59 protein-coding genes and 1 tRNA gene (2 of these 60 cut by a window edge) are annotated in these 57,671 nt (G+C 39.6%); 23 read left to right on the forward strand and 37 right to left on the reverse strand.

Annotated features, from left to right (window positions below; translation table 11 throughout):
* On the forward strand, positions 1-291 hold the 3' portion of the coding sequence (gene corC, locus I6F47_RS17455; protein WP_007585597.1) for a CNNM family magnesium/cobalt transport protein CorC. It extends 594 nt beyond the left edge of the window; 291 of the gene's 885 nt are visible here — the last part of the coding sequence; its start codon lies beyond the left edge, outside the window; its stop codon occupies positions 289-291.
* Positions 272-1,822 carry an apolipoprotein N-acyltransferase gene (lnt, locus tag I6F47_RS17460; RefSeq protein ID WP_197184265.1) on the forward strand — a complete coding sequence of 517 codons (1,551 nt, stop codon included), beginning with the start codon at positions 272-274 and terminating at the stop codon, positions 1,820-1,822. The genes corC and lnt overlap by 20 nt, the downstream gene beginning before the upstream one ends.
* A 143-nt stretch (positions 1,823-1,965) precedes the next feature.
* Here lnt and I6F47_RS17465 read toward each other — a convergent pair whose 3' ends face one another.
* The 3 genes from I6F47_RS17465 to I6F47_RS17475 form a co-directional block, all read right to left on the reverse strand.
* On the reverse strand, positions 1,966-2,811 hold the full coding sequence (locus I6F47_RS17465; RefSeq protein ID WP_197184266.1) for a hypothetical protein: 846 nt from the start codon (positions 2,809-2,811) through the stop codon (positions 1,966-1,968).
* A 51-nt stretch (positions 2,812-2,862) separates the two neighbouring features.
* A complete protein-coding gene (locus I6F47_RS17470; protein WP_197173613.1) occupies positions 2,863-3,111 on the reverse strand; it encodes a hypothetical protein in 249 nt (82 codons plus the stop codon).
* Between the two features lie 226 nt (positions 3,112-3,337).
* Positions 3,338-4,348, reverse strand: coding sequence for an RDD family protein (locus I6F47_RS17475; RefSeq protein WP_197184267.1), 1,011 nt, complete (start codon positions 4,346-4,348; stop codon positions 3,338-3,340).
* Positions 4,349-4,572: 224 nt separating this feature from the next.
* On the opposite strand from I6F47_RS17475, the gene I6F47_RS17480 reads away from it, so the two are divergent.
* Together I6F47_RS17480 and I6F47_RS17485 are read left to right on the forward strand one after the other, a co-directional pair.
* Positions 4,573-5,148 carry a hypothetical protein gene (locus I6F47_RS17480; RefSeq protein ID WP_101164097.1) on the forward strand — a complete coding sequence of 192 codons (576 nt, stop codon included), beginning with the start codon at positions 4,573-4,575 and terminating at the stop codon, positions 5,146-5,148.
* Between the two features lie 17 nt (positions 5,149-5,165).
* Positions 5,166-5,714, forward strand: coding sequence for a hypothetical protein (locus I6F47_RS17485; protein ID WP_197184268.1), 549 nt, complete (start codon positions 5,166-5,168; stop codon positions 5,712-5,714).
* A gap of 65 nt (positions 5,715-5,779) precedes the next feature.
* Here the strand turns inward: I6F47_RS17485 and I6F47_RS17490 are convergent, their stop codons facing one another.
* A complete protein-coding gene (locus tag I6F47_RS17490) occupies positions 5,780-6,868 on the reverse strand; it encodes an alkene reductase (protein ID WP_197184269.1) in 1,089 nt (362 codons plus the stop codon).
* A gap of 180 nt (positions 6,869-7,048) precedes the next feature.
* On the opposite strand from I6F47_RS17490, the gene I6F47_RS17495 reads away from it, so the two are divergent.
* Both I6F47_RS17495 and I6F47_RS17500 read left to right on the forward strand, forming a co-directional pair.
* Positions 7,049-7,816 carry a hypothetical protein gene (locus I6F47_RS17495; RefSeq protein WP_197184270.1) on the forward strand — a complete coding sequence of 256 codons (768 nt, stop codon included), beginning with the start codon at positions 7,049-7,051 and terminating at the stop codon, positions 7,814-7,816.
* An 82-nt stretch (positions 7,817-7,898) separates the two neighbouring features.
* The gene (locus tag I6F47_RS17500; protein WP_024609297.1) at positions 7,899-8,423 is read left to right on the forward strand and encodes a CIA30 family protein; all 525 of its coding nucleotides are present in this window, start codon (positions 7,899-7,901) and stop codon (positions 8,421-8,423) included.
* Positions 8,424-8,444: 21 nt separating this feature from the next.
* Here I6F47_RS17500 and I6F47_RS17505 read toward each other — a convergent pair whose 3' ends face one another.
* The 5 genes from I6F47_RS17505 to I6F47_RS17525 all read right to left on the reverse strand — a co-directional run bounded on the left by I6F47_RS17505 (position 8,445) and on the right by I6F47_RS17525 (position 12,843).
* A complete protein-coding gene (locus I6F47_RS17505) occupies positions 8,445-8,981 on the reverse strand; it encodes a hypothetical protein (RefSeq protein WP_197184271.1) in 537 nt (178 codons plus the stop codon).
* A gap of 146 nt (positions 8,982-9,127) precedes the next feature.
* Positions 9,128-9,382 (reverse strand): hypothetical protein, encoded by a 255-nt coding sequence (locus tag I6F47_RS17510; RefSeq protein ID WP_002958531.1) that lies wholly within the window; start codon positions 9,380-9,382, stop codon positions 9,128-9,130.
* A gap of 25 nt (positions 9,383-9,407) precedes the next feature.
* Positions 9,408-9,884, reverse strand: a complete 477-nt coding sequence (locus tag I6F47_RS17515) for an FKBP-type peptidyl-prolyl cis-trans isomerase (RefSeq protein ID WP_033012432.1) — start codon at positions 9,882-9,884, stop codon at positions 9,408-9,410.
* A 2-nt stretch (positions 9,885-9,886) separates the two neighbouring features.
* Entirely contained in the window at positions 9,887-12,307 is a 2,421-nt protein-coding gene (locus tag I6F47_RS17520) for a Lon protease family protein (protein WP_024591122.1), read from the reverse strand.
* A 77-nt stretch (positions 12,308-12,384) separates the two neighbouring features.
* On the reverse strand, positions 12,385-12,843 hold the full coding sequence (locus I6F47_RS17525; protein WP_007585575.1) for a zinc ribbon-containing protein: 459 nt from the start codon (positions 12,841-12,843) through the stop codon (positions 12,385-12,387).
* 196 nt (positions 12,844-13,039) lie between these two features.
* Between I6F47_RS17525 and leuS the strand changes: the two genes are divergently transcribed.
* The 13 genes from leuS (at position 13,040) to lipA (ending at position 25,793) form a co-directional block, all read left to right on the forward strand.
* Positions 13,040-15,628 carry a leucine--tRNA ligase gene (gene leuS / locus I6F47_RS17530; RefSeq protein ID WP_007585573.1) on the forward strand — a complete coding sequence of 863 codons (2,589 nt, stop codon included), beginning with the start codon at positions 13,040-13,042 and terminating at the stop codon, positions 15,626-15,628.
* Between the two features lies 1 nt (position 15,629).
* Complete coding sequence (locus I6F47_RS17535) at positions 15,630-16,121, forward strand: LPS-assembly lipoprotein LptE (protein WP_010554703.1); 492 nt, start codon at positions 15,630-15,632, stop codon at positions 16,119-16,121.
* The gene (gene holA / locus I6F47_RS17540) at positions 16,121-17,158 is read left to right on the forward strand and encodes a DNA polymerase III subunit delta (protein ID WP_010554702.1); all 1,038 of its coding nucleotides are present in this window, start codon (positions 16,121-16,123) and stop codon (positions 17,156-17,158) included. The genes I6F47_RS17535 and holA overlap by 1 nt, the downstream gene beginning before the upstream one ends.
* A gap of 21 nt (positions 17,159-17,179) precedes the next feature.
* A complete protein-coding gene (gene nadD, locus I6F47_RS17545; protein WP_197152352.1) occupies positions 17,180-17,815 on the forward strand; it encodes a nicotinate-nucleotide adenylyltransferase in 636 nt (211 codons plus the stop codon).
* Positions 17,816-17,870: 55 nt separating this feature from the next.
* Positions 17,871-18,188, forward strand: a complete 318-nt coding sequence (gene rsfS / locus I6F47_RS17550) for a ribosome silencing factor (RefSeq protein ID WP_007585564.1) — start codon at positions 17,871-17,873, stop codon at positions 18,186-18,188.
* A 37-nt stretch (positions 18,189-18,225) separates the two neighbouring features.
* On the forward strand, positions 18,226-18,696 hold the full coding sequence (gene rlmH / locus I6F47_RS17555; RefSeq protein ID WP_007585562.1) for a 23S rRNA (pseudouridine(1915)-N(3))-methyltransferase RlmH: 471 nt from the start codon (positions 18,226-18,228) through the stop codon (positions 18,694-18,696).
* Positions 18,697-18,705: 9 nt separating this feature from the next.
* The gene (gene mrdA, locus I6F47_RS17560) at positions 18,706-20,574 is read left to right on the forward strand and encodes a penicillin-binding protein 2 (RefSeq protein ID WP_197184272.1); all 1,869 of its coding nucleotides are present in this window, start codon (positions 18,706-18,708) and stop codon (positions 20,572-20,574) included.
* On the forward strand, positions 20,571-21,677 hold the full coding sequence (gene rodA, locus I6F47_RS17565; RefSeq protein WP_007585558.1) for a rod shape-determining protein RodA: 1,107 nt from the start codon (positions 20,571-20,573) through the stop codon (positions 21,675-21,677). Before mrdA ends, rodA begins: the two co-directional genes overlap by 4 nt.
* Positions 21,677-22,441 (forward strand): septal ring lytic transglycosylase RlpA family protein, encoded by a 765-nt coding sequence (locus I6F47_RS17570; protein ID WP_010554698.1) that lies wholly within the window; start codon positions 21,677-21,679, stop codon positions 22,439-22,441. Before rodA ends, I6F47_RS17570 begins: the two co-directional genes overlap by 1 nt.
* A 99-nt stretch (positions 22,442-22,540) precedes the next feature.
* Entirely contained in the window at positions 22,541-23,704 is a 1,164-nt protein-coding gene (locus tag I6F47_RS17575) for a serine hydrolase (protein WP_197184273.1), read from the forward strand.
* 175 nt (positions 23,705-23,879) lie between these two features.
* Positions 23,880-24,158: a DUF493 family protein YbeD gene (gene ybeD, locus I6F47_RS17580; RefSeq protein WP_002958517.1), complete on the forward strand. Its 279-nt coding sequence runs from the start codon at positions 23,880-23,882 to the stop codon at positions 24,156-24,158.
* Between the two features lie 19 nt (positions 24,159-24,177).
* Positions 24,178-24,828 carry a lipoyl(octanoyl) transferase LipB gene (gene lipB / locus I6F47_RS17585; protein WP_165721387.1) on the forward strand — a complete coding sequence of 217 codons (651 nt, stop codon included), beginning with the start codon at positions 24,178-24,180 and terminating at the stop codon, positions 24,826-24,828.
* On the forward strand, positions 24,828-25,793 hold the full coding sequence (lipA, locus tag I6F47_RS17590; protein WP_002958515.1) for a lipoyl synthase: 966 nt from the start codon (positions 24,828-24,830) through the stop codon (positions 25,791-25,793). The genes lipB and lipA overlap by 1 nt, the downstream gene beginning before the upstream one ends.
* An 80-nt stretch (positions 25,794-25,873) precedes the next feature.
* On the opposite strand, the gene I6F47_RS17595 is transcribed toward lipA, so the two are convergent.
* Positions 25,874-27,160: a VCBS domain-containing protein gene (locus tag I6F47_RS17595; protein WP_197184274.1), complete on the reverse strand. Its 1,287-nt coding sequence runs from the start codon at positions 27,158-27,160 to the stop codon at positions 25,874-25,876.
* A gap of 256 nt (positions 27,161-27,416) precedes the next feature.
* Here I6F47_RS17595 and I6F47_RS17600 point away from each other — a divergent pair, with 256 nt between their 5' ends.
* On the forward strand, positions 27,417-27,656 hold the full coding sequence (locus I6F47_RS17600) for an RNA recognition motif domain-containing protein (protein ID WP_007585551.1): 240 nt from the start codon (positions 27,417-27,419) through the stop codon (positions 27,654-27,656).
* 106 nt (positions 27,657-27,762) lie between these two features.
* Here the strand turns inward: I6F47_RS17600 and I6F47_RS17605 are convergent, their stop codons facing one another.
* The gene (locus tag I6F47_RS17605) at positions 27,763-27,912 is read right to left on the reverse strand and encodes a hypothetical protein (RefSeq protein ID WP_197184275.1); all 150 of its coding nucleotides are present in this window, start codon (positions 27,910-27,912) and stop codon (positions 27,763-27,765) included.
* Positions 27,913-28,054: 142 nt separating this feature from the next.
* Between I6F47_RS17605 and I6F47_RS17610 the strand changes: the two genes are divergently transcribed.
* Positions 28,055-29,674, forward strand: a complete 1,620-nt coding sequence (locus I6F47_RS17610) for a M28 family metallopeptidase (protein ID WP_165721385.1) — start codon at positions 28,055-28,057, stop codon at positions 29,672-29,674.
* A 35-nt stretch (positions 29,675-29,709) separates the two neighbouring features.
* Here the strand turns inward: I6F47_RS17610 and I6F47_RS17615 are convergent, their stop codons facing one another.
* From I6F47_RS17615 to I6F47_RS17735, 25 genes are all read right to left on the reverse strand, one after another.
* Complete coding sequence (locus I6F47_RS17615) at positions 29,710-30,657, reverse strand: PDC sensor domain-containing protein (protein ID WP_024591129.1); 948 nt, start codon at positions 30,655-30,657, stop codon at positions 29,710-29,712.
* A gap of 233 nt (positions 30,658-30,890) precedes the next feature.
* Positions 30,891-31,106: an EF-hand domain-containing protein gene (locus I6F47_RS17620; RefSeq protein WP_002958509.1), complete on the reverse strand. Its 216-nt coding sequence runs from the start codon at positions 31,104-31,106 to the stop codon at positions 30,891-30,893.
* A gap of 95 nt (positions 31,107-31,201) precedes the next feature.
* Entirely contained in the window at positions 31,202-31,408 is a 207-nt protein-coding gene (locus I6F47_RS17625; protein ID WP_197184276.1) for a calmodulin, read from the reverse strand.
* A 169-nt stretch (positions 31,409-31,577) separates the two neighbouring features.
* Entirely contained in the window at positions 31,578-31,790 is a 213-nt protein-coding gene (locus tag I6F47_RS17630) for a calmodulin (RefSeq protein WP_007585535.1), read from the reverse strand.
* A 615-nt stretch (positions 31,791-32,405) separates the two neighbouring features.
* The gene (locus tag I6F47_RS17635; RefSeq protein WP_007585532.1) at positions 32,406-32,621 is read right to left on the reverse strand and encodes a TIGR02450 family Trp-rich protein; all 216 of its coding nucleotides are present in this window, start codon (positions 32,619-32,621) and stop codon (positions 32,406-32,408) included.
* A 70-nt stretch (positions 32,622-32,691) separates the two neighbouring features.
* The gene (locus I6F47_RS17640) at positions 32,692-33,045 is read right to left on the reverse strand and encodes a cupredoxin domain-containing protein (protein ID WP_010554690.1); all 354 of its coding nucleotides are present in this window, start codon (positions 33,043-33,045) and stop codon (positions 32,692-32,694) included.
* A gap of 20 nt (positions 33,046-33,065) precedes the next feature.
* On the reverse strand, positions 33,066-35,312 hold the full coding sequence (locus I6F47_RS17645; RefSeq protein ID WP_197184277.1) for a heavy metal translocating P-type ATPase: 2,247 nt from the start codon (positions 35,310-35,312) through the stop codon (positions 33,066-33,068).
* Positions 35,302-35,745, reverse strand: a complete 444-nt coding sequence (locus I6F47_RS17650) for a MerR family transcriptional regulator (protein ID WP_197184278.1) — start codon at positions 35,743-35,745, stop codon at positions 35,302-35,304. The genes I6F47_RS17645 and I6F47_RS17650 overlap by 11 nt, the downstream gene beginning before the upstream one ends.
* A 510-nt stretch (positions 35,746-36,255) precedes the next feature.
* On the reverse strand, positions 36,256-36,753 hold the full coding sequence (locus I6F47_RS17655) for a DUF2059 domain-containing protein (protein WP_010554687.1): 498 nt from the start codon (positions 36,751-36,753) through the stop codon (positions 36,256-36,258).
* Between the two features lie 130 nt (positions 36,754-36,883).
* The gene (locus tag I6F47_RS17660) at positions 36,884-37,216 is read right to left on the reverse strand and encodes a Na+/H+ antiporter subunit G (protein ID WP_007585525.1); all 333 of its coding nucleotides are present in this window, start codon (positions 37,214-37,216) and stop codon (positions 36,884-36,886) included.
* A gap of 9 nt (positions 37,217-37,225) precedes the next feature.
* Positions 37,226-37,495: a K+/H+ antiporter subunit F gene (locus I6F47_RS17665; RefSeq protein ID WP_007378493.1), complete on the reverse strand. Its 270-nt coding sequence runs from the start codon at positions 37,493-37,495 to the stop codon at positions 37,226-37,228.
* Positions 37,489-38,025, reverse strand: a complete 537-nt coding sequence (locus I6F47_RS17670) for a Na+/H+ antiporter subunit E (RefSeq protein ID WP_007585523.1) — start codon at positions 38,023-38,025, stop codon at positions 37,489-37,491. The genes I6F47_RS17665 and I6F47_RS17670 overlap by 7 nt, the downstream gene beginning before the upstream one ends.
* Positions 38,025-39,542, reverse strand: coding sequence for a monovalent cation/H+ antiporter subunit D (locus I6F47_RS17675; RefSeq protein ID WP_007585521.1), 1,518 nt, complete (start codon positions 39,540-39,542; stop codon positions 38,025-38,027). The genes I6F47_RS17670 and I6F47_RS17675 overlap by 1 nt, the downstream gene beginning before the upstream one ends.
* Positions 39,539-39,892, reverse strand: a complete 354-nt coding sequence (locus I6F47_RS17680) for a Na+/H+ antiporter subunit C (RefSeq protein WP_010554685.1) — start codon at positions 39,890-39,892, stop codon at positions 39,539-39,541. The genes I6F47_RS17675 and I6F47_RS17680 overlap by 4 nt, the downstream gene beginning before the upstream one ends.
* Entirely contained in the window at positions 39,892-42,684 is a 2,793-nt protein-coding gene (locus I6F47_RS17685; RefSeq protein WP_033012429.1) for a monovalent cation/H+ antiporter subunit A, read from the reverse strand. Before I6F47_RS17685 ends, I6F47_RS17680 begins: the two co-directional genes overlap by 1 nt.
* A 215-nt stretch (positions 42,685-42,899) precedes the next feature.
* Positions 42,900-44,075: a hypothetical protein gene (locus I6F47_RS17690; RefSeq protein WP_197184279.1), complete on the reverse strand. Its 1,176-nt coding sequence runs from the start codon at positions 44,073-44,075 to the stop codon at positions 42,900-42,902.
* Entirely contained in the window at positions 44,062-44,940 is an 879-nt protein-coding gene (gene nlpI / locus I6F47_RS17695; RefSeq protein ID WP_165721380.1) for a lipoprotein NlpI, read from the reverse strand. The genes I6F47_RS17690 and nlpI overlap by 14 nt, the downstream gene beginning before the upstream one ends.
* A 141-nt stretch (positions 44,941-45,081) precedes the next feature.
* Positions 45,082-47,208, reverse strand: a complete 2,127-nt coding sequence (pnp, locus tag I6F47_RS17700) for a polyribonucleotide nucleotidyltransferase (protein WP_007585511.1) — start codon at positions 47,206-47,208, stop codon at positions 45,082-45,084.
* A 620-nt stretch (positions 47,209-47,828) separates the two neighbouring features.
* On the reverse strand, positions 47,829-48,098 hold the full coding sequence (rpsO, locus tag I6F47_RS17705; protein ID WP_007585509.1) for a 30S ribosomal protein S15: 270 nt from the start codon (positions 48,096-48,098) through the stop codon (positions 47,829-47,831).
* Positions 48,099-48,251: 153 nt separating this feature from the next.
* Positions 48,252-49,211 (reverse strand): tRNA pseudouridine(55) synthase TruB, encoded by a 960-nt coding sequence (truB, locus tag I6F47_RS17710; protein WP_007585508.1) that lies wholly within the window; start codon positions 49,209-49,211, stop codon positions 48,252-48,254.
* Complete coding sequence (rbfA, locus tag I6F47_RS17715; protein WP_007585506.1) at positions 49,195-49,680, reverse strand: 30S ribosome-binding factor RbfA; 486 nt, start codon at positions 49,678-49,680, stop codon at positions 49,195-49,197. Before rbfA ends, truB begins: the two co-directional genes overlap by 17 nt.
* 156 nt (positions 49,681-49,836) lie before the next feature.
* Positions 49,837-52,497, reverse strand: coding sequence for a translation initiation factor IF-2 (gene infB, locus I6F47_RS17720; protein WP_007585504.1), 2,661 nt, complete (start codon positions 52,495-52,497; stop codon positions 49,837-49,839).
* Between the two features lie 25 nt (positions 52,498-52,522).
* On the reverse strand, positions 52,523-54,022 hold the full coding sequence (nusA, locus tag I6F47_RS17725) for a transcription termination factor NusA (protein WP_007585502.1): 1,500 nt from the start codon (positions 54,020-54,022) through the stop codon (positions 52,523-52,525).
* Between the two features lie 39 nt (positions 54,023-54,061).
* Positions 54,062-54,517, reverse strand: coding sequence for a ribosome maturation factor RimP (rimP, locus tag I6F47_RS17730; RefSeq protein WP_002958482.1), 456 nt, complete (start codon positions 54,515-54,517; stop codon positions 54,062-54,064).
* Between the two features lie 281 nt (positions 54,518-54,798).
* Positions 54,799-54,875: transfer RNA gene (locus I6F47_RS17735), tRNA-Met, on the reverse strand.
* A 430-nt stretch (positions 54,876-55,305) separates the two neighbouring features.
* On the opposite strand from I6F47_RS17735, the gene I6F47_RS17740 reads away from it, so the two are divergent.
* Both I6F47_RS17740 and I6F47_RS17745 read left to right on the forward strand, forming a co-directional pair.
* Entirely contained in the window at positions 55,306-55,767 is a 462-nt protein-coding gene (locus I6F47_RS17740) for a globin domain-containing protein (protein WP_197111239.1), read from the forward strand.
* A gap of 191 nt (positions 55,768-55,958) precedes the next feature.
* Positions 55,959-57,515, forward strand: coding sequence for a cryptochrome/photolyase family protein (locus I6F47_RS17745; protein ID WP_197184280.1), 1,557 nt, complete (start codon positions 55,959-55,961; stop codon positions 57,513-57,515).
* 60 nt (positions 57,516-57,575) lie between these two features.
* Here I6F47_RS17745 and I6F47_RS17750 read toward each other — a convergent pair whose 3' ends face one another.
* Positions 57,576-57,671, reverse strand: the end of a protein-coding gene (locus I6F47_RS17750) for an Hsp20 family protein (protein ID WP_007585496.1). The gene runs 351 nt beyond the window's last position; only the last 96 of its 447 coding nucleotides appear in the window; its start codon lies off the right edge, out of view — the gene reads right to left on this strand; its stop codon occupies positions 57,576-57,578.

Below are 57,671 nucleotides of genomic sequence, written 5' to 3' on the forward strand. Positions count from 1 at the left end.
GAAGAACATCAAGATATTCGTCGACTTGCTAAACATGTTCACGTAGTGCAAGCACTCACACCTGTAGATGACTTTAACGAGCATTTTAAAACAGGCTACAGCACAGACGAAGCCGATACTATTGGCGGAACTGTACTGCACGCATTTGGCCATATGCCAAGCCGTGGTGAAACGATTGACATAGAAGGTTACCAATTTAAAGTAACCAACGCCGACAATCGTCGTATTTTGCAACTGCAAGTCACCGTTCCTAAGGCTGATGATAACGACAGTGAAGAAACTGCTAACTAGACTTACCCTATTAGCAAAAGATAAAAAAGCATGGCTCGCACTCGTTGCGGGCCTTGTTTTAACTTTTGGCTACGCCCCCTTTGAAATTTGGCCCATCGTATTTATTAGCCTTGGTGCCATAATTTTTTGCGTCAACCCCAATAATACCGGTAAAGCACACGCAAAAACCGCTGCTAAATATGGCTTTATATTTGGCCTAGGCTGGTTTGGTGCAGGTATAAGCTGGGTACATGTTTCTATTGCCACCTTTGGCGGTATGCCGCTTATAGCGTCGCTCTCGTTAATGGCTTTTTTGTGCGCCTACTTAGCGTTATTTCCTGCACTTGCCTTTTGGGCAACTACACGCTTTGCCATTGGCCCTAAAAGCTTTGGCGCATTACTAATTGCCTGCTTTGCAATTAGTGAGTATTTACGTGGCACCGTACTTACCGGTTTCCCATGGTTAAGTTTTGGCTACACACAAACCGACGGACCTTTAAGGCTGCTTGCCCCTTATATTGGCGAGTTTGGCTTAACCCTCGTGTGTATCGCTATTGGCTTTGCACTGTATAGACTTATCCAAAAAGATTTTAAAACCCCGGCGGTTACGGCTACAGCTGTTGCGCTTATTTTTGCAGGTGCAAACACCACAGGCAGTATTCATTACACAGATAAAAACATGTCAGTATTGCTCGTACAAGGCAACATACAGCAACACCTGCGCTTTGAGCCAAGTGAGTTTTGGACCACAATGAGCAAATACCAAGACCTGACACGCCCACATTGGGATGCCGACTTAATAGTATGGCCCGAAGCCGCAGTGCCTGAAATAGAAATGCTTGCTGATTCCTACCTAGCCAATTTAGACAGTGCCGCCTCGTTTAATAAAACCGCCCTTGTAACCGGTATTGTTGACTACCAGCGAGACACCAAAAATATATTCAACACGCTTATCGTGGTTGGTAATAAAGAACGCGGCGACGAGCACGGGCATTATCATTACCTTGATAAAAACCGCTATCAAAAACACCAGCTGTTACCTATTGGCGAATTTGTACCCTTTCAAGATTTTTTGCGCCCTATTGCTCCGTTATTCGATTTACCTATGTCGTCGTTTACGCGTGGCGACAAAGTGCAAAACAACTTACGCGCCAATGGCTTTAATTTACTCCCCGCTATTTGCTACGAAATTGTTTTTGCCGATTTAGTACGCGGTAATTACAAAAGCGACTCTGACCTACTCTTTACTGTAAGTAACGATGCCTGGTTTGGTGACTCTATTGGGCCTTTGCAACATATGCAAATAGCCCGTATGCGGGCGCTCGAACTACAACGCCCTCTAGTGCGTGTTACCAACAATGGTGTAAGCGCTGTATACGACCCCATAAGCCACACACAACAAACCATGCCACAGTTTGAAGCTACCACATTGAAAGCCAACATTAAGCTTATAAAAGGCGACAGCGTGTACAGCCAATACGGCAATGTGTTTGTATGGGGATTTGTGTTTTTGATGGGTGTTGTTGGGTTTGGGGTTAGGTTTAGAAAATAAGTAAATACTGATGGCTATAGTCTGTAGCAAGGGATTGAGTATCTCTTGCTACTTGAATTTATAATTTCACCTGCACTGAGTATAACTATAAATTTTAAGACACCTTTAATATTAGCTCTGTCTGCGCATAGAGTAATATTAAATTACTGTGTTTTCACTGATGATCTAAGTGCTTCCTCACCCAGTTTAAAGTTTTGCTCATGGCTCAAATCGTGTAAATGTGCGTATGTAATCTCTCTTAATGGTAACGCGACTAAGAACTTGTCCCATGCTTCATACAATACAGAGCTATATTCTAATAATTTATCTCTGGAAACCTCATCCAAAGCTAAAGAGTTCAAATTATCCAATAACTCTAGTTTTTTTTCTTTCTCTATATTTTTAATTACACTTTCATAAGGTGTAACTTCAATAAACTTTAAATTATCCTTGTCACGATAGCCAGCCATTACAGGAAGAATATATATATCATTAGATTGTATTTTCGCCTGTATCTCATAGATATAACCTATATAAACTTTTCTATCAGACATAGTAAATAAAATTGGGAGCCCCGTTTTATTTGAACGGTGGAATAATCGAGAAAATTCAGGACTATCAGCATCTTTTAGAAACTCATCCTCTAGGAGGTGTTCCCTATCAAATAACTTGTATATCAACCATGGTAATACAATCGACATGAAAAAAGTTATTGTACTGATATCAACAATAGCAACCCAATGCTTTTCTACATGGGAAAATAACAAAACTTCCGTTAAAAACCAATGCCCCAAGTCGACATTAATATCGCATAACGTTGCTACTTCACTGATAAGTAAGAAAATAAATGCACTTATAAGGAATGCAAACAAGCCTACGGAAGTAGACTTAAAAAATGTATGATAACCATTACTTCTATGAAGAGGAAAGTGTGTTTTGTGGTAGTGATTCAGCAGGCTATACCCTGAGACTCCAAAAACAAGTAATAGTAATATTGTAGGCTTTATCATATGGTGCAACTAAAAAGTGCCTTATTAAATATAGGCACTTTATTTTAAATTTTAAGAAGTTGGATGAGTCAACCTACTAGCGGCTTGTAATTGCTCTTTTACAACAGGGCTGTCTCTTAAAGACTTCATATCCACTCTAAATGTGTCATTCCTAGGCATATATACATCAATTTCACTTTTAGCGTGTTGAGCAAATAATTTTTTTACTTCTTTGATTTGATGATCACTCAACTCAGTTGAGAGTTCTTTTAACTGTTTATCTATTTTAGGAGACAAACGAAAGAAATTGAACCAGCTCATAACGGCGCTCCTTATAAGAAACATAATTTAACAAATAGATCGTGATGTAGCTTTTAATTCAAATCTACTACGATACTGATATTAATCATCCTGACGAATATGTCAATAAATTGTATATTTCAAACCATTAAACATTTAGATAAGTTATACAGAGACGACTATTTTACTTGTCTCATAAAACATCTATAAAGAACTAAATTAAGGCCTTATTTTAGTCCTTTCTTAACTAATTTTGAACTGTCTCTTCTACCGTTTCCACATTTACAACTTGATTCAAGTCGCCTTTAATAACCACAGTCGCTGATATTTTATCTTGAATGGCTTGTCTGTTTGGGTCCCAATATATCTGTAAAAACCCTAACAAGCCTGTGGCAAAGCCTGCACCGTAGCCGCCGTAGCGACCAAAACAGTCTAATAAACCTAATGGCTCGCCGCTTAGGGCGACAACACGAATATTACATACCTTTTTACCCGGTGTTTGGCCGCACCAAAGTAACGAGAACAACGTAAAGTAAACTGCAGCCCAGCCAAAACCTAAGCCCAAGTCTTGAATAATGCCTTTGCTCCACTGCAAAATACTATTTGTGGTTGTTTGTGCAGGTTTTTCTTCTATTAACTGCGCAGGCTTTATTTCGTTATTTTCACTGAGCACTAGTAGCTGTAAAAGTACGGTAGCAAGTTGTGGGTTTTGTAGGTCGTCCATTTCTGCTAATTTAGGTACTTGCCCGATTAAATTATCAAGCGCGTTTTGTTGGCAAGGTTCCTCACAGCTGTCATCGGCTGTTTGCGCTAAATAAGTATTTACCTGTTGTTTTTCTGTGGGAGTAAGCTGAATTTCATCTTGTATTTTTACGCCCTGAACAGCTAAAGCTTGATCAGCGTTATCGTCTTCTAGGTAATCAATGCCAATTGAAAGCACAGTAAGTGCGCTTACAAATAAAATACTTGCTGCCGTTATTTTTAAGATTCTTCGCCACACATTCGATATTTTTGGAAGGTATTGCTGTGCCGTACCTTTATAAAAAGCCATTGCAGCAACAAATGCTATTAAAGCCGCGCTAAGCTTGGCCGCTAAAAATATCAGTGCAACATCAATAATAATCGCTAGTGCACGCCGAATTGGCGTAGCTAAAGGCAAGCCCAGTAAAGCACTGTCAATTTTAAAGGCGTAGGGGGTAACAACTTCTCGGGTTTCAGAGTTTGATAATTCTAATTGTTCTATCTCTTTGGCTTTCATTTATTTTCTTGTTATTAAAATAGGTAACCCGGTTAACTTACGCGTTTTTTATTTTTTGCTCAAGATTAACTCTGCTTTATTTTTAAGAAAACCGCCCCCCACAAACACTAAAAGTTACAACCGTTTACAAATATAAAGTTAACATAATTTACAAAAGTAACTATTGAACATATATTGATGCTGAAACTGCTTTCACACTAAAAATTAAATATATGGAGTATATTTTGAAGTTATTAACTAATGTGTTTTTCTTGTTTTCGGTCCTTATTTTGAGTGGCTGTGCCCACCAGATAAGTTTAAATCCAGACACTGAAAAACTTCAGGTTACAGAAAATAAATCAGCATCAGTTGTGGGTTATTATATTTCTGAAGATGATATAAAAAAACAAGTAAAAACACCTGGCGGTGGTGGCGATAATGTTAGTTACAAACCTTATAAAGACACAGAAGCAGCGCTGTATACTGTGCTTTCTAATAAATTTGAAAACGTTTATAAGCTTGAATCATTAACTGATAGTACATTTTTAAAAGATAAAAAAATTGAGTATGTATTCATACCGACAATAACAACGCAATCTAGCTCAGATAGCTTATTCACATGGCCTCCTACAGAATTTACTTTCACGCTAAACTGTAAAACTTTAAATAACAATGGCGATATAGCATGGAATAGTGAAGTTAAAGGTTTTGGCAAAGCTGAATTTGATGAGTTTAAAAATGATTTTTCTTTATCTGCAAAACGTGCAACAGAAGAAGCATTTAACAAACTAGTTGTAGAACTTGATCAATCAAATTTATAAATAAGGACAGAAATAAAATGAAGTATAAAAGTTCACTAGGTTTAATCGCGGCTTTATTTTTAAGTGCATGTACCATTCAAGTTCCACCTTATAGTGCAGATATCAGCAACGTTTCTAAACTAAAAGAAGAGTCTAATACACCAGTCTCAGTCGGAAGAATTGAATCTGAAAAAAAATTAAATAAGATATCACTTCGAGGCTCTCCTCTTGTTTCATCTGTAGGCAACAGCTATGGTGAATATATTGAGAGCGCTTTAATACAAGAATTAAAACTGGCTAAACTTTGGTCTGGTGTTGCTAAAAAGCAAGTGACTGGTAAGGTTATTGACCAAGATATTGATGTAACAGGGTTCTCAGAGGGGAATTCATTTATAAAAGTAAATTTTGTTGTTTCAGAGGACGATGCAATTTTATTTGAAAAAGTAATTTCAGCTGAACATGATTTCGACTCTTCATTTATTGGCGCAATTGCAATCCCAAATGGTCAACGAAGCTATGTAGAGCTTGCTCAAAAATTACTTAGGAACTTGTATTCTGACGAAGAGTTTATTACTGCAATTAAGTAAGTACTCTCAGTGTAATTAAAACAAATAAGGAGCTGTATGCTACAGCTCCTTATTTATATATAAATTTAATTTGTAACTGGATAATCGGTATAGCCTTGCTCTGCGCCACCAAACAAAGTGTCGGGGTTGTGGCTGTTAAGAGGCTTGCCTTGCTTTAAGCGTGCTGGTAAGTCTGGGTTTGATACAAACGGGCGACCAAAGCCAATCATATTGGCCCAGCCTTCGCTAAGTGCTTTGTCTGCGCGCTCTTTGGTATACTTGCCTGCGTAAATTAATACACCGCTGTAGGCTTTACGAATAGCGTGTTTAAACTCAACACTCATTAAAGGTGCGTCATCCCAATCGGCTTCGGCTATATGCATGTAACCTACACCGGCTTTATTTAATGCCTCAGAAACCGCTAAATAAGTTTCCTCAGGGTTTTCGTCTACAGTGCCATTAAGAGTTGTTAACGGGGCTAGTCTTACGCCTACTTTGCTGCTACCAATTTCGTCGCTAACAGCATTTACGACTTCAATTAAAAAACGTATTCGGTTTTGCACGCTGCCACCATATTCATCGGTGCGAGCATTTGATTCTGAGTCTAAAAATTGATTAATAAGGTAACCATTAGCAGCATGAAGCTCTATGCCATCAAACCCTGCATTAACTGCATTTTTAGCAGCTTGGCGAAATTCGCCTATGGCATGCGTAATATCTTGTTTGCTCATTTCGCGTGGGAGTTGGGTGTCTACAAACCCCGGTGCGCCGTTTGTATCTACAAATACTTTTACGTCTTTTGCAGCAATGGCCGAGGCTGAAATAGGCTGCACACCACCGGTGTTGTCACTGTGAGTTACGCGGCCAACATGCCAAAGCTGAGCAAACATCACGCCACCAGCGCTATGTACTGCGCTTGTTACTTTACTCCAGCCTGCAACTTGCTCATTTGAATAAATACCCGGAGTCCAAGCGTAACCTTTACCAAGCTCACTAATTTGCGTGCCTTCGCTTACAATTAGCCCGGCACTTGCGCGCTGTGCGTAATATGTTGCCATTAAGTCGTTAGCTATATCGCCAGGCTGTGTTGAACGCGAGCGAGTCATTGGGGGCATAACAATACGGTTTTTTAATGTTTTACCTGCAAGCTCTATTGGTTCAAAAAGTAATGTCATAATGCCTCCTAAGTTTGATTGCGCTCATAATAACGTAACAAAGCACATGCAAAAACAACAAAAACTGCAAAATAGTTTTGTTGTATCTGCAATAAAGCTACAAAGTAAAACACATTAACTTTAGGTGAACTAAATGTATTTTATTGACTCTTAACAGCACTATTAAGTTGAGGGTTTGATGTGAATAAAGGGAATGCGTGGCCGTGGGTTATCTCGTTATGTATACATGGCGTGTTGCTGTACTTATTACTTTCACATAAATTACTTTCGCAAAAAATAAAGGTTGAAGAACCTCAAACAAAAAAAGACACCGTAATAAACGCTTATGTAATGGTTAACTTATCAACCCAACCTAAGTTAAGCACCGTTAACACCACCACTAACGCACCGATTGCTGAGCCTGCAAAGTTAGAGGTAAAAAAAGTACCTGAATCTATAAGCACTAATAAAACACCTACAACTCAAACACAAGTTACTAAAGCACCCAAACAACGTGACGAAAAACCAAAAACAACAACAGTAACAAAGTCCACTATTACAAATAAATCTCACCCCTCTGCCCACACCATTAATACCAACACGCAAACGTTTAAAAAACTTAACCCGTATGCGCCTATTTATGGCGCACCTATAAATAACTTAACGCATAAAAAAATGGTCACGTTTGGCGAAGCCGATAACTCAGATAGTACTGATGATGCAATAGCTGCCACGCCCACAATTAAATCACCGGTTAAATCACAAAAATCGGAAGTTATTAGCCAAAATACAATAGGCACACGACGATTAGAAAAATTTAACGGTAAATGCTATTTAATTGATACTTCAACCGTATTTGGTAGTAATGGCATGCCTCAAGGTAGCGCGCAGACCTGCCCTGGTGAGCAAACTGATGATGAAATATTATTTAATAAAATAATGGATAAGTGGGCTCGTAAAAATAATTAGTTTTAAATTAGTGAACAAATACATTATTAAAGCGTATTAGTTATAAGTACTCCACTTACTTAATGCCAATTAGGAAACACGTATGACAACAAAGCAACTATCATCACTTTTTGTATTTAATTTATTAGTTGTAAGTGCACAAGCGAATGCAAACCAGCGCTGGTACGTTGTTAACGACTCAGTAATGGGCGGTGTATCTAATAGCCAAGTAACACAAACTCAAGAAAGTTTGCTTTTTACAGGCAATGTTTCGCTTGATAATAACGGCGGTTTTGCATCAATACGTACAGAGCTAAATACACAAAGCCAAAATACTAAAGCTATAGCACTGCGCGTTAAAGGGGATGGACAAACCTATCAGCTTAGGCTCAGAACTACCAATTACCTTGATGGCGCAGCGTACACCCACTCATTTAAAACAGTAAAAAATGAATGGGTAGATATAAACTTTGCTCCGAGTGATTTTACTTTAACGTATCGCGGCCGCGTGCTTGAGCAACAACCGATTATTGATTTTGACGATATAAAACAGCTAGGCTTTATGATTGCAGGCAAGCAAGAAGGTAAGTTTAAACTTGAAGTGGGTAAAATTGAGTTTAAAAGCTAACCCACCAGCATGTTGGTGGCGCTAAATAGTATAGTCGTCGCCCCGCCTCTTCATTTCACTAATAACCAGCTCAACCATTTGTTGTTTTATTGCTGCTTGCTCTGACTTTAACTCCCCTAATTGCAGCTCTAACATATCTATTTGTTCTTGCTGTTGCGTGTTTTTGTATTTTTTTGCACCTAGGTGGTCAGCATCTAAAGTTAAACTCGCATCACTTTTATTTAGCTCACTTGCAGAAGTGTTTATAGTTAAACTACGTTGTACGGGGCTTTGTTTAAGTTTATTAATTTGCTCTTGCAGCGCAATAACTCGCCCAGCGAAGTGCTTGTATACTTTTTCTAGGTTTTTATATTGGTTGCCAAACGTTGCGTTATCTTCACTATATTCTTGTGCTTTGGTATCTAAAAACTTTGATAACACATATTTTGGCTCTTCCTCACTCTCTTCCTCGTTCTTTTCTTCACTCGCTTTTTCAACAGGTAGTTTATCTGATTGCGCTAAAGTTTGAGTATTTGAGCTGTATACTTGGTATGGAATGGGAGTCGGTGAAATCTTCATTATTTTATCCCTAAAATAGCTTTGTAACTATTATAGGTATCGACCTCGTATTAAAATCCTTGAGTAAATTTTAATGTTAGCTAAAAGCAAAAAGCCCCACTTTATTAAAGTAGGGCTTATACCAATTTATTAAACTAACTCGTTGCTTACTTAGTACTTTGGTTATCTTGTGAGAGCGCAATAAGTGCAAGCGCCGCATTTAGGCGAGTATTTAAATTATTATAAATAGTCATTCCAAACACACCGATAATACAAACTATTAAACCCATTTGTAGGTTAACGCTCATCTCTAGTAAAAAAACAGCTGCAACGAGTAAGCACAGCGCTAATGCATAAATGATAGATTGAAAGGTAAAGTTAATATCACCCTTGGCTATTTTAAGTAATTCGTCTTTATTCATAATTTACTTCCTTGTTATTTGATCACTAAGACTCAATTGCCAGTAACTCTACTTCAAATATAAGTACTGAGGCAGGAGGAATACTCCCTACACGTTTTTCGCCGTACGCTAATTGGTGCGGTACATATAGCGTGTATTTATCGCCGGGGCTCATAAGTTGTAAACCCTCAGTCCAGCCTTTAATAACTTGGTGTAAACCAAAGCTAATAGGTGTTTTACGCTCTACTGAACTGTCAAACACAGTGCCGTCGATTAGTGTGCCGTGGTAATGCACGTTAACCATACTTTTTGGGGTTGGTGTGTTTTCGTTTTCGCTTTTATGGATTACTTTATACTGCAAGCCAGAAGTCGTTTCTACTACGCCTTCTACCTTTGAGTTAGCGGCTAAATAATCTGCACCTATTTGTGCATTTATGCCTGCTTGTTGTTTTGCTTTTTTACTATTTTGAAATATTAAAAAACAAAAAATGGCGATAACTACCGCCAAAATTATATTAATCATCATTAACCTTTTTCGTTGTCTAGCTCTTCGTCTTTTTCGTCATCATCGCCGTTTACTATGTCGGCAATCTCTTTAAGGCGAGCAAGTGCAATACCGTTTACTGAGTTTTCTGGATACTGGTCATCAATAATATCGCCAGCTTCTATATCCATTAACAAGTTAAGCGCTTGGTCTACGGTTTCAACTGCGTAAATATTAAATTTACCCGCTTCAACTGCATTAAGTATTTCGTCATCAAGCACTAAGTTAACTTGGTTTGATTTAGGAATGATAACGCCTTGCGAACCTGTTAAACCACGCATTTTACACAGTTTAAAAAAGCCTTCTATTTTTTCGTTTACGCCACCAATGGCTTGTACATCGCCGTGTTGATTAATAGAGCCTGTAAGCGCAATTGATTGGCTAATAGGTAGGCTTGTAATAGACGAAATAAGCGCACACAACTCTGCTAAAGATGCGCTATCGCCATCTATGTAACCATAGCTTTGCTCAATGGCAATATTAGCGCTAAGCGTTAAGCTAAAGTGCTGCGCATATTTATTACCTAAATAACCGGTAAGCAACATTACACCTTTTGAGTGAATTGCTTTACCAAGCTCAGCTTCGCGTTCAACATCTATTACGCCATCGGCGCCAGCATAAACCGTTGCCGTAATACGCGCAGGGGTACCAAATGAGGTATCGCCAATGTGTAATACGGTTAAGCCATTTACTTTACCAATGGCTTGGCCGTCGGTTGCAATAAGTGTGTGACCTTCTTTTATATCACTGAGCATATTTTCGCTAATTTGGCCGGTACGGTATTGCTTGCCTTCAATGGCTTCGTCAATATGGTGCGCGTCAATAACGGCTAATTTGTCTTGCTTTGCGTAGTAACTGGCTTCTGCAATAAGTTCAAGTACATCAGCAAAACGCGCTGATAATTTATTTTGATGCTCAGCTTGGCGGTAACTAAATTTAAGTAAACGCACCATAGCAGCCTGCGTTGCAGTGCACTTTAATGTTTGCTCGCAATACTCGGTTACTTTAGTAATAAACTGGTATTGCAATTTATCGCTACTTGGCAAGTAGTAATCAAAGTCGGCTAATACTCTAAATAGCTCTGCAAATTCTTCGTCGTATTCACCTATGGTGTAGTACAACTCGCGCGAACCTAATAAAATAATTTTAACATCAAGCGGTATAAGCTGCGGGCGAAGTGTAAAGCTAGTCCCTACTGTGCTGTCTTGATACGGTAAGTCGTTTTTAATTTGATGTGTTTTTAACGCGAGTTTTAAACCATCCCACACTTGTGGATTTGCCATGATTTTTTCAGCGTCCATAATTAAATAACCGCCATTAGCACGATGCAATGCACCAGCCTGAATTGAGCGATAACAGGTAATTAAAGAGCCTTGCGATGTTGAGTACTCAATTTTGCCAAATATATTGCCAAACGTTGGGTTGGGCTCGTACACAACCGGTGCTGCGTCGTCTTCTTTAAACTCAACTAAAATGTTAGGTGCAAAAAAGTCGGTAAGCATGCCTTTGCGATCAAAGTCTTCTTTGCTTTCTTCACTTTCATCTTCGTCATCTAGCCATTCAAGTACCGCGTCTATAATTTCAACGCGTATATCTTTTAAATAGCGCAGTACACCAATATGCGTGGCATATTTATGTTCTAAGTCTTTTAAAAGTGGTTTAGTGGCTTGCTCTGCAGTCGACTTTTTAAGATTGCGTTGTTTTTCTTTTGATTCGCGTTTCCAACGTGGCAGCTCTATTAACGCTTCTATTAATGCATCTTCTAGCTTTTCAATTTTTTCAAAAAACTCTTCACGTAACGTTTCTTCAAGTTCGCCAAATTCGCTGTCGCTCAATTGTTTACCATCTACAAGTGGTGCAAACCCTACTGAATTTTTTTCTTCAACTAATGCAACGCTTTGCTCAAATGCCGCAATTTCTACTGCGGTAATAGCACTGTCGTAGGCATCGTTAAATTCACGATCGATTGATTTTTTCTTACGCTGATACGCTGGGTTATCAAATGCCGCAGGAAAGGTGTCGAGTACTTCATCTAAAAATGAATCTATATCGTCACTAAGTTGCTTGCTTTGACCTGGTTGCATAAACAGCGCAATAGGTTCTCTGTGGTCATCGTAATTGTTTACGTATAACCATTCGTTTGGCGTTGAGCGGTCTTTTGCGTGTTGTTTAAGTTTATCTTTAACAAGCGTAAAGCGCCCGTGAGCGGCCTCGCCCATTACATAAACGTTGTAACCCGGCAGTTCCATCCCTAATGAAAAATCTAAAGCACTTTGGGCGCGTTGTTGGCCTATAAACGTAAGTTGCTCTGGGTATGGATTGTTCATACACGTGTTTACGTGATTAGTAGAAATACTCGGTGCGAGCTTTGAAACAGATAGTGGCAGCAATTTTTTCGTCATTCTAACTTCTTTTTTTACCAGCATATTCGCTGGCCTTTGGGCGTATTAAGTGGCCCGCAGCCACTTAATACTTATATTTAAGGGTGCAGTGCCTTACGACTAAAATAGATTCCATCACATTCAATACACGGTGTAATTTGTGTAGCGTGATAAACATCGTAACTATGGGTGCAATTCTTACATACTAATGTGCCCATGGCTATCCATTCGCCTGCGTGATACACACCATTGTGCTTAAAATCTTGGCTAAGAGATTGCCACTCAAGTTGAGTTTTATCTTCTATGTGCGAAAGTTCAAACCAAAGAGACTCTTTAAGCTCTTGCCATGCAAGCGAATTATAGTGTGATTCGTTCTCTACTATATGTTCAATATCATTCTTTAAATAACTTTTGTAGAGCTCATATCTTTCTTGACTTAAATCTTTAAGCGCCTGCTCAGATTCAACAAACCCAGAAACCACATCTTTTAAACCATGCTCTTTCACATCTTTTATCCAATGGGTAAAACTGCTAAGCCATGTTTTGTAATCAGTCATTTTTTACTCCTTCAAAATTGCTGTTAAATCAGTCTGTAACTTATGTCTTTAGCTAACCACACTATAAAAAGGCAGGTTAACCTGCACTGAAAGTTACAATTTAATAAAAGCATGTTTTTGACGCTGTGAATAGTGTTTTATTTGGGGTATCCTAACGGCAATTTTTTATTAGTTTGCAAGAAGTCTGGAACCATAGATGCAAGAGCAATATAACCCGCAAGATATAGAGTCAAAAGTACAAAGCTACTGGGAAGAAAACCAGGTATTTAAAGTCACTGAAGATGAGAGCAAAGAAAAGTATTACTGCCTTTCTATGTTCCCTTATCCGAGTGGTCGACTGCATATGGGTCATGTGCGTAACTACACCATTGGTGATGTTGTTTCTCGTTTCCAGCGCCTGCAAGGCAAAAACGTAATGCAACCTATGGGTTGGGATGCGTTTGGTTTACCTGCAGAAAACGCTGCTATTAAAAACAAAACAGCACCAGCTAAGTGGACATACGAAAATATTGATTACATGCGTACCCAACTTAAGCAATTAGGTTTTGGTTATGACTGGGATCGCGAAATTGCGACGTGTCATCCAGAATACTACAAGTGGGAGCAGTGGTTTTTCACTAAGCTTTACGAAAAAGGCCTAGTGTATAAAAAAATGTCGACAGTTAACTGGGATCCAGTGGATCAAACTGTACTTGCTAACGAACAAGTTATTGATGGTCGCGGTTGGCGTTCAGGCGCTGTGGTTGAGCAAAAAGAAATTCCACAGTGGTTTATTAAAATTACCGACTACGCACAAGAGCTACTTGACGATTTAGACAAGTTAGAAGATTGGCCAGAGCAAGTTAAAACAATGCAGCGCAACTGGATTGGCCGCTCTGAAGGGTGTGATATTGAATTTAAACGCACCGATAACGACGAAACATTTAGCGTATACACAACACGTCCAGATACCTTTATGGGTGTTACGTATGTTGCTGTTGCTGGTGGTCACCCTATTGCACAAGAAGCCGCTAAAAATAGCGATGCTATTGCAATGTTTGTTGAAGAATGCAAAAACACCAAAGTTGCCGAAGCAGACATGGCAACAATGGAGAAAAAAGGCATAGCAACAGGCTTTTACGCCACTCACCCATTAACGGGCGAGCAAGTACCAATTTGGGTTGCTAACTTTGTATTAATGCATTATGGCTCAGGCGCTGTAATGGCAGTACCTGCACACGATCAACGCGACTTTGAGTTTGCAACAGCGTACGGCCTAGATATAAAACAAGTCATTGCGCCTGCTGAAGGTTCAGATCTTGAAGTAAACCTAAAAGAATCAGCATTTACCGATAAAGGCGTACTTGTAAATTCGGGTGAATTTAACGGCCTTGATTTTGAAGCTGGTTTTAAAGCGATTGCCGATAAATTAGAAGCACTCGGTGTTGGTGAGCGTAAAGTAAACTTCCGCCTGCGTGACTGGGGTGTGAGCCGTCAGCGCTATTGGGGTTCTCCAATTCCAATGCTTAGCGATGAAGATGGTAAAGAACTTGCTGCAACAGAAGATATGCTACCAGTTCGCTTACCAGAAGATGTGGTAATGAACGGTGTAACTTCACCACTTAAAGCAGACCCAGAGTGGGCTAAAACAACAGTAAATGGCGCACCTGCGTTTCACGAAACTGATACGTTTGACACCTTTATGGAATCGTCTTGGTACTACGCACGCTACTGTAGCCCACGCTACGACGAAGGCATGCTAGATCCAGCGGCTGCTAACTACTGGTTACCAGTAAACCAATACATTGGTGGTATTGAGCATGCAATTTTACATTTATTGTACTCACGCTTTTTCCATAAATTATTACGTGACTTTGGTTTAGTTAATTCAGACGAGCCGTTTGACCGCTTACTTTGTCAAGGTATGGTACTTGCTGAAACATTTTATCGTAAAGATGAAAAAGGCGGCGACATTTGGATTTCGCCAACTGATGTAAACACCGAAACCGACGAAAAAGGCCGCGTTACTAAAGCATGGCATAAGGAAGACGGCGAGCCGGTATTCTCATCAGGCATGAGCAAAATGTCTAAGTCTAAAAACAATGGTATAGACCCACAACATGTAATTGCCCAGTATGGTGCAGATACAGTGCGTTTATTCATGATGTTTACAGCACCACCAGAGCAAACGCTTGAATGGTCAGACTCAGGCGTTGAAGGCGCACATCGTTTCTTAAAACGTGTATGGAAATACGCGGTAGACGTTAAAACAGTAGGTTACCAAGCACTTGATAAATCAGCGCTAACTAACCCGCAAAAAGTACTACGTCGCGACTTACACAAAGCAATTGCTAAAGTGACTGATGATGTTGAACGTCGTCAAACCTTTAACACCGCTATTGCAGCCATTATGGAGCTTTCTAATAAGTTATTAAAAGCACCACTGAGCGACAAACAAGATGTAGCGATTGCTAACGAAGCACTTGAAGCATTAGTTATTATGCTTGCACCTATTACTCCGCATTTATCGCATGAGCTTTGGAAAGAGCTTGGTAAAAAAGGCGAGATTTTAGATGCTGCATGGCCAAAAGTTGACGAGTCTGCACTTGTTGAAGATGAAAAACTAATCATCGTACAAGTAAACGGCAAGCTTCGCGCTAAGTTAACAGTGGCAGCTGGTGCAACTCAAGAGCAAGTAGAAGCCCTTGCGTTTGCAGAATCTAACGTAACTAAATTTACTGATGGCTCAACCATTCGTAAAATCATTTACGTACCAGGCAAGCTACTTAACGTGGTAGCTAACTAATATGGCTGCATTTAACGCCATTAAAAATGGACTAGCCTTAGTGCTAGTCTGTTTTTTGTTATCAAGCTGTGGCTTTCATTTAAAAAAAGCCTCTAGCCTGCCTGATAACTTAAAACAGCTAACACTTGTAGGCGATGACGAAAAATCGACTTTATTCACTGAGCTTAAAAAAGAGCTTAAAGCGAGTAACGTAGAGTTAGTATCGTCAGCTAAAGATAAAGCCCAATTGTATTTACGCAAAGAAAGCATTGAACGCCAAACACTTTCGCTGTTCCAAAACGGCCAAGTTGCTGAATATGAGCTCGCTTATGGCGTATCGTATGTAGTTAAACGCCCAGGTGAAAAAGCGATAGAAAAACGTTTTGAGCTTTACCGTAATTACCAAGATGATCCGGATCATGCATTAGCAAAAGCAAAAGAGCTTGAGCTACTTATTAGCGAAATTCGTGAGCAAGCCAGTCGTCGTATCGTTAGAGAGCTGTCGCAACTATAATGCGCTGCTACGCTAATCAACTACCGAGTGAATTAAATAAAGGGCTAAAGCCCTTTTATTTAGTATTTGGAGAAGAGCCTTTTCAAGAAGCGCAGTGCGTACAACAAATTCGCGACAGTGCTAAGCAACAAGGTTTTGATGAAGTAATTAAGTTTACTTTAATGCAAGGATTCGATTGGCAAGAAATTATAGCCCAGTACCAAAGTATGTCGCTGTTTAGCGCCCGCACTATTATTGAGCTTGATTTAAACCAACAAAAGCCAGGCGTTATTGGCAGCAACACCTTTAAAAAAGTAGTTGAACTGGTTAATCCCGATACTATTTTAATTGTTAAAGGCGCTAAAGCCAGCCAAGAAGTACAACGTGGAGCATGGTTTAAAGCCCTTGATAAGCAAGGTGTATTTGTACCTTGCTACCCGCTTACGGGCTCTCATGTAAAACGATGGCTTGATGAGCAATGCCAACGTTTATCACTTAATATGCAAAGCGACGCCAAAGTAAGCTTAATAAATGCCACCGAAGGCAACTTGTTAGCCTGTTTTCAGGAACTTGAGAAGCTCTCGCTACTGCACGGCAATGCATTAATTACTCAGCAATTAGTAATGCAAGGTCTGTTAAACCAAGCCAAGTTTGATATTTTTGATTTAAGCGATGCGCTATTAAATGGTCACGCCAAACAAGCTATAAAAGTATTAAACAAACTTGCCAGCGATAACACCGAAGTGGTGAGTATTTTGTGGGCTATAACCAAAGAGCTTAATACACTTATAAGCGTGCAACTTGGTTTATTAAATGGCGAACCTATCGCTAATTTATTTAAACAAAAAGCAATTTGGAAAAACCAACAAGGTCCAGTTCAAAATGCTATTAACCGTTTAAACATGCACACACTAGAACAAATAAACAGTGATGTTGCGTTGTTTGATGCCAGTTACAAGCAAGGTAATTTAATTGCACCTTACCAAGCGCTTGCTCATATTTGTATTAAATTTTGCCAGCCGCTCAATATTCCTATGCCGTGCCACGCGGTTAATTAATAAATAGCTAATGGGTGTAAAATGATCGCAATTTTTGGTGGCACTTTCGACCCAGTCCATTTAGGCCATCTAAATATGGCGCAGCAATGCGTAAATGCGTTTAATTTAGATACGCTTTATTTTATGCCCTGTGCATTACCTGCACATAAAGCAGCTCCGGGTATTAGTGCAGAGCACCGAATTAATATGCTCAACGCAGCTATTGCACCTTATCCTCATTTTGAACTCGATTTAAGAGAACTTAATCGAACCGGTCCATCGTATTCGTTGCTAAGCTTACAAGAACTTCGTAAAGAGCACCCCACTACACCTATTTTATTTTTAATTGGTATGGACTCATTTAACAACCTAGATAAGTGGTTTGAGTGGAAGGCAATAACGCAGCTTTGCCATATTGTGGTGTACCAGCGCCCTGCTCAACATTGCACTGTAACAGGTGAGCTCAAAAGCTATATGCAACGCGCAAATGCCGGCGAAGTAGCGGCACTTAAACACTCACTTGCAGGTAAACTTTATTTTTTACCGGGCGAAATGCTCGATGCGGCCTCAAGCACCATTCGCGAACAACTGAAAAAAAGTAATAAAAAGAATGAACTATTGCCCGATGCAGTGAGTCATTACATAGAAGTGCATCAGCTCTATCAAATTGATGCTTAAAAACTCCTAGCGTGTTAAAATGCGCGCCATTAAATTTTTAAATTGAGACAAAACCTTGGATTCAAAACAACTACTCGCCTTTGCTATGGACAAAATTGACGATATGAAAGCGCGTGACATCGTTCATATTGACGTTACTGGAACATCAGATATCACAGATTACATGGTAATTTGTTCTGGTACTTCTAAACGCCACGTACAGTCAATTGCCGATCACTTAGCAAAAGAAGCGCGTCATGCAGATTCAGAGCCATTAGGTTATGAAGGTGAAGGCGACGGCGAATGGGCACTGGTTGATTTAGGTGATGTGGTTGTACACGTGATGCAAAACGAAGCACGTAGCTATTACGATCTAGAAAAACTGTGGGGCTAAACGCTCACTCATTTTAGACAATGCTTGGAAGTAATACGTGAAAATACAAATGATTGCTGTTGGTACTAAAATGCCAGCATGGGTAGAAACGGGATTTGCAGAATATCAGCGACGTTTCCCTAAAGATATGGCCCTAGAGTTAATTGAAATTCAAGCCGGAAAACGTGGTAAAAATGCAGATATAAAACGTATTTTACACATTGAAGGTGAAAAAACATTAGCGGCTATTCCAAAAGGCAATCGTATTGTAACGTTAGAGGTAACAGGGAAAGCGCTGGATACTCACCAACTTGCTAAAAATATGGAAAAATGGCAACTCGATGGCCGCGATGTAAGTTTACTTATTGGCGGACCTGAAGGACTTGCTCCAGAGTGCATTGCAGCTTCTGAGCAAAAATGGTCGTTATCTAATTTAACATTGCCGCACCCTTTGGTGCGTATAATTGTTGCAGAGAGCCTTTACCGAGGCTGGAGCTTAAATAACAACCATCCTTATCATCGCGAGTAACCCCTTGCCATGCTAAAACATAGACCCACTATTCGTGACCACTCCGCAGAAGCAAACTTATTTGCTAGGCGAGCATTCGTGGGTTTTGTTTTTGTATTAGGATTAGTCGCTGTATTACTTTCTAATCTTTATACTATTCAGGTAGAAGATCACCAAGACTACCAAACCCGCTCCAACGATAACCGCATTAAAGTTATTCCTATTGCACCCAACCGTGGTTTAATTTACGACCGTAACGGTGTGCTACTTGCTGAAAACAAACCTGTTTACAACCTTGAAGTCATCCCCGAAGAGGTAGATGACCTTGACGAATCGCTTGATCAAATAAGTAAAATAATTGCGATTACAGAGCAAGATAAACAAGACTTTTTAAAAGATATAAAACACACCCGTCGTTTTAAATCACAAATATTAAAAGCCCGCTTAGACGAAACAGAAGTGGCGAAATTTTCGGTTAATCAGCATAAATTCCCTGGTTTTAGTATTGAGGCACGTCTGGCTCGCTACTACCCATTTGGCGACACGCTAACGCATGCGCTTGGATATGTTGCCAAGCTTAATAGAAAAGAGCTAAACCAATTAGAACAAGAAGATCGTGCAACCAATTACCGTGCTACATATGATATTGGCAAGCTCGGATTAGAAAAATACTATGAAGAAACATTGCACGGTAAAGTGGGCTCACAACGGGTAGAAGTTAATAACCGTGGCCGTGTAATTCGCACTCTAAGCATGACCCAGCCACAACCTGGTAGCGATTTAGTGCTTACCTTAGACATTGGCTTGCAACAAATTGCACAGCATGGGCTTAAAGATATGCGTGGCGCTGTTGTAGTTATGGATGCAAAAGATGGTGGCGTGCTGGCACTTTATTCAAACCCAAGTTACGACCCAAATTTATTTGTACACGGCATTAGCAGCAAAAATTATAAAGCGTTACTTAACCAAGACCGTCCGTTAATAAACCGTACTACGCAAGGTCGTTATGCGCCTGCCTCTACGGTAAAGCCCTTAATGGCTGTATTAGCGCTTGAAGAAAATATAGTAAATGAATCAACATCAATGTGGGATCCTGGTTTTTTCCAAATTCCAAATGTTGAACACAAATGGCGAGATTGGAAACGTTGGGGCCATGGTCATGTGGATGTATACAAGGCGATTGAAGAGTCGTGCGATACCTATTTTTACGATGCGGCTTATCGATTAGGCATTACTAAAATCAGTGATTTTATGGCCCGTTTTGGCTACGGCGATTTGTCAGGTATTGATATTCATGAAGAAACTACTGCTATTCTACCTTCAAAAGAATGGAAAGAAGGACGCTTTAAAGAGTCTTGGTGGCGTGGTGATACTATTTCGGTAGGTATTGGTCAAGGTTACTGGACTGCTACACCAATTCAAATTGCAAATGCGACTAACATATTAGTTAATCGTGGTATTAATCATCCACCTCATTTGGTGCAAGTAATAAAAAAAGATAGCGACATAACGCAAATTAACAACGAAGAAAAACCCCCTGTTATTTTAAAAGATCCACGCCATTGGCAGGTATCGTTAGATGCAATGCATAATACAGTTCAAAAAATATCAGGCACAGCGCACAAAGCATTTAAAGGCACTAACTACGACTCGGCTGGTAAAACGGGTACTGCACAGGTAGTTAGTATTGCCCAAGGTGAACGCTACGATGCAGAATCGCTTAAAGAGCGCCAGCGTGACAACACAATTTACGTAGGGTTTGCACCTTACAACGATCCTAAAATTGTGGTTTCTGTTGTATTAGAAAACAACCACGGTGGTATTCAAATTGCTCGCCAACTTATGGATTACTACTTTGCAGCCAATCCAGTTAATCTTGCAAGGAACGATACACCATGACCGCTTTGCACGATAAACGCTCTATTTGGATGCGTATGCATCTAGACCTACCACTGCTTATTGCATTACTCATAATGATGGCTGGTAGCATAATGGTTGTTTACAGCGCAAGCGGCCAAGACTCTTCAATGATGATTAGGCACATGACTCGTATGGGCGGTGCGGTTGTTGCTATGGTTGTTTTGGCCCAGTTTTCGCCTGCCACATTAAAGCGTTTAGTGATCCCACTTTATTGCGTTGGTTTATTAATGCTAGTGGGTGTACTTTTATTTGGCGTAAGCTCAAAAGGCGCACAGCGATGGCTCGATTTAGGGGTGACACGGTTTCAACCTGCAGAATTAATGAAGTTGGCAGTCCCGATGATGGTAGCTTGGTATATAGGGCGTAACCACTTACCTCCTCGGCCAATGCACTTAATTATTGGCTTTATGATCGTAATGCTCCCTACATTATTAATTAAAGAACAACCCGATTTAGGTACCGCTATACTTATTGCAAGTTCAGGTATATTTGTTTTGTTTTTGTCTGGATTAAGTTGGCGTTTAATCGGCTTTTTAAGCTCTATTGTAGCTCTTGCCGCATGGCCATTTTGGCACTACGGTATGCACGATTATCAAAAGCAGCGTGTACTCACCTTTTTAGACCCTGAGAGCGATCCGCTCGGTTCGGGTTATCATATTATTCAATCTAAAATTGCTATTGGCTCAGGCGGTATAGAAGGTAAAGGCTGGCTGCTTGGTACGCAATCGCAATTAGAATTTTTGCCAGAGCGCCACACCGACTTTATATTTTCGGTTTTAAGCGAAGAATTTGGTTTATTTGGCGTATGTGTTTTACTTAGTCTCTATTTATTTATTATTGGCCGTGGTTTATACATTGCTGTTAATGCACAAGATGCATTTGGTAAATTGCTCGCAGGCGCACTCACCCTCACCTTTTTTGTATACGTATTTGTAAACATAGGCATGGTATCGGGTTTATTACCTGTTGTAGGCGTACCTTTACCACTGATTAGTTATGGTGGTACATCGATGGTGACGTTAATGGCAGGATTTGGCATTATTATGTCAATCGCAACAGATAAAAGGATGCTTTTAAAATAATGCGACACACTAACCAGCTTATATTTACCACGTTATTAATTTTGCTTTTAAGTGCATGTAGTAGCGGCTCAAGTAGCCGTTATAGCATGCGCCATGATGCAGCACCACTTAGAGCCCCGACTACACTTGAGATGCAAGACGCTATAGTTACCGAAGTAACTAAAAGCGCCAGCGCTAGTCGCCCATATACAGTGCTTGGTAAAAGTTATTCACCCATGCTTGATGAAACAGGCTTTAGTGAAGAAGGCATTGCCTCTTGGTATGGTCGTAAGTTTCATGGTTATCACACTTCAAATGGTGAAACGTATGATATGTTTGCCATGACCGCAGCGCATAAAACGCTGCCACTACCTAGCTTTGTTAAAGTAACCAATACAGCAAATGGTAAATCGGTAATCGTTCGCGTGAACGATCGGGGCCCGTTTCATGACGATAGAATAATTGACCTTTCGTACGCAGCCGCTTACAAGCTTGGCTATTACACCCATGGTACAGCAAAGGTTAAGCTAGAAGCCGTTACGCTTGCGGGCGCAACTGCGCGTCAAACCTATATTCAGGTAGCTGCAGGTAGTACACTTGCTAATATTGAAGCGCTTGCCAGCACATTGCGAGAGCAATACAAATTACCAACAAATATCGTTCAAAAAGACGACATTTACAGACTGCATTTAGGGCCAATAAAAGATACTCCTCATGCAGACGAAGTATTAAAAAAATTAAAACAAAATCAATTTCAAAACGCGTTCTTGCTTTACACTCAGTAAGACTAATACCCAAACTACCCCAGGATGCTCGCATCTTGGGGTGGTTTGGGTATAAAATGGCGTAACGCGAATCTTTAACTTTAACCATTAATGAGTATGATGAAATCTATTAAACATAAAATCCTCAAAGGTGTATGCGGCCTAGTTTATACAGCCGCCGTATTTTCAGCCAGCGCCCAAATTATTCCGGCACCACCTCAAGTTAATGCAAAAGGTTATTTTTTGGTCGACTTTACAACAGGTAAAGTTATTGCTGAAGGTGAAGCCGATACACAGCTAGCACCTGCAAGTTTAACTAAAATGATGACCAGTTATGTAATTGGTACTGAAATTAAAGCAGGTAATATTGCCACTACCGATATGGTAACGGTAAGCGAAAAAGCATGGGCTAAAAACTTCCCAGAATCTTCAAAGATGTTTATTGAAGTAGGTAAGCAAATTAGTGTTGATCAGCTTAACCACGGTATTATTATCCAATCAGGTAATGATGCATGTGTTGCAATGGCTGAGCATATTGCTGGGAGCGAAAGCGCATTTGCTGATTTAATGAATGCCCATGCTGCTAAATTAGGTATGAGCAACAGCCACTTTATCAACAGCCACGGCCTTGATACTGACGAGCACTTCACAACGCCTCGCGATATGGCGACACTTGGTGCTGCACTTATTCGTGATGTGCCAGATGAATATGCACTTTATAAGCAAAAATCGTTTACTTATAACGGCATTAAGCAATATAACCGTAACTCATTATTGTGGGACGAAAGCTTAGATGTTGACGGTATTAAAACTGGTCATACATCAGAAGCTGGCTACAGCCTAGTTACCTCAGCAACTAAAAACGATATGCGTTTAATTGCTGTTGTTATGGGTACTACCAGCGAACGAGCTCGTAAAGTAGAAAGTAAAAAACTACTTAACTATGGTTTTCGTTTTTATGAAACAATTACTCCGTACAAAGCAGGCGATAGCTTTGCAGAACAACGTATTTGGATGGGTAACAAAGAAAATGTATCTTTAGGTATTTTAGAAGATACACCGATTACTATCCCACGTGGTCAGCATAAAAACCTTAAAGCTAACTTTGAGCTAGATAACACACTTGAAGCACCACTTGCTAAAGGTACTAAAGTAGGTACGTTATTCTTACAACTAGAGGGCGAAGATATTGCTCAATACCCACTGGTAACACTTGAAGAAGTGGAAGAAGGCAGCTTCTTTAGCAAAATTTATGATTACTTACGTTTACAGATCATGCAGTAATTTATAGCTCCCCTATTAACTAGGGTAACTAATTTAAACGTCTCCACTGTGAGGCGTTTTTTTTTGCTTGAAAAATGTTAGAATGCGCCCCATATAAGCAAGACTGCTAATTGCCTATCTGTATTAAGCTTCAAGCTTGCATAGAGTCCACACTTTTGTATGAGGAGTCACCGTCGTGGTTCAACCTGTTAAAGATACTAAATTTGATGAGTACCTAGAGTACCCTTGCCCATTTACATTCAGAATAATGGGTTTAGCTAATGTAAACTTAACTGATCAAATTTTAGCTAAGTTACAACCAATAGCACCTGGCGATTACGCCCCTAAAGTAAAACCAAGCAGCAAAGGTAATTACGAGTCAGTAAGCCTTGTAGCAACGGTTACTAGTGGCAAACACATTGAAGAAATTTACAACGTGATCAGCAATATTGATGACGTACGCCACATGCTTTAAGCCATAGTTGAGATTTGTTGTGAACGAAAACACTTTGATCGTACGCCAACTGGGTCGTCAGCGTTATATGCCAATTTGGCAAAAAATGCAGGACTTTACCGACACCCGTGATGAAAATACGCCAGATGAAATTTGGCTTGTAGAGCACGAGAGTGTATTCACCCAAGGTCAGGCTGGTAAGGACGAACACTTACTGGCTCCTGGCGACATTGAGGTGATTAAAGTTGACCGTGGCGGACAAGTAACTTATCACGGCCCTGGCCAGCAAATGATGTATGTATTATTTAATCTACGTCGTTTAAAGATTGGTGTACGTGAACTGGTTACATGGCTTGAAGAGTGCATTATTGAATCACTCGCCGAGTATGGTATTGAAGCTTATGCTAAAGCTGATGCACCCGGTGTTTACGTTAACGACAGCAAAATTGCATCCCTTGGGTTAAGGGTTCGTCGTGGTTGCTCGTTTCATGGCTTAGCATTAAATGTTAACATGGACCTAAGTCCATTTTTACGCATTAACCCATGTGGTTATGCGGGCATGAATATGGTGCAAACTAAAGAATTAGATGGTCCTCAAAACCTAGAAAGTGCAGGTGAAGGATTGGTGAAACACATGATCAAGAAGCTTAATGCAACACAGGTTAAGCATACTGAAGGGTTTGAAAACTAATGAATAAACCAGTCAAAATGGAACCAGGTGTAAAACTACGCGACGCAGAAAAAATGGCGTTGATCCCAGTAAAAGTTTTACCTACAGAAAAAACTGAAATGTTGCGTAAGCCAGAATGGTTAAAAATTCGCTTACCTAAATCAACCGATCGCATTGACGGCATTAAAAAAGCGCTACGTAAGCATGGCTTACACTCGGTATGTGAAGAGGCTTCGTGCCCTAACCTATCTGAATGTTTTAACCACGGTACAGCTACCTTTATGATTTTAGGTGCTATTTGTACTCGTCGTTGCCCATTTTGTGATGTTGCCCATGGTCGCCCATTAAAACCTGATGCCACTGAACCTGAAAAGCTAGCACTTACTATTAAAGATATGAAGCTAAGCTACGTTGTAATCACTTCAGTTGATCGTGATGATTTACGTGATGGTGGTGCACAGCATTTTGCCGATTGTATTCGCGAGATTCGTAAACATAATCCAACTATCACTATCGAAATTTTAGTACCTGATTTTCGTGGTCGTATGGACCGCGCATTAGAGATATTAATCGAGACGCCACCAGATGTGTTTAACCACAATCTTGAAACTGCGCCACGTTTATACAAACTAGCTCGCCCAGGTGCTGACTACAAATGGTCATTAGAATTACTTCGTCGCTTTAAAGAAGCCCACCCAGAAGTTAAAACTAAATCAGGCTTAATGGTAGGTTTAGGTGAAGAAATTAGCGAAATTGAAGAAGTGCTTCGCGATTTACGTGCACACAACGTTGACATGCTAACTGTAGGCCAATATCTACAACCTTCTAAGCATCACTTACCGGTTAAACGCTACGTGCCACCAGTAGAGTTTGACGGCTTAAAAGCGTATGCAGACGAAATTGGCTTTACTCACGCGGCTTCAGGTCCATTTGTACGCTCAAGCTACCATGCTGATCAACAGGCAGCGGGCAAAGAAGTAAAATAACCACTTTTATCAAAGAATAAAAAAAGCCGTTAATAATGCATAATTATTAACGGCTTTTTCATGCTAATTGATAAAATAGCTTACTGCGCTAACTTACCTCTTGTGATAGAAAAATCAGCAAACCTAACACGTTCTTCATCAACTCGAAGGCTGTCGGTTTCAACAATTGAGCGGTATATTCCCCACTTAGGACGAGCAAAATCATCATCATTAAAGCCGCGCCACATATCTATGTTTTGCTCGCTTATATTAAATATCTCTGCGTTGTCGCTTAAGCGCGTTAATGTCATATCAAGCTTACCACTTTCACTAAATGTAGCTTGTACAAATACCTCGACCCATTCATCTGTAATTAAAGACCAGTCGGTTTCAATTAAGTTTTTATCAAGACCCGTGCTGTTACCGTTTTCGTCAAAGCCTGCGCTATACCGCACTTGCAGTTGATTGCCTGTACTGTTTTTTTGCGCTCCTGAGAGAGTGATAATAGGCTGATCGTCATTACCATTGGTGTTGTCGTTACTTTCGTTACGGGCTTTTATTTGAAAAAAATGGCTAAACTTACTCGTAAGCTCAAGCTCGCTACTTACTTTAAATTTCCAGCTGTATTGAAATGTCTCCCCCTCAAACGCCAGTGTTTCTTGCGGTGATTTATCGTAGGTTTTTATTTCGTTGCGTTGCCTGTCACTTGCACCTTTGTCTTTATCTTGGTCATCATCTCGGTGGGCTAAAAATACAAAATGGCTACCAATTATCGTATCGGTATCTTCGATAATATGGACAACACTTTCATGATTGCCAGCGTATAAATCTGGAGATTCAATTGACCCTTCGCCGAATGCATTTTCAATAAGTGTGTATGCGTCAAGTCCCGAATCTACGCCATCTGATTGCAATAACACGTGCGAGATGCTCTCAAAGCCATCAGCTTGAGTTATTGGTGCACCAACAATTGTTATGATAATTTGTGCGCCAGTACCATCTAAAGAGTTTACTGTTATTGTGTCTTGCAGTGTTTCGTCTTCACTTAAAGATGTTATTGAAGCGTTTAAATCATCAAGTGTATATGACCAATTTCCACCAGCATTTAAGCTAAAAAAACCATAGCTTGTAGCGCTATTTTCTTGTGCTATAAAAGCAGCCTCACCGGATTGTTGATCAGTAATGGTTAATGAGCCTGTTATTGCATCATTACTATCACTAATAACTTCGCCTCGGCTATTACCACCAATTATTGCTGGAGTTTTTAAAGTAATCGCTTCATTATTTTGCACCGTAGAATCAGAGCCAGAGCTGCCACAACCAACAACTAAACAAGATAGAAGTGCGGGTGTAATTACATTACGCAGTTTAAGATTATATTTAGGCATTGTTAGCTTTATAGTTAATAGTAAGTTAATAAAACATAAACTTACCAATTAACTATGCAAATAACCACAACTCAATTACCAATTAACATGACCAATTTAATGGCAATCCATTTAAAATTATAAAAGCTATGTTTTTTCAGTGTGATACAAACAATTATTCCTATAGAACGTTTATTTATATATGTTTTAAAATAAAATTAGGTTAAAGCTGAGTTACTTGAGATAATTAGTACTGACATAATTATTTAGGTTCATTATGAAACTATTAGTTCGTAACTTGTCTCGTGCTACCACTGAGCATGAGCTTCGTACTTTATTTGCAGAGCACGGTAAAGTGACTACCTGCAACTTGGTACTTGATAAAGAAACTGGCCAATCTAAAGGCTTTGCCTTTTTAGAAATGCCAAACGACATAGAAAGTAAAAGCGCCATTAAAGCACTTAACCAATCTACTGTTGATAAAAGTAAGATCCGCGTAAAGCTTGCAGACGCATAAAGCTAACTGCAACTTATACTAAAAAACCAGCTAATGCTGGTTTTTTGCTTTTAGTGCCAAGTATTGTATTTAAGCTTTATATTTAGCTAAAAAAACTAAGCGGTTATTAAGCCGCTTTTTTTATACTTATAGTGCCCAATATTATAAAAGAAGCAGACAGCGCAAAAAATGTCTCCTGCTCAGCTAATATTGCAGCAGCAAAAAATGCAATGCCACTAGCTATAAATAAATACCCACTTTTTTTACATTGGCTCATTATGTGCTCCCTTAGGTTGTTCGTTATTTATACACCTTATAAAATCAATCTGCAATTGAATGAAAAGTTCTCTATAAAAATTCGACATCGCTGCGGTGCTTCCTTTATATTGAAAGCCTAATTAAATAACAATATGAAGACTATGGCATCTACTCTTTTAAAAAGCGCTAGCCTAAGCCTGCTAGTTGCACTCTTTGGCTGCTCAGAGCCTGCAAGCCAACAAACCCCATTAGAAAATACAGCCGGTGTAAGCCTTAGCAATATTAAACAGCATATTAAAACGCTAGCCTCTGATGACTTTCAAGGCCGAGGCCCACTTACTCATGGCGAAGTGAAAACAGTAGGCTACTTAAGCGAGCAATATAAAGCGCTGGGTTTAACCGGTGCTTATAAAGGTAAATACTTACAGCCTGTAAAAATGGCAATGGTGACAGCTAATCAGGACATGCAGTTAAAGGTAGGTGATTTGAGCTTTGAATCAGGCAAAGACTTTACCGCACGTACCGAGCAACTTCAGCCATTAATTGATGTAAGAAGCTCTGACGTTGTATTTGCGGGCTACGGTATTAATGCGCCAGAATATAGCTGGAATGACTATAAAAATATTGATGTAACTGGTAAAACAGTGGTTGTGCTAGTTAACGATCCAGGCTTTGCTACTCAAAACGATGCCCTTTTTACTGGCAATGCAATGACCTACTACGGTCGCTGGACTTATAAATATGAAGAAGCCGCTCGCCAAGGTGCAAAGGCTGTATTTATTGTTCATGAAACAGCACCTGCGGCATACCCTTGGGGCGTAGTTGAAAGTTCAAACACCGGCACTAAATACACGTTAATGGATAACAATTTAAACGCGTCTAAATTACCAGTTATGGGCTGGCTAACACTTGATGCGACTGAGAAAATGTTTAACGCCGCAAAGCTTAACTATCAAGATTTAAAACAAGCAGCATTAAATAATGACTTTAAAGCGACGCCACTTAACTTAAAAGCAAACCTTGCCTTTAAAAACGAAGTATCTCATGCAAAATCGCATAACGTAGTTGCACAAATTACAGGTAGCGAATCACCTGACGAATACGTTGTTATTAGCGCTCACTGGGACCACTTTGGTACTAAACAAACGGATACTGGCCCTAAGATTTATAACGGCGCAGTAGATAACGCTTCAGGCACTGCAGCCACGCTTGAAATAGCACGCATCATGAGCAAAATGAACAAGCAAAAACCATTTAAACGCTCAATTATTTTTGCTAACTTTACAGCAGAAGAAACGGGGTTAATTGGTTCTGAAGAATTTGCATCGGGTGCGGTTGTACCTACAAAAAAAATGGTCGGTCTATTAAATATTGATGGCATGAACGTGCTTGATGGCACTGACTACATTTTACAATACGGTAAAGATTTATCGACAATGGAAAACTATTTAGCAAAGGCTGCAAAATCACAAGGCCGTGTTGTTAAAATGGATCCTCGTCCGCAAAATGGCTTATTTTTTAGATCTGATCATTTCTCACTTTCTAAGCAAGGCGTGCCTAGTTTATTATTTATGAGCCTGGGCGATACCGATCCTGAGTACATTGCGCATAAGTACCATAAAGAAGCAGACGACTACTCTGCTGATTGGTCGTTAGGTGGTGTTAAGCAAGATATAGATCTTATTGTTGATATAGCCACTCAACTTGCAAACAATGGCGATTGGCCAAAGTGGACGAGCGAGTCTGACTTTAAAGCCAAACGCGCGCAAGATAAACAATAAATAACTATTAATAGTTATGTAATATAAAAATCCTCCTACTTGGAGGATTTTTGTTTTAAACGAGCCCGCATTAATAGCGTTTCGGCCTTTGCTCCTAAATAAACATAAATAGCTAGTGCAATTAAAAGCCCCACTACTGCAAGCATCATCGCTATTGCAGGCATTAAATACTCCGATTGCCCCAACGCCGCTTTAAACATAGTTAACAACGCCTCAATTGATATAGCAATTAACACGGTAGATATAAACCGTGTAATAGTGCGCCGCGTAGATGAGTGCCTAAAAATATCCTTATGCATAAGGATTTCTTCTTCGAGTATTGTTTTACCTAAATCGAATACTGCTAATGCTAGGGTGATGTAAATAATGATACTAAAGGGTTCAAGTGGGTCTGATGAGGTATCTACATGGGTTAATAGCGCGTATATATCATTAAAAACGATATTCAGTAAAAATAATACTAAGCAAAATAAGCACGCAACAATAATACCGTAACCCGCTTTAAAGTAAGGCGACATATTAGCGCGCGCAGTATCACCCATTACAAACTCAATAAGCTGCGTTAAGCTCACATCAACGACCAAGTAATGTTGATTATTAATTGGTTTTTTTAGTTCTTTAATCGCCGATATACATAAATGGTTAGTCGCTATAGAAATGTAGGGATCAGTAAAGCACACCCTATCACTTGTTTTAGCGTTCAAAAAATAGGGGCGCTCGCTTAAATCTTGTTGATTACCACTTTCACCTAGTTTTTTGCTATATGCCCGTTTAAAGCAGACATTATTACCCTGCTGCAAACCTTCTGCATTTAAACAATATTGTAATTCTAAAAATGGGTACTGCTTAATCAGGTAGCGGGTATCACGCTCCTTAGTTAACCCATCCTCAATACTCATCAAAATAGATTCAAGTAAACTGTGTATCACATGCTCATATTCATGGTAGCGCTCAACACTACTGATATAACTCATTCGCGCCATTTTAAATACTCATTAACCTAAGTTATAAATAGATTTGCAAGTTTAAAACCAATAATAAAACAACTTAATAATCAGTAACTTAATTAAATTAAAACTCGAGTTTTGCACTATTTTGGTGACTAAACAGTAATATATTAAGTTAAATGCACAAAAAAGCAGCTAAGTATTAATTACTTAGCTGCTTTGTGAGTATGACTGGTAAGGCTTTACGACTAACTTAAATATAGAGCCTGTTACTGAACCTTCGAAAACTCTTCTTTAGATAATTCGCCATTTCCATCTGCATCTAATTGATCAAAAAGCTGTACTAGTTGCGAGTTTACTTGGGCTTCTGTTTTACTAATTACGCCGTCGCCATCAGTATCAAAAGAATCAAAATCTACCGCAGCAAACGCCGCTGAAGAAGAAGCAAGGGCTACAAGAGCTAAAGTTTTGTGTAATGTTTTCATAATCGTTTCCTTAGGCTTTGAGCCTGATTAGGGGTGACCTGATTAGAGGTAAGAAGTCCTTTTCAAAGATCCTTTAGGAGTAAAGTGTTTATAAATTAATATTCAAAAAAATCATTTACTGTCGGACCACCGCTACTTTGAACATTTAGCTCGTCAAATTGCTCTATCACTTGCACCGATTCTTCAGCTTGACTAATTGAAGCGTTGTCGTCTGCATCGAGTGTTTCAAAGTCTGTGTTTGCAAATACTACTGACGAAGAAACAATAGCCATAAGTACAAATGTTGATTGTAGCTTTTTCATAATTTAATCCTTCAAAAGTATGCGGTGTCCTAAATAAATTTGCTCTATAGTGCTCTCTAGTCACTTCCTGGTTATTCTTTTTAGTAGGCTCCCTTGCCTACTTAGGTTGTCTTTGGCAACTCAGAATTTAGATAACATTACAGAACATTAACTGCTTAAGGCTTTAATTTTAGGCCTTAGAAAACTCATCTTCAGATAACTCACCATCTTGGTTTGTATCGAGTTCTTCAAATTTGCTTAAAAGCTCAGCATCCACTGATGCTTCGGCTTGGCTGATTGCGCCATTACCATCTACGTCTAGCGTATCAAAATCTGTTGCTGCAAAAGCCGCTGATGAAGAAGCTAGCGCCATTAGTACTAGTGTTGATTGAAATGTTTTCATAATAGTATTCCTTCATTGGGTTGTTGCGATTAAGGCCTTTGGCTTTCATCACGTTTTGCTTAATACACTCTAGGTATTACAACTTTGGTGCCACTTTTTATTTATTATTTAAAAACAATGAGTTAAACAATATAAAGCGAGAGAAGCTTAATTTGAGGAGGTGTTATTGTTGCTATTTAGCAACAGCCATTTACCTAAAAATAATAAACCGATATAAATCAATTAGTTAGGTTTAGTTAAAAAGACACACTTTTGCTAAAAAGCCAAAAAGGGGGGTGTTTGGGTTAGTCTTCAAAATAAACTGAATATGAACATGGAAGTAACATAGGATTTGTTCGTGACTATTAAATAATTAATTCATTTATAATTAGTCAGTTACATTATTTTTGAGATTTATTATAAAAATTTTGAAAGGATATTTTGAAATTAACTGTTTTGTTGCCAAATAGCGAATTACTCAGAAAGAATGTGATATATGAGCTAAGTTATAGCATTGAGTTCATAACTTAATGCGCCGTAAAATATAGGTTCGCTTGAGTTAAGCAAACCTACATCGTGTGCCAGCTATCTGCAAATGTGCCGCTATTGGAGTGAGGTAAACTATGTAGATTTAAACTACTTCCACCCTTGCAGCCACTTTTGGTTATCTTTTAAATCTCGCCAACTAATTGGATATTGATTTTTTGACATAACAGCCTCGGTAATACATTCAATTACGTTGCCATCTTCATCAAATTCCACCTCAACAATAATGAAGTGTTTTTCTTTATTTATAGAAGGTGTTGCGGTCCATTTACTATTCAATAATTTTTTAGGGTTTAATTTATTCATTTAATGTAACCACTCCTACTCATAACTTATATAAGGCAACTATACGACCCCAACACCTACTTAGTTCAGGTTACTGAGCAACTAGCTTGCCTTTGTACATTTTCATTTGGCAATGAAAGTCATACTCACCGGCTTCAAGCGCAGGTAGTTTAACTGTATTGCCATCACCCATTGCCAGCGTTTTACTTATATCAAGCTGTGGAAATACCACTGTTTCGGCGCACGGCGCGCCATCTTTTCTATCAAAGGTAAGTACAACCTCTTTGTTGGCTGCCACTTTAATGTGTCCTGGCTTATAAACACCGTTATCAACGACTATCGTTACTTTGTTGTCATCACTTTGTGTTTGCTCTGGTTTGTATAGCCAAAACCAATAAATAATTGCGGCTATTAACAGTGCACCACCTATATTAATCATCAACATAATGTACTCCTTAGCTTAAATTACGATTTATTTGGTTTGAAAAAACGTAAGCGATTAGCGTTACTTACCACTGTAAGCGATGAAAGTGCCATAGCTGCACCGGCAACAACAGGGTTAAGTAGTATTCCAAAAAATGGATACAACACGCCGGCTGCAATCGGAATACCCGCCACGTTATAAATAAAGGCACCAAATAGGTTCTGTTTAATATTTGAAATAGTTGCATTACTCACTGCAATTGCATCAGCAAGGCCATGTAACGAACCACGCATTAAGGTAATGTCTGCACTTTCTATTGCAACATCGGTACCAGTGCCAATTGCAAACCCTACATCTGCTTGCGCAAGTGCGGGGGCATCGTTAATACCGTCACCTGTCATACCCACTATTTCACCGTTTGCTTGGCGCTTTGTTACTTCGTTTACTTTGTCATCGGGCATTACTTCTGCAATAAAGTCATCAATACCAACTTGCTTAGCAACGGCTTGTGCAGTGGCTTTGTTGTCACCTGTTAGCATAACTAGGTGGATACCTTTATCTTGCAGGCGTTTAATAGCTTCAACTGAATCCTCTTTAATAGGATCTGCTACTGCAATAATAGCGTGGAGCTTATTATTACTTGCAAAATACATGGGCGTTTTAGCATCACCGGCAAGTGTTTGAGCTTGCTCGGTTGCATCATCAACGGCTACATCGTATTTATCCATTAGCGCTTTATTACCAAACAACAATGTTTGCCCGTCAACACTGCCAGTTACACCTTTACCTGTAATTGCGTTAAAGTCGGCTACTTTACTTAAAGCTAAGCCCTGCTTTTTAGCGTGTGCCGTAATTGCTTCTGCCAGTGGATGCTCTGAGCTACTTTCAAGGCTTGCAACACGTTGCATTACTGTATTTTCATCACTGTTATTAAACGTAACTACATCGGTAACTTGCGGTGTACCTTGAGTAATAGTGCCTGTTTTATCTAAAATCATGGTGGTGATTTTAGATGTTGTTTGCAGCGACTCACCATTTCGAATTAATATTCCTGACTCTGCAGCTTTACCAATACCCACCATAACCGACATAGGGGTTGCGAGTCCTAGCGCACAAGGACACGCAATAATAAGTACAGTGGTTATTGCAACAACGGCATAAGCAATGGATGGCTCAGGTCCAAAGTTTAACCATGCAAGGCCAGCAAGTACTGCAATAATCATGACTGTTGGTACAAATATTCCTGATATAACATCAGCTAAGCGCCCTATTGATGGCTTAGAGTTTTGTGCACGTTTTACCATATTGATAATATTAGCCAGTGTGGTTTCGCTACCAATGTGCGTGGCTTTAAATAATAAAGTGCCACTTTTATTAATACTTCCGGCAACGACTTTGTCGCCCGTTTTTTTGCTTACAGCCATTGGCTCACCAGTAAGCATTGACTCATCAACCGTACTGCTGCCTTCAATAACATCGCCATCCACAGGGATTTTTTCACCCGGGCGTACGCGTACTTCATCATTTTTTACCACATCACTAATGTCGATGTCTTGCTCTTGCCCATCGCGAATTACGCGTGCAGTTTTTGGTTGCAGGCCAATTAAGCGTTTAATTGCTTGTGAGGTGCGCCCACGTGCTTTTACTTCAAAAGCGAGCCCTAAACTAATTAAACCGATGATCATCGATGATGCTTCAAAATATACGTGTCTTGCGACTTGTGGTAATAAGTTTGGTGCTATTACCACAAACATTGAATACAACCACGCAGTACCTGTACCAAGCGCTATTAATGTATCCATATTGGCAGCATGGTTTTTGAATGCCTGCCATGCACCGTTGTAAAATTGTTTACCTGATATAGCCATAACCACAAGCGTGACTATACCCACTAAAAACCATGCTATTCGTTGTGTGTCGGTGGTCACACTCATGTCAAAAATAAGCCCGTATATCATTAACGGTGCACCGACCCCTAACGCTAATATCATATTACGCATTAGCTTTTTGTAATGTGCCTCGTCCGACTTTGCTTTTTCATCAAGTGCATCTTGATCAGACTCGTTACTCATTGGCTTAGCTGAATAACCAATGTTTTCGACTGCTTTAATAAGCGTGCTTTCGCAAGCTTTACCTTCTACACGTACTGTACGCTCAGCAAAGTTCATTTCTACATTTTGCGCACCTTGCACGCTATTAAGGGCTTTTTCAATTTTAGCCACACAACTGCCGCAATTAGCACCCTCAATAATAAAGTTTTGCGCGGTGTCTTTTGTATTAGTCGTCATTACGCTGCTCCTTATTTGCAGAATCGTTTATTGGATCAACAAAAGATTCTATTAAACTACACACGTCACTGGCATTTGCACCATCGGCTGATGTATCCCATTGCTCCAGAGCTGCATGCATTCTGTTTCGTAATTTTAATGTTTCTTGAAATAGTGCTTCGGTTTCTTCTAGGCGTTTAGTAATGAGTTTACGCGTTAACGGACAAGGACAATTCCCCTGCTCTGACTCGCCTATAATGTGTTGAATATCTTTAAGTGAAAAACCTAGTTGACGAGAGCTAATAATAAACTTTAAACGATGCTGGTCTTGCTTTGTATACTCTTGATAGCCATTTTCTTCACAGCGTATTGGGTTAAGTAACCCAACACGTGTGTAATGACGAACAGTATCGGCAGTCACGCCCATTAACTTGGCGAGTTGTTTAACATACATAATTTAGCTCCGTCGTGTTTCAGTAGCTTCATAATAAACCTAGGTGCAACACATAGGTCAATGACTATTTTAAAACTAATAAAATAATACCAATTCGCTTAACTAAGTAACCTATTTAAGACAAGAAAATCGTGTTGATAACAAGGCAAAGGTTTCGTTATTTAGTTGTTATCACTAATTGCCTCTGCATCCATGCAGTTGTATATCAAAAATGTTTAACGCAGTTAGCGCCGAATTTAATCCCTCAAATTGATTAAGTATTGTTGCTCATTGGTATAGTGACACAAACATAATTAACTTAAGCTGATATCGGGCGTGTATTATCTGGAGGGGGTGTAATTCAGGAGAGAAGCGCCTAAGTAAGGCGCGTATTAATCTAAGGGCGTGTTGATCATTGGTGGTTTAATTTACAGCAGACTGTTTGGTCTATAGGCAAGGCAGAGCCTATGTAGTGTGGTTATTCCCCATAAATAGGCGATAACGCAGCATAAATACCAAACATGCGCTGCCCTAGTTTGATTCGCTACGGCTTTGCTCTAATTCGTCGCTTAGTTGCTGCGCTAAAGTTTGTATTTTAGGCATAGCATCTTTCATTAAGCTTTGTGACATTTGCATAGACTCTTGCATCACAACAGGCATTTTTTCAAGTATTTTTTGCCCTGTATCTGTTTTATAAAACGCTAACATATCGGCAATTTCTTGCTCACTAAAATGTTTGTCGTACACGCTAATCATCATCGGCTGCATTTTGGCCCAGCTCATTTCGGTTTTTAATACCGTCGTCATGTCGCTGTAGTATTTATCAAAAATTGCCTGTTCAGAAGGCTTAACGCCCATTTGATCTGACATGCCTTTCATCATACCTTCAACCTGGCCGTACATAGAGTCAACCATTGAATCTAAATTCATTACACTAATAAGTTCATCTATTTTTTGCTGCTTAGTATTTTGTTCAGCATACAAACTACTAGAAAAAATCAGTAATGATAAAAGTAGTACCTTACCCATAATAATATCCTTTCATATAAATAATCTTTTTATAGTTACATTATTAATTAGTCTTGTAAAGGGTACAAGCAGTCACTAAAAAGGCCGAATAAAATGAATTTATTCGGCCTTTTATAAATATATTTTTATGTTAATCATCTTCTACATTATCTAAGCCTTTAGTGCCTTCTTTGGCTTTTAGCTTATGATGAATAGCTGACTTTATTAGCATGTAACCACTAATCGGTGCCGTAATTAGTAAAAATATAGTAATGAGTATTTCTTTAACACTTAGGCCATGCCCTGAATTTGCAAAATAAACCATAGCTGCAATTAGCATACTTGCCATGCCCAACGTTGTTGCTTTAGTTGGCCCATGCAAACGCATAAAAAAGTCAGGTAGTTTAACTAAGCCTATTGAGCCAATTAAAATAAACGTACCACCAAATAACAATAATATTGATACAACCCATTCGCTGATCATGTTTTCACCTTATTCAATTATATCGCCACGTAGTAAATACTTACACACTGCAACTGTACTTATGAAACCTAGCATGGCAATAAGCAGTGCAGCTTCAAAATAAAGCCCTGTATCCATACTAATGCTATATAAAATAATCAGTGCAATGACGTTAATGTACATTGTATCGAGCGCTAAAACACGATCAGGCACTGATGGACCAATGATCAATCGCCATAAATTAAGCAATAATGATAAGCCAATCATCGAAAAAACAATGAGTAATACGGTGTCTAACATTGAAATATCTCCTTTAGTGGAGCTTCGTAGCGTTGTTTTATTTGTTTGATAAGTGCTTCTTCATCTTTAAGGTCAAGCACATGTATTAATAAGTAGCGTTGTGTTGGCTCTTCACCCTCAGGTAACGATTCAGCAATTGGGTAAACCTCTGCACTCACTGTACCGGGTGTAAGCGATACACTACTGGCCAATATGGTAATTGGCATATCATGAGTTAAATCTATCGGTACTTTTATAAATGCCGGACGCAAATTTTTAGATGGCCCAAGTATAAGTAAAGCCACTTGTAAATTTGCTACGACAATATCGTACAGCACAATAAGCAACTGCTTAAGAGCCAAGCCCGGCTTTAAAATTAGTGGCTGAGGCTCGCGAAGCGAAAAACTTAATATCGGGATAAGTATTGCAAAAATAGTCGCTAATACTAAGTGCCCTACCGACACGCTATTATTTAACAATAGCCAAACCATAAACAAAAATAAGCTACGAAATGGCGTTGGTAACCAACGAAAACGGGCTTGTAATCTCATCACATGCCTCCTTTAAGTACAGCATTAATACCGCCGCTTATATCATGTAACTGAGTAGCAGCACCTAGCATGTATTCACTTATTGGTCCGCCAAAAATAACGAGCAATGGCGAACACGCAAGTAAACCTATAATTACAATTACCTGCAACGGGTGTGCATTTGCACAATCTGCGTTTTCGCTATTTTTACTTTTATGCTCCCAAAACAAGGTCGTGCCAGCACGCGAAAGCGCTACCAACAACGCGAAGCTTGTTACTAAATATACAGGCCAAAATAGTAAAGCTTGCTCACTATTTAATGTGGCTTTAAGTATCCAAATTTTACCTACAAAGCCTGATAGTGGCGGCATACCAACTACAGTTAAAGCCGCAACAATAAAGCACACACCTAATAAAAATGGTTGTTTAACAGAGCGACCCGCTACTAGCCTATCACCAACTTTACCGCGCTGCGTAGAAACAAGGTCTGCTAGTAAAAACAGTGCGGCACTAACAACTGTTGAATGCACTAAATAATATAAAAGTGCAGCAGTGGCATTTACATTTTGCAATGCAATTAGCGCAACCAACGTACCTACCGATACTAATACTAAGTTAGAGGTGAGTTTACGTAAGTCTTGCGCTGCCATAACGCCAATGGCACCCACTATAATGGTGGCAATTGCTAAGCCCCAAAGCCAAGGCTGCGCCATATGTTCAAGCGCTCCTGCTTGTTCGCCAAATATCACCGTGTAAACACGAAGCATGGCGTAAACGCCTACTTTGGTCATAATCGCAAACAATGCTGCAACTACAGGTTTAGCGCTTGAATACGTATTTGGAAGCCATAAATGCAGAGGTAATAGTGCGGCCTTTAAAGCAAATACAATTAATAGTAATAAACCACCTGCTTTTGCTAGGTATACATCATCGCCCGAAAGCTGTGATACTTTTTGCGCCATATCTGCAATATTAAGCGTACCAAGTACACCGTACAAAATACCCAAACCGATTAAAAATACGCTTGAGCCAACTAAATTTAATATTACATATTGCAGTGCCGCACGAGTGTTTTGTTTATCACCTGCGTGCATTAACAGTGCATATGATGCAATCAGTAACACTTCAAAAAAAACAAATAGGTTAAATAAATCGCCAGTTAAAAACGCGCCATTTACACCCAATATTAAAAAGTGGACAAGTGGATGATAAAAGCTGCCCTTTTCATCATCGCCAGCACTACCATATAAAATAGCGCCCAAACCTAAAAGTGAAGTTAACGTAACCAATAAGGTAGATAACATGTCAGCGACTAAGACTATCCCAAATGGTGCAGACCAACTACCAATAGCGTAAACATTAATACCTGTATTATTAATATGTACAAGTAAAAGCACACTAATGGCAAAAGTAGCTATTGCCATTACAATTGAAACTAAGCGGCGAATTTTGACGCTTTTACCACATGGCGGCAGCAATAAAATAACTGCCGTCAACATAGGTAATAAAATAGGTAGCGAAGCTAAATGTTGGATCATTTTTGCTCCTTATTATCTGCAGAGGTGTTAGGCACATAACCATCAACATGGTCACTACCTAAATCGGCGCGCCCACGTATTGCCAAAATAACCACAAATGCGGTCATCGCAAAACCAATCACTATTGCAGTTAGTACTAATGCTTGAGGTAGAGGATCGGCGTATTCTGTGCCAGTACCAAGTACTACCGCTTTATTAATAGTAAGGCGACCTGCTGAAAACAAAAATAAATTAACAGCGTATGAAATCATAGTAAGCCCAAGTACTACAGGGAATGTACGAGCTCTCAGCAGTAAAAACACACCGCAACTGACCAATACTCCAACGCAAGATGCGTACAATAATTCCATTAAATATTTACCTCTTTTTTCTGGGTATCTGCTGTCATATTACCTAAGCTTGCTAAAATCATTAACGTAGCGCCTACAACAGTTAAGTAAACACCTAGGTCAAATGCAATCGCGCTGGCAAGCTCTGTTTTACCGACAAACGGAATATCAAAGTAGTCAAACCAAGTTGTTAAAAATGGCTTATCGAAGAACCAACTACCCACACCTGTAAACAAAGAAATACCAATGCCTGAGGCTATAATTTTGCGATAATTAACATCAAAGCGTTCGTTTATCCATGCTGTACCATGCGCCATGTATTGCAAAATAAACGCGATTGACGTTACTAACCCAGCAATAAAGCCACCACCAGGTAAGTTATGCCCACGTAAGAAAATATATGCAGAAACTAATAACGCAAGCGGTAATAAACTTTGTGAAATACTCGCCAGTAATATTGGATGGCGCTCTCGTGCCCATGGGCGCCCTTCGCTGTCGCTCGCTGGCATAAATAATGGGATTCGAGAAAGTACTTTAAATATACCTAATGCGGCAATGCCTAATACGGTAATTTCACCAAGCGTATCAAAGCCCCTAAAGTCGACTAAAATAACGTTAACTACGTTAGTACCACCGCCACCAATTTTAGCGTTAGCAATAAAGAAGTCTGAGATTGAATCTAATGGACGTGTAAGTAATGCATAACAAATACTCGCTATCACTACACCTAACGTAGAGGCTATTGCTAAGTCTCGAAGTACGCGTAATGAACTTGATTCTTTTGGCGTATGCTGAGGCAAGAAAAACAATGCCAGCATAAGTAAAATAATAGTAACAACCTCAACAGTTAGCTGCGTAAGCGCTAAATCTGGAGCAGAAAAGCGTGTAAATACAACCGACACCATTAATCCTACAATTGAGAGCATTAATAGCGATACCATTCGAGAGCGATGCCAAATAACGGTGGCAAGAGCACCAATAATCAATAAGCCTGCACCAATTGCATTGTGCACATCAACAGGGGTAAGTGGCATGCTTCCGGCAAGTTGTTGCATTTCAAATAATGGCCAACCCGCACACAGCAATACTACCGCTAGCATAATTACAAGGTAGCGCTGTAGCGATCCATTTTCGATACTGCTTACCTTTGACTGACACCAAGCAATAACGCTTAATATCACACGTTCAAACGTTTTTTTAGCGTTTAGAGGTGGTAACGATGCTTGAAATTGAAATAGATATTTACGATTAATATAAATAAATAAGCCGCCAGCAATCGCCATCGCACTCATTAGTAGAGGCAAGTTAAACCCATGCCAGATAGCCAATTCGTACACTGGCATTTCTTTTCCAAGTACAGCTAAAGACGCCGCAGATAAAATGCCATCAATTGTAAAGTGCGGGAACATACCCACTAACAAACAAATCACAACGAGTATTTCTATTGGTACACGCATATAGCGCGGTGGCTCATGCGGCGTACGAGGTAAATCAATTGGTTCACCATTAAAAAACACGTCATGAATAAAGCGTGCTGAGTACGCAACAGCTAATGCACCTGCAACAGTTGCCAGTACTGGAATTAACCACGACATAGAACCAAGCACTTGCTGGTGTAGCGTTTCTGCAAAAAACATTTCTTTAGACAAGAAGCCATTTAGTAAAGGAACTCCTGCCATTGCAGCCGCCGCGACCATCGCAAGCGTTGCAGTGTATGGTAAGTATCGCCACATACCATTTAATTTACGCATATCGCGCGTGCCCGTTTCGTGATCAATAATACCAACGGCCATAAATAACGACGCTTTAAACGTTGCATGGTTAATTATGTGAAAAATAGCAGCAACAGTCGCAAGCTCAGTATCAAGTCCGAGTAATAGCGTTATTAAACCCAAATGGCTTATTGTTGAATAGGCTAACAAGCCTTTTAAGTCGTGTTTGAATAGTGCTATATAAGCGCCAAACAACAGCGTAGCTAAACCCGTTAACCCAACGAGCAAGAACCAAGTATCGGTGCCTGCCAAAGCAGGATGAAAACGTGCTAACAAAAATATACCGGCTTTTACCATCGTCGCAGAATGTAAATACGCGCTTACTGGCGTAGGCGCTGCCATTGCATGAGGAAGCCAAAAGTGAAATGGAAATTGTGCCGATTTAGTAAACGCACCCAGTAGCACCAATACCAATGCTACTTCGTATAAATCATGAGATTGAATTATTGCTTTACTCGCTAGAATAACATCTAGGTCGTAACTACCAACAATATCACCTAATAGCATCAATCCAGCAAGTAACGCTAAGCCGCCCGCGCCTGTTACAGCAAGCGCCATACGTGCGCCTTTTCGCGCTTCTGATTTATGCCACCAAAAACTAATTAATAAAAATGAGCTGATGCTCGTTAATTCCCAAAACAACCACAGTTGAATGACGTTGTTAGACATAACAATACCAAGCATTGCAGTCATAAATAGCATTAAGTAACTATATAGCTTAGCCATTGAGTCATTAGCGCTTAGGTAGTAACGGGTGTAGAGGATAACGAGCAAGCCTATGCCTAAAATCATAAACATAAACAATAAACTGAGGCCGTCTAACCGCAGAGACAAATCGAGTCCTATTGACGGGATCCAAGCTAAAGAATAACGAATGGTTTCGCCCGCTAAAACGGCAGGTGCATGGTATAGAGTAATCCCCAAAGCCGTCAAAGGCGCAAGAGCCGTTAAACTAGTGCTTAAATTGCGGGATAACTTACCTGTGCATGCAGAAATAACACTGCCAATTAAGGATAACAAGGGTATCCAGAGCAAAGTCATAATGTAGGGCCTTTTATTATCATAAGTTTATCAGGGCATCTCTTTTTAATACTAAGTGATGCTTTTACTGCCTGTTTTTAAACGACATTAATGACTATAGTTATACTGAAAAACACTGATTTTGTCTATAAAAAGCGGTTCTGTATGGGTGTTTTTTAAACAAGAACTAACAATTTATTAAGCCTAAAAAAACAATTAATTAATACTGATAATTGTTAATTTAATATGGCCTTATTTGCAAATGTAAGCGCGCCAGGGTGACGATGAAAGTTACCATTGGTCATATCTAAATGTTTCAACCAAAGTTGTCTATACTGCGCTGAGAGCCCTAACTGCTGATATTGCATAATAGACCAATTTTCACTAGGTTTATAAGCAATACCCCCTACCTGGCAACTCTTTGCTTTATGCCAACCTGTTGGCGGCGACTCACCATGAGAAATAAATAAATTAGGTGCAACAAAACCTGTTTTTGCACACAACCATGCTTGCTTAGTTTTAGGCAAAGCGTATTCATCTTCAAAACCGTTAAAATGCATCAGCTCATGCAAAAACACATTGTATTTTGCTTTTGAGTTTATTAGCATTGTTCCCTTCGTGACATTAGCCGTTCCATCTTTAGGCATCATCACTATAAAATCAAAATTGTTAGGAAGCTGGCTATTAAGTTTAGATGATTGCCAGTCACACTTTGCTATTTGACTAGTACTACTTTTACACTCAAGCATTCCCGCAACGTAAACTGGTTTTGAAAAGCAAAAAATATTTTCACGGGGCTCTGGTTGTTTATTATAAGCATTAATAAACTCTGTAAGTTTATATAAGCCACTGCGATGATCGCTCATAGTCAGCACGTTAAACATACATTGCTTATTAGGTTTGCTTATATTTCTTAAAGATGAAAAACCGAGGTCGTGGATAAACGCGGTAGATATTTTACTCTGTGGTATTTTTAACTGAAGTTTTAGATGATTTAGTACATCCCCTGCTGGTAATTTGTTTTTACTAGCGAGTAACTCTAAATCGCTCCAACGTGATTGCTCAAGTAACTTTGTTGCTAATATTTTACGCTCTGGGATTGTTAAGTCATTTATAGCGGAGAGCCAAAATTGTTTTGCAGTATCACTCTGACTGCTTTTAATAAGCTTAAGAGAATACATATATTGTGCTGAGGAAATTTTACTGCGAGCAAGTATAGCTAAAGAGGTCTTTGGTAACTGCTCTAGGTGATCAGAAAAATAAGCTGGTGAATTCCAATAACTTTGTAGAACATTGGCTTTTGTATTTAAAACATGCCAAAAGCCAATAGCGCCAAGGTGATTACTCGAGCCTGTAATTAACAAACAACATAGTAATACACCTATTAATTTAAAACGCTTAACTTGCGTCAACACCTTCCATCAACTCAAGTTCTAAACGCGCATATTTGTACTCAATAAACTCATGTACATTGGTTGCTAGCGCAAGCCTAAAATAGTCTGATGCTAAATAAAGCTCACCCGCTGCTTGATGCATTTTAGCTAGGTAAAAATAAGCTTCACATAAACGCTGCGCATATTCTTGCTCAGTTCTAACACCATCACTAATGCCTGATAAAAATGCATGTTCACTCATATCGCCCGTATAAAGAGAAATTAACTGATACGCCCATTGCGAATCATCAAGCGCAGTCGCATTTTGTTTAAGTGCATCAAGTGCGATTACTTTATCCTCTTGTGCCTGGGCTAAATAAACCCATAAAACACGGTACGGATCTTTAGGAGAACGGGCTAAAAACTCGTTAAAGTCATTTTTAGCAAGGCCAGCTCTATCGCCGTAATAAAGGGCTATACCTCTATTTAAATAAGCATATTCATGCTCTTCATCAAGCTCAAGAGCTGAATCAAAAAACTCATAGGCTTTTTCGTACTGCTGCATAAGCGTATGTTGAATACCTAAAAAATTATACACTTCAGCTAAATCAGGCTTAAGTTTTACTGCGCGGTTAAAATCAATACGCGAAAGAGTGGTCATACCTAGACTATCGAAAAGTACACCACGGTCGTAATAAAGCTTAGCTTGTTGCTCTTCGCTTAAGTCAGCCCTATTCAATAACTCTGAGTAGCGTGCAATAGCAATTTCACTTCTAAAGTCAGAGGCTAAAGGTGCAGTAAATGGCACATTAACAATCGGGGTTGGTTCTGATTCTGTTGTAGTTTGGCAAGCGCTTAAAGACAAAATAGCAAAAGATGCCAAAGCTAAATGTTTGAGTATCATTAAAATCCTTAATACCAAGATATATCGCGATTAATATAAGACAGACCTTGTCCAATAAGGTTTCATTAAAGCATAAAAAAAGGGGCTAAACAGCCCCTTTTTTATCATCTAGCTAATATAACTAGATTAATAAGTTAACAATTACGCGTCAGTTGGCGCGTCAGCTGCAGGTGCTGCTGATTCCATTGCTTCTTTAATACTTAGACGTACACGGCCTTGGCGATCTACTTCTAGTACTTTAACTTTAACTTCTTGACCTTCAGAAAGGTGATCAGCCACGTTATTAACGCGCTCAGTACTAATTTGAGAAATATGTACTAGACCATCTTTACCAGGAAGAATGTTTACAAACGCACCGAAATCAACAATACGTACAACTTTACCTTCGTAGATAGTACCTACTTCAAGTTCAGCTGTTAATTGCTCAATACGGCTAATTGCATTAGCTGCACTTTCGCCATCAGTAGCGGCAATTTTAATTGTACCGTCGTCACCGATTTCAATCGTTGTACCAGTTTCTTCAGTAAGCTGACGAATAGTTGCGCCACCTTTACCGATAACTTCAGCGATTTTCTTCTGTGGGATTTTCATTGTGTATATGCGAGGAGCAAACATTGATAGCTCTTCAGAAGGAGCAGAAATTGCTTCGTCCATCACTTCTAAGATATGTAAACGTGCAGCTTTTGCTTGTTTAAGCGCAATTTGCATGATTTCTTGAGTGATACCTTCGATTTTGATATCCATTTGAAGTGCAGTGATACCTGCAGCTGTACCAGCAACTTTAAAGTCCATGTCACCTAAGTGATCTTCATCACCTAAGATGTCAGAAAGAACAACGAATTTATCGTCTTCTTTAACTAGACCCATCGCAATGCCGGCAACAGACGCTTTAATTGGTACACCGGCATTCATAAGTGCAAGTGAAGTACCACATACAGAAGCCATTGAAGATGAACCGTTTGATTCAGTGATTTCAGATACTACACGGATTGAATATGGGAATTCAGTCAATGTTGGCATTACAGCAGCAATACCACGCTTAGCAAGGTTACCATGGCCGATTTCACGACGCTTAGGAGAACCAACAAAACCAGTTTCACCTACACAGAATGGAGGGAAGTTGTAGTTAAGCATAAAGTGGTTTTTATGAGTACCAGTTAAATCGTCGATTAACTGTGAATCACGTTCTGTACCAAGTGTAGCTGTTACTAACGCTTGAGTTTCGCCACGAGTAAAGATAGCAGAACCGTGAGTACGCGGTAATACGCCAGTCATTACATCTAGTGCACGAATCATATCTGGTTCACGACCATCGATACGTTTTTCGCCAGAAGCGATACGGCCACGAACGATTTTCTTCTCAAGTGAGCCGAAGATTTTACCAATTTCTTGCTTATCTAAAGACTCGCCTTCAGCAAGTTCAGCTGTTAACACTGCAACAACTTCATCTTTAGCTACGCCAAGTGCTTCTTTACGCGCTACTTTATCAGTGATTAAGTAAGCTGCGCCTACTTTATCAGCAGCAATTGCTGCAACTTTATCTTCTAGTGCAACGTTTTTAGCTGGTGCAGTCCAATCCCAAGTAGGCTTGCCTGCTTCTGCTTTAAATTCTTCGATTGCAGTGATGATCGCTTGAGATTGCTCATGACCATATACAACAGCGCCAAGCATTACGTCTTCTGCAAGTACGTTAGCTTCTGATTCAACCATAAGTACCGCTTTATCAGTACCGGCTACCACTAAATCAAGTTGGCTTTCTTCAAGCTCTTTTAATGTAGGGTTAAGTACATATTCGCCGTTGATGTAACCAACGCGAGATGCACCAATTGGACCACTGAACGGGATACCAGAGATAGCAAGTGCTGCTGAAGTACCAATCATCGCAACCATATCAGGTTGGATTTCAGGGTTAACAGAAACAACAGTAGCAATAACTTGTACTTCGTTTACAAAACCGCTTGGGAAAAGTGGACGAATTGGACGGTCAATAAGACGTGCAATAAGTGTTTCGCCATCGTTAGGACGACCTTCACGCTTTAAGAAACCACCTGGGATACGACCAGCAGCGTACATACGCTCTTGGTAGTTAACTGTTAGTGGGAAAAAGTCTTGGCCAGGTTGTGCTTCACGCTTACCAACAACAGTTACTAAAACTGAAGTGTCGCCAATGCTTGCAAGTACAGCGCCGTCTGCTTGACGAGCGATTGCACCAGTTTCTAGAGTCACTGTATGTTGACCTAGTTTGAATTCTTTAATAATTGCTTGCACTTAAAATATTCCTTAAATGTATTCTAATAAGTTGTCATCAAAGTACCAATTACAGTACATAATTGTATTCAGTTGGAAATCAATTAAGTACTACAATTGGCAATGATGTGAATAAGCGTAGATAAACCTTTTTACCTACGCGCATAGTATATACCAAAGCTGCTTCAAAATGCGAGTCTAGGGTGTGTTGTTCTTTGTGGATTGAAATTTGTTCAATCTAGGGTCGATTTAATCACGGCGCGAGGTTTGTAACCTAGTGGGCTAAGTAAAAATCGAGCAACAAAGAGTTAATCGCCCCTAGGATGAACCCGCAGGGCAGCGCATGTTTGGCATTTATGCTGCGTTATCGCCTATTTATGGGGAATAACCACACTACATAGGCGCTGCCTTGCCTAAAGACCAAACATACAGCTGCAAAATTAATCACGAAAGATCAACACACACTAGCTACTAGATTTAAACTGGGCTAATTAGCGGGTAAATACAACAGCTATTGGTAGGGTATGAAATGGGGGTTTTATATTATAATTCAATAGGTTTAAGAATTTTCTTAATTTGGAAACACAAATTTCAGGCACAAAAAAAGGAGCTAAAAAGCTCCTTTTTCTATAATCTAGTTCTTAGCGACGTAGGCCAAGTTCTTTGATTAACGCAGTATAACTAGTGATGTCTTTACCTTTAAGGTAATCAAGTAGTTTACGGCGAGTGCTTACTTTACGAAGCAGACCACGACGTGAGTGGAAGTCATGCTTGTGATCAGCAAAGTGACCTTGAAGCTTGTTGATGTCAAAAGTAAGTAATGCTACTTGTACTTCTGATGAACCTGTATCGCCTTCTGCACGTGCAAATTTAGCAATGATATCGATTTTTTCTTGATTGCTTAGTGACATAGTAACTCCAAAAATTAAATTTAAAAGGTGTCTTAGCCGATCACTAATTCAGCCAAAACGATTAAGCGGGCGTATTCTACCAACTGTAGGAATAACTACAAGCTAATTATCCCCAACTACAACTAATAAGCCACCGTTAGGCACATTAGTTGCTTATTCAGGCTTCACGTAATCGTCTTGCTGACTAGCAAGACCACGTTTAACCTTTAAATGACCGTTTGAGTTGCGCTCACCAGTACCAATAAATATATTATCCGCAACAACTTTAATTGCACCATCAGGTAAAGCGATTGATAATTCTACAGCTTGCCCGTGACTAAAAATTCCCCCTTGTTCTTTTGTAATTTCAACAACGGGTAAATCAGTTAAAGCAGTATCAATTGGTAGCAATAGCGAGTCTAAATAAGTTGAAGGCGCAAGCTCTTCTTCTTTCGCTTTAGCAAGCAACGCTTCAATCTCATCAAGCGAGACCATTTTATCTGCCGGATACTGACCAACAGCAGTTCTGTGGAGCATAATAACGTGTGCGCCACAGCCTAGGTTTTCGCCTAAATCATCAACGATTGTACGAATGTAGGTCCCTTTAGATACATGGGCCGTCATTTGTAATACGTTGCTTTGTTCATCAAATTCGTCAAACGATAAGCTAAACACGTTTATTTTTCTGCATTTACGAGGAACTTCAATACCTTCGCGCGCGTACTTATATAACGGTCTACCTTGGTACTTAAGAGCTGAGTACATTGACGGATATTGTTCAGACTCACCAACAAAAGCAGCTATTTCTTTTGTTAGCTGTTCACGTGTAACGTTCACATCTTTAGTGCTAACAATTTCGCCATCAGAATCTGATGTTGTTGTACGCTCACCCAGTTGTGCACGAACGATATAGGTTTTATCTGTATCGAGTAAAAACTGCGTAAACTTAGTCGCTTCACCAAAACAAATTGGCAGCATACCTGTGGCAAGTGGATCTAAAGCACCTGTGTGCCCAGCTTTTTGCGCAAAATAAACACTTTTTGCTTGCTGTAATGCTTTATTTGATGAAATGCCTTCAGGTTTGTTTAACAACAAAATACCGTCAACTGCACGGCCTTTACTGCGCTTTGCCATCTGTATCAGTGCCTTCTTCGCTATCTGTATCGTCTACGTGATCAGTACCTTCTTCGCTATCTGAAACATCAGCAGCATCAACACTTTCTACGTCTTCATCTACATGCTTTGCGTTATCTTCGCGGATAATAGAATCCACTAAATTAGAAATACGCATACCTTCCATTAATGAGTTATCAACTACAAACTTTAACTCAGGCATTATACGTGCACGGATACGCTTACCAAGTAACGAGCGAATATAGCCCGTTGCTTCATTAAGTACTTTTGCGCTTTGCTTTGCTGCGTCTTCATCTTGTGTGTTAAACACAGTAATGAAAATTTTGGCATAAGATAAATCGCGCGATACTTCTACCGCTGACACTGTCACCATACCTAAGCGTGGATCTTTAATTTCGCGTTGTAAAATTACAGCAATCTCTTTTTGGATTTGCTGTGCAACACGATCAGTGCGAGAAAATTCTCTCATTATACTTGTCCTAAAATAATAACTTATTGAAATTAAATAATAAGTTAACTAAATAATGGATATGCAAATGGGGGCTAAGCCCCCATTTAAAATCTTAGCGTAGGGTGTGTAGAACGTCCGGCGTTAACCTGAGCGTTCAATACTCCCTAGTAACAATTATAGAGTACGTTGTACTTCAACTGTTTCGAATACTTCGATTTGGTCACCAACACGTACGTCATTGTAGTTCTTAACGCCGATACCACATTCCATGCCGTTACGAACATCAGCAACATCGTCTTTAAAGCGACGAAGTGACTCAAGTTCACCTTCATAGATAACAACGTTTTCACGTAGTACACGGATTGGAGCGCTACGTTTAATAACACCTTCAGTAACCATACAACCAGCGATTGCGCCAATTTTTGGAGACTTGAATACGTCACGAACTTGAGCAAGACCAATGATTTCTTGTTTAAACTCTGGCGCTAGCATACCTGACATTGCTTGTTTAACTTCGTCAATCAAGCTGTAGATTACGCTGTAGTAACGTAGGTCTAAGTTTTCAGTCTCGATAACTTTACGAGCTGAAGCATCAGCACGAACGTTAAAGCCAACTACAATTGCGTTAGACGCTGCAGCTAGTGTTGCATCAGTTTCGGTAATACCACCAACACCTGAACCAACAATCTTCACTTTCACTTCATCAGTAGAAAGTTTAGTTAGTGAATCAGAGATTGCTTCGATAGAACCTTGAACGTCTGCTTTAAGTACCACGTTAACTTCAGAAACATCGCCTTCAGTCATGTTAGTAAACATGTTTTCAAGCTTAGCTTTTTGCTGACGTGCTAGTTTAACATCGCGGAACTTACCTTGACGGTATAAAGCAACTTCACGTGCTTTACGCTCATCTTTAACTACAGTCGCTTCGTCGCCTGCAGCTGGAATACCAGAAAGACCTAAAATCTCAACTGGAATAGATGGACCAGCTGACTTAATGTCTTTACCGTTTTCATCGCGCATTGCACGAACACGGCCATACTCAAGACCACATAATACAATGTCACCTTGGTTAAGCGTACCAGATTGAACAAGTACTGATGCTACTGGACCACGGCCTTTATCAAGACGAGATTCAATAACAACACCAGCCGCCATACCTTCAGTAGGTGCAGAAAGCTCTAAAAGTTCAGATTGGTTCAATACTGCTTCAAGAAGGTCGTCAATACCTAAGCCAGTTTTAGCTGAGATATGAACGTACTGCGTATCGCCGCCCCATTCTTCTGGAATAACGTCTAGTACAGCAAGTTCGTTTTTAACACGATCTGGATCTGCGCCTTCTTTATCCATTTTGTTTACTGCGATGATTAAAGGAACGCCAGCTGCACGAGCATGCTGTACTGCTTCTTTAGTTTGTGGCATAACGCCATCATCTGCTGCAACTACTAGGATTACGATATCAGTCGCTTTAGCACCACGAGCACGCATTGAAGTAAATGCAGCATGTCCTGGTGTATCTAAGAAGGTGATCATGTGACCGTTTACATCAACATGGTATGCACCAATATGCTGTGTAATACCACCGGCTTCGCCAGAAGCAACCTTCGCAGAACGAATGTAATCAAGAGTTGATGTTTTACCATGGTCAACGTGACCCATTACAGTTACTACTGGAGCACGTGGCTCTGACTTACCATCTTCGTGGCGGTCATTAAGTACTGTTTGCTCTAATTCGTTTTCTTTAACAATGATAACCTTGTGACCCATTTCTTCTGCAACTAATTGTGCAGCTTCTTGGTCAATCACTTGGTTAATAGTAACCATGTCACCCATTTTCATCATTGTTTTAACAACTTCAGCGCCTTTAACGGCCATGCGTGATGCAAGCTCAGCTACTGTAATTGTTTCGCTAATACGCACTTCATTTTTAACATCAACAGTTGGTTTTTGGAAACCATGTTGTAATGATGCAGGTGCTTTTAACTTAGACTTGTTACGGCCTCTTGACGCTGCAAATTTATCTTTTGCTGGCGCTTTTTTCTTTTTCTTAGCACGGCGTGTACCTTGCTCATCACGAGCATCGGCAACATCTTCTGCTTCACGTGCATAAGTAGAAGTCGTAAGATGGTGATCCGCTGTTTCTTCGCGTTTCTTACGTTCTTCTTCTTCTTTCTTCCAGCGTGCCGAGTTTTCTTCAGCTAGCTTTCTTGCTTCTTCTGCTTGACGTTTCGCTTCTTCTTCAGCTTTCTTCAATGCGGCCTCTTCTGCTTCTTTTTGCAGACGCTCAGCTTCTATGCGATCTTTCTCAGACTTAGCACTTTGCTCTGGGGTCATCTGCTTTTGTTTCGCTTTACGCTCTGCATCAGCTTTGCGTTTAGCTTCTTCTTTGGCTTTACGGTCGGCTTCTTCTTTCGCTTTGCGTTCTGCCTCTTGTTTCGCTTTTAATTCTGCGGCTTCTTGGTCAGCTTTTTGCTGCTCTTCAAGACGCACTTTTTCTTCAGCAGCTAAGCGAGCTTGCTCTTGTTCTTGTTCCATTGCGCTTTTCTTCACGTAAGTACGTGTTTTGCGAACTTCAACTTGAACATCTTTTGCTTTACCAGTAGAGCCCGTAACACTTAAAGTGCTTTTGCTCTTACGTTGTAAAGTCATACGCGCTGGGCCATCTGAACCTGTACCGCCATGATGCTTGCTTAAATGATCAAGTAACGTTGCTTTTTCAGCTTCAGTTACGTTATCAGTTGCTTGCTTAGTGATACCTGCTTGTGAAAACTGCTGTAGCAATTTATCAACAGTCGTACCTATATCGCCGGCTAGTTTTTCAACATTTACTTCTGCCATAGTGTGTAATACCTCCGTTAATAAATTACTCGTCTGCAAACCAACAAATGTTTCGTGCAGCCATAATCAGTTCACCCGCTTTTTCAGATGAAAGTTCTGTGATATCAACTAATTCGTCAATACCTTGTTCTGCCAAGTCTTCAAGTGTAACAACACCCTTGCTTGCCATAACAAATGCTAAGTGACGCTCTAAGCCTTCAAGCGCAAGTAAGTCTTCAGCTGGCTCTGCGCCATCTAAGCTTTCTTCCGTTTTAAGTGCTTTAGTTGTCAATGCATCTTTTGCGCGTGAGCGCAGTAAATCTACAGTCTCTTCATCAAGACCATCAATTTCTAAAAATTCAGACGCTGGTACATACGCCACTTCTTCAAGTGTCGAGAAACCTTCGTTGATAAGTAATGATGCAAACTCATCATCAATTTCTAAATTTTCAGTGAATAAGTTAAGTAACTTATCAGATTCAGCTTCATTTTTAGTACGCATGTCTTCAACAGTCATTACGTTTAGTTCCCAGCCAGTTAACTGACTTGCTAAACGAACGTTTTGACCATTACGACCAATTGCTTGCGCTAGGTTATCTGCTTCTACAGCGATATCCATTGAGTGAGTGTCTTCATCCATTACGATTGAAGCAACCTCTGCTGGCGCCATTGCATTGATAACAAATTGTGCCGGGTTGTCATCGTAAAGTACGATATCAACACGCTCACCGCCAAGTTCTGACGATACAGCCTGAACTCGTGCGCCACGCATACCAACACATGCACCAATTGGGTCAATGCGTTTGTCGTTAGATTTAACAGCAATTTTAGCGCGTGAACCTGGATCACGTGCTGCTGCACGTAATTCAATCATCTCTTCGCCAATTTCTGGCACCTCAATGCGGAATAATTCCATTAGCATTTCAGGTTTAGAGCGCGTTACAAATAATTGTGCACCGCGTGCTTCAGGCTTAACTTCATATAAAAGACCACGGATACGGTCACCCGGGCGGAAATTTTCACGTGGTAACATGTCATCACGGTAAATTACCGCTTCTGCGTTGTTACCTAAATCAAGTACGATTGCATCGCGAGTTGCTTTTTTAACAACACCCGTTACCAGCTCGCCTTCTTGATCTTTGTATGCTTCAACAACTAAAGCGCGCTCAGCTTCACGTACTTTTTGTACGATAACTTGCTTAGCCATTTGTGTTGTAATACGGTCAAATTTGATTGAGTCGATTTGCTCTTCAACATAATCACCCATTTGCAAATCAGGTTCTTCAACCTGTGCTGCTTCTAGAGTGATTTCGCTGTATGGGTTCTCTAAAGAACCATCTTCTAATACAGCGGCAATCTGCCAACGACGGAACGTATCGTAATCACCGGTTTTACGGTCAATTGCTACGCGTACTTCAATTTCGCCATCGTGTTTTTTCTTTGTAGCTGTCGCTAAAGCGAACTCTAGAGCTTCAAAAATCTTTTCTTTTGGAACCGCTTTCTCATTGGAAACGGCTTCAGCAACCAATAATATCTCTTTTGCCATGGGTAATGCCTCGCTTGCCCTATTCCTTCGCACTCGAATTTAAAACTTCGCGATTAAATTCGCACGTTCGATGTTACTAAGCATGATCAGATGCTCTGCACCATCGCTAGATAGTGTGATCATATCGCTGCTAACTGCTACTAAGTCGCCTTTAAAATTACGACGACCATCCTGTGGAAGTTTAGTACGCACGCGTACTTCCTCTCCTTGCGCCTGCTCGTAGTGATCTTGTTTGAATAATAGACGATCAACACCAGGAGACGATACTTCCAAATCATATTCATTTGTAATTGGGTCTTCGACGTCTAAAATCGCACTAATTTGGCGACTTGCATCCGCACAGTTATCAACTGAGATCCCATCCTCATGAGCAATATATACTCTTAAGGTAGAATGGCGACCCGCTTGCACAAATTCAAGACCATGCAATTCAAAGCCTAACATTTCTACCGCAGGCGTTAACATGGTTACTAAATCTTGTTCAAGTTTTGTCACGAAAATCCTCCATACAAACAAAAAAAGGGCTTATAGCCCTAAAATACTGAGTTTAAGTTTTAATTTGATGACAATTGCCACAAATCGCAAGGTGCAGATACAACAACGCCCCGAACCAAGCGGGGCGTCACACCAATAAAGCATAAAACTGTGTGGCCTAGGGCCAAGCTTGGTTGCGAGTCAGTAAACTGACCTAATTAAACTACATAGTCTAAAACGCAAAACGCGCATTACTTAGAATGCGCGATATAAATTAGTAAGGTAATACCTACTAGTAGAATTGGTTGCGGGAGCCGGATTTGAACCGACGACCTTCGGGTTATGAGCCCGACGAGCTACCAGACTGCTCCATCCCGCGCCAATAGATATCAAACTTTAAATTTAATATCGCTGTTAGCTGTTTTACAACATGCTAAACAATGGCCGCTATTATAAGGATGTACGGGATGATTAGCAACTATAATACGCAATTAGTTTATAAAATTTCCAATTCGTCAAGATGCTAATTTAATGTATATATAAGTAACATAAGTAATCAATCAATTTTATAAAATGCTGTCTCTAAATTATTAAATATTACAGCTTATTATTTTTGAGTGAAAATCAAACAAACTAAATTTGAGCTACCTTAGTACCTTCTAGATGCTTACAATTTACCAGAAAATAAATTGATATAACTAAAACCCATACTTTAACACTAAAAAAACGTGCAGAATTTTATCTGCCCGCTATAATCAATTTTATGCCACTTAATAATAATAGTTATTACTCACTGCAGCGAGATAAAAATGAATCAACAACAATCAGCATTGTTAAATAACTTAACAATTATTAAGCCAAATTTTCATGCTTTCACGGCTCGATTTCACAGTAAATTGGCTGAATCTAGCATTGAAATGAATTACCCAACAGCCTTACAATTTAACGAAAAGAGTTTTACCCTTTTTTGTGTGTTAGAACGAATTGTTAAACATTTAGATAAGCCAGCATCGGTAGCTCCTTTTTTAGCACATCATTTAATATACCTAAAAAAAAGCAGTGTTTCACAAAATGACATTGCACTATTATCTGATGCGTTTTACGAAACCCTTAAAGAGCACCTTGGTAAACACTTTACTCCTGAGAGCCAGCTCGCTTGGAAAAAAGCCCTTAAATATTTTGAAAACTTTGCCAGCAATATTCTATTTAATGTATCTAATGTGGTTTCGTTACAACAAAAAATGCAGCAAAAGCAAAGTAATAAAATTTAAACATAAAATTTTAGGGGTGGCAATTTAACTTACTTAACCTCCCCATTAATTAAACTCATTTGCACACCATGATCCAGCACGCCTTTATTGCCTTGATAATCGGTTAAGCCTTTTTGCTCTATTCACTCGTAGTTAAATAGTAAAACGATCCTTTAATTAAATACGTCCGTATAAAAAAATTTGGCTTTACTATGACCCATCACAAAACACTCAGACTAATACTAGGCGATCAGCTAAACCCATCTCATTCATGGTACAAGCAAAAAGACGACGACACGCTTTACCTCATCGCAGAACTAAAACAAGAAACTGACTACGTTAAACATCACATTCAAAAACTGTGTGCCTTTTTTAATGCTATGGAAAACTTTGCAACTGCATTAAACACGGCAGGTTTTAATGTTTTGCATTTAACACTTGATGATACCGATGACGACAAGGACTTGATTGAATTACTCAAGCGAGTTGCCGATAAATACCAATGCGACTCTATTGAATATCAATACCCTGACGAGTTTAGGCTAAAATCTCAATTAGCTAAGTTTAAAAGTGATAGCTCATTAAATGTAATTGCTACAGATACTGAACACTTTTTATTACCGTTCACCGATATAAAAACACGCTTTACAAAAAACAAGCATGTAACAATGGAGCATTTTTATCGTGCTATGCGTAAGCAATTTAATATATTAATTGATGATGCAAAGCCAACTGGTGGCAAATGGAATTTTGATAGTAATAATCGTAATAAATTTTCCAAAAAAGACTTAGCCGACATCCCAGAGCCTAAGTTATTCAATACTGATGTTAGCAGCATTATCTCTCGTTTAAATAAACACAACGTCGCTTATTTGGGTGAAATAAATCAACATTCACTGGAGTGGCCAACAACTCGTAAACAAGCGATTGAATCTCTTGAATACTTTTGTGAGCACTTACTTAGTCGCTTTGGTCACTTTCAAGATGCGATGACAGATCAAAGTAAAAACAATACCAGCCTGTACCATAGCCGTTTATCGTTTGCCCTAAACGCAAAAATACTCCACCCGTTACATGTAATCAAACGTGTAATAAGCGAATACGAACAAAGACCCAATGAAATATCCCTCTCGCAAGTAGAGGGCTTTACTAGGCAAATATTAGGCTGGAGAGAGTATGTACGTGCCATTTATTGGATTAACATGCCCGACTACGCAGTTAAAAATCAGCTACAAGCCAAAAATAAACTGCCATCTTATTTTTGGAACAGCTCTACAAAAATGAATTGTCTAAGCCACTCACTCAAACAAAGCCTTGAAACCGCTTATGCCCATCATATTCAGCGCCTAATGGTTATTGGGAACTTTTGCATGCTTACAGGTATTAACCCTGATGACGTAGACAACTGGTACTTAGGCGTTTATATAGATGCCATAGAATGGGTAGAAATGCCCAACACCCGAGGCATGAGTCAGTTTGCCGATGATGGAATAATTGCAACAAAGCCTTATGCTGCAAGCGGTAACTACATTAATAAAATGAGCGATTATTGCAAAAGCTGTCAGTACGATGTTAAACAAAAAGTAGGAGATAAGGCCTGCCCGCTAAATAGCTTGTATTGGCATTTCATGAATAGACACAGAGACAGGCTAGAGAAGAACCCACGTATTGGTATGGTATATAAAAACTGGGATAAACAAGATGAAACACTTCAAGAACAAACGCTGCAACAAGCAACCTACTACCTTAATAATTTAGAAGCGCTTTAAGTAAAAAAACCGCCTCAAATGAGGCGGCTAAATAATCAGGGGAATATGTACTTTAGAAGACTATTTACCTTCTATTAGATTGCTATTACCAATTTCTATTTTACGTGGTTTAAGTGCTTCAGGAATTTCACGCTGTAACTCTATGCTTAATAAGCC

It is taken from the genome of Pseudoalteromonas sp. NZS37, from assembly GCF_015864265.1.
GTDB classification, from domain to species: domain Bacteria; phylum Pseudomonadota; class Gammaproteobacteria; order Enterobacterales; family Alteromonadaceae; genus Pseudoalteromonas; species Pseudoalteromonas arctica.

Excerpts from the sequence above, each read along its gene's own strand:
- I6F47_RS17515 (WP_033012432.1), bottom strand. The coding sequence starts at position 9,884 with ATGATTAATATAATTTTGGCGGTAGTTATCGCCATTTTTTGTTTTTTA.
- I6F47_RS17625 (WP_197184276.1), bottom strand. The coding sequence starts at position 31,408 with ATGAAAAAGCTACAATCAACATTTGTACTTATGGCTATTGTTTCTTCG.
- I6F47_RS17465 (WP_197184266.1), bottom strand. The coding sequence starts at position 2,811 with ATGATAAAGCCTACAATATTACTATTACTTGTTTTTGGAGTCTCAGGG.
- I6F47_RS17680 (WP_010554685.1), bottom strand. The coding sequence starts at position 39,892 with ATGGAATTATTGTACGCATCTTGCGTTGGAGTATTGGTCAGTTGCGGT.
- I6F47_RS17740 (WP_197111239.1), top strand. The coding sequence starts at position 55,306 with ATGAATCAACAACAATCAGCATTGTTAAATAACTTAACAATTATTAAG.
- I6F47_RS17575 (WP_197184273.1), top strand. The coding sequence starts at position 22,541 with ATGAAATCTATTAAACATAAAATCCTCAAAGGTGTATGCGGCCTAGTT.
- I6F47_RS17595 (WP_197184274.1), bottom strand. The coding sequence starts at position 27,160 with ATGCCTAAATATAATCTTAAACTGCGTAATGTAATTACACCCGCACTT.
- nlpI (WP_165721380.1), bottom strand. The coding sequence starts at position 44,940 with ATGATACTCAAACATTTAGCTTTGGCATCTTTTGCTATTTTGTCTTTA.
- I6F47_RS17510 (WP_002958531.1), bottom strand. The coding sequence starts at position 9,382 with ATGAATAAAGACGAATTACTTAAAATAGCCAAGGGTGATATTAACTTT.
- I6F47_RS17645 (WP_197184277.1), bottom strand. The coding sequence starts at position 35,312 with ATGACGACTAATACAAAAGACACCGCGCAAAACTTTATTATTGAGGGT.
- rbfA (WP_007585506.1), bottom strand. The coding sequence starts at position 49,680 with ATGAGAGAATTTTCTCGCACTGATCGTGTTGCACAGCAAATCCAAAAA.
- I6F47_RS17470 (WP_197173613.1), bottom strand. The coding sequence starts at position 3,111 with ATGAGCTGGTTCAATTTCTTTCGTTTGTCTCCTAAAATAGATAAACAG.
- I6F47_RS17675 (WP_007585521.1), bottom strand. The coding sequence starts at position 39,542 with ATGATCCAACATTTAGCTTCGCTACCTATTTTATTACCTATGTTGACG.
- I6F47_RS17630 (WP_007585535.1), bottom strand. The coding sequence starts at position 31,790 with ATGAAAACATTTCAATCAACACTAGTACTAATGGCGCTAGCTTCTTCA.
- I6F47_RS17640 (WP_010554690.1), bottom strand. The coding sequence starts at position 33,045 with ATGTTGATGATTAATATAGGTGGTGCACTGTTAATAGCCGCAATTATT.
- infB (WP_007585504.1), bottom strand. The coding sequence starts at position 52,497 with ATGGCAGAAGTAAATGTTGAAAAACTAGCCGGCGATATAGGTACGACT.
- nadD (WP_197152352.1), top strand. The coding sequence starts at position 17,180 with ATGATCGCAATTTTTGGTGGCACTTTCGACCCAGTCCATTTAGGCCAT.
- I6F47_RS17685 (WP_033012429.1), bottom strand. The coding sequence starts at position 42,684 with ATGACTTTGCTCTGGATACCCTTGTTATCCTTAATTGGCAGTGTTATT.
- I6F47_RS17620 (WP_002958509.1), bottom strand. The coding sequence starts at position 31,106 with ATGAAAACATTACACAAAACTTTAGCTCTTGTAGCCCTTGCTTCTTCT.
- rodA (WP_007585558.1), top strand. The coding sequence starts at position 20,571 with ATGACCGCTTTGCACGATAAACGCTCTATTTGGATGCGTATGCATCTA.
- holA (WP_010554702.1), top strand. The coding sequence starts at position 16,121 with ATGCGCTGCTACGCTAATCAACTACCGAGTGAATTAAATAAAGGGCTA.
- lipA (WP_002958515.1), top strand. The coding sequence starts at position 24,828 with ATGAATAAACCAGTCAAAATGGAACCAGGTGTAAAACTACGCGACGCA.
- I6F47_RS17615 (WP_024591129.1), bottom strand. The coding sequence starts at position 30,657 with ATGGCGCGAATGAGTTATATCAGTAGTGTTGAGCGCTACCATGAATAT.
- I6F47_RS17505 (WP_197184271.1), bottom strand. The coding sequence starts at position 8,981 with ATGAAGATTTCACCGACTCCCATTCCATACCAAGTATACAGCTCAAAT.
- I6F47_RS17660 (WP_007585525.1), bottom strand. The coding sequence starts at position 37,216 with ATGATCAGCGAATGGGTTGTATCAATATTATTGTTATTTGGTGGTACG.
- I6F47_RS17610 (WP_165721385.1), top strand. The coding sequence starts at position 28,055 with ATGGCATCTACTCTTTTAAAAAGCGCTAGCCTAAGCCTGCTAGTTGCA.
- I6F47_RS17655 (WP_010554687.1), bottom strand. The coding sequence starts at position 36,753 with ATGGGTAAGGTACTACTTTTATCATTACTGATTTTTTCTAGTAGTTTG.
- mrdA (WP_197184272.1), top strand. The coding sequence starts at position 18,706 with ATGCTAAAACATAGACCCACTATTCGTGACCACTCCGCAGAAGCAAAC.
- rpsO (WP_007585509.1), bottom strand. The coding sequence starts at position 48,098 with ATGTCACTAAGCAATCAAGAAAAAATCGATATCATTGCTAAATTTGCA.
- I6F47_RS17670 (WP_007585523.1), bottom strand. The coding sequence starts at position 38,025 with ATGAGATTACAAGCCCGTTTTCGTTGGTTACCAACGCCATTTCGTAGC.
- I6F47_RS17485 (WP_197184268.1), top strand. The coding sequence starts at position 5,166 with ATGAAGTATAAAAGTTCACTAGGTTTAATCGCGGCTTTATTTTTAAGT.
- I6F47_RS17570 (WP_010554698.1), top strand. The coding sequence starts at position 21,677 with ATGCGACACACTAACCAGCTTATATTTACCACGTTATTAATTTTGCTT.
- I6F47_RS17525 (WP_007585575.1), bottom strand. The coding sequence starts at position 12,843 with ATGACTGATTACAAAACATGGCTTAGCAGTTTTACCCATTGGATAAAA.
- I6F47_RS17665 (WP_007378493.1), bottom strand. The coding sequence starts at position 37,495 with ATGTTAGACACCGTATTACTCATTGTTTTTTCGATGATTGGCTTATCA.
- I6F47_RS17475 (WP_197184267.1), bottom strand. The coding sequence starts at position 4,348 with ATGAAAGCCAAAGAGATAGAACAATTAGAATTATCAAACTCTGAAACC.
- I6F47_RS17605 (WP_197184275.1), bottom strand. The coding sequence starts at position 27,912 with ATGAGCCAATGTAAAAAAAGTGGGTATTTATTTATAGCTAGTGGCATT.
- I6F47_RS17520 (WP_024591122.1), bottom strand. The coding sequence starts at position 12,307 with ATGACGAAAAAATTGCTGCCACTATCTGTTTCAAAGCTCGCACCGAGT.
- leuS (WP_007585573.1), top strand. The coding sequence starts at position 13,040 with ATGCAAGAGCAATATAACCCGCAAGATATAGAGTCAAAAGTACAAAGC.
- I6F47_RS17500 (WP_024609297.1), top strand. The coding sequence starts at position 7,899 with ATGACAACAAAGCAACTATCATCACTTTTTGTATTTAATTTATTAGTT.
- I6F47_RS17635 (WP_007585532.1), bottom strand. The coding sequence starts at position 32,621 with ATGAATAAATTAAACCCTAAAAAATTATTGAATAGTAAATGGACCGCA.
- truB (WP_007585508.1), bottom strand. The coding sequence starts at position 49,211 with ATGGCAAAGCGCAGTAAAGGCCGTGCAGTTGACGGTATTTTGTTGTTA.
- I6F47_RS17490 (WP_197184269.1), bottom strand. The coding sequence starts at position 6,868 with ATGACATTACTTTTTGAACCAATAGAGCTTGCAGGTAAAACATTAAAA.
- I6F47_RS17650 (WP_197184278.1), bottom strand. The coding sequence starts at position 35,745 with ATGTATGTTAAACAACTCGCCAAGTTAATGGGCGTGACTGCCGATACT.
- nusA (WP_007585502.1), bottom strand. The coding sequence starts at position 54,022 with ATGGCAAAAGAGATATTATTGGTTGCTGAAGCCGTTTCCAATGAGAAA.
- I6F47_RS17745 (WP_197184280.1), top strand. The coding sequence starts at position 55,959 with ATGACCCATCACAAAACACTCAGACTAATACTAGGCGATCAGCTAAAC.
- I6F47_RS17600 (WP_007585551.1), top strand. The coding sequence starts at position 27,417 with ATGAAACTATTAGTTCGTAACTTGTCTCGTGCTACCACTGAGCATGAG.
- I6F47_RS17535 (WP_010554703.1), top strand. The coding sequence starts at position 15,630 with ATGGCTGCATTTAACGCCATTAAAAATGGACTAGCCTTAGTGCTAGTC.